The sequence below is a fragment of the Desulforhabdus sp. TSK genome (assembly GCF_022836495.1).
Lineage (GTDB): Bacteria > Desulfobacterota > Syntrophobacteria > Syntrophobacterales > Syntrophobacteraceae > Desulforhabdus.
Genome location: NZ_BQXM01000026.1, coordinates 1 through 57671, shown reverse-complemented (window position 1 = coordinate 57671; position 57671 = coordinate 1). Strand labels below are relative to the sequence as shown.

The following is a 57671-nucleotide window of genomic DNA, read 5'->3' as shown; positions in this document are numbered from 1 at the left end:
AAATATAAGCTCAAGGAGGAAGCAGCCGCTTAGTGCCGAGGATTGCAATTACGAAGCCGTTTACCTTCATTTTTTGTAGGAGCGGCATCCTGCCGCGACAAAGGTTGCGGTTATCCGCTCCTGTCACGGCTGGAAGCCGTTCCTACAACAAAATGGGCGCGAACTTACGATCTTCGGCACTTAGGCTGTCCCTTCCTGGTAAAGCTCATTGTCGGAAGCTTTATGGAAGACGGCCTGCCCACCGGCAGGTTTGCGGGCAGGCGCATTCACTGGACTCGAAACAGAAGAAACGAGGGAGAAATGAAGGAAATCAGCACAGTTGGAGTTGTCGGCGCTGGAAACATGGGCTCGGGGATCGCCCAGAAACTGGCCATGGAGGGGCTCAACGTCATCCTGGTGGATACCCAGCAGGACTTCGTGGAACGGGGCCTGAATACGATACGCCGCATCCTGGGCGAGGGTGTGGAAAGGAAAATTCTGAAACAGGAGCAGGTCGACGCCACTATGAATCGCCTCCATGGGACGACGGACCTGAAGGCTCTTGCCAACGCGGATATGGTCATCGAAGCGGTCTTCGAAAATGAACAGGTCAAGAAGGACCTTTTCAAAAATCTCGACCAGATCTGCTCCCAAGAAACCATCCTGGCCAGCAACACCTCCAGCTATTACGTTGCCGACCTGGCAAAGGCGACTTCGCGTCCCGACCGGTTCGTGGGCTTCCATTACTTCTATCATCCCGCCAAGAACCGGCTCCTGGAGGTCATCCCCCACGATGGAACGAGCGAAGAGACCGTCAAGCGTGCCCTGGAGGTCGGACGTCTGCATTCCAAGACCACCATTGTCGTGAAAGACGCGTCAGGGTTTTGTGTCAACCGGTTTTTCTCTCCCCTGCTGACGGAAGCCGTCCAGATCCTGGACGATGGGCTGGCGGACATTCCCACCATCGAAGAAGCAGCCAAGCAGGCCTTCAAGATCGGCATGGGTCCCTTCGAGCTCATGAACGTCACGGGCATTCCCATCACGCTCCATGCCTCCACCACCTTCGGCCGGGAGCTGGGGTCCCTCTATGGAACCCCCAAGTCCATTCCCAAAAAGGTCGTGGAAGGCACGCCCTATGATCTCAGCGGTGAGCCTGACCCGTCCAAATTTGAAATGGTTCAGGATCGTTTGTACGGAGCCTGTTTGGGTGCCGCTGCGGCCCTGGTCAGCGAGGGCATTGCCGGCATCGAGGACACGGACCTGGGCGCCAAGGTCGGCCTTCGCTGGAGGCAGGGCCCCTTTGAGATCATGAACCGCATCGGCATCGAAAAGACCTACCGGCTGGTGGAAGCCATGACCCATCGGTATAAAGATTTCAAGATGCCGGAGATCCTGATCCAGCAGCGCGAGCTGGGGAAGCCCTTCGAGTTCAAGTATGTGAAGCAGGAAGTCAAGGACGGTATCGCCTTCATCACTATCAACCGACCGGAGGCCATGAACGCTCTCAACGAGGTGACGGTCAAGCAGATTGCCGAGCAGTTCGACGCCGCCGAAGCCAACCCGGCTGTGAAGGCCATCGTGTTCCAGGGGGCCGGCAAAGCCTTCGTGGCGGGCGCCGATATTCGTTATTTTATTAATAATATTAAGAATAATCGTCTTGATGCCACCGAGGCGTTCACGCGATTCGGTCATGAGCTGTTCCTCAAGATCGAAAACTCCAAGAAGATCACCGTTGCCGTCCTGGATGGGTTGTCCCTGGGCGGAGGCAGCGAAATGGCTCTGGCCTGCCAGGCCATCGTGGCCACTCCGGCAGGGTCCATGGGCTTTCCGGAAACGGCCATCGGGATCTTTCCGGGGCTTGGCGGGATGATCCGCAGTGCCCGGCGGATGGGAACGGAATTGGCCAAGTACTATGTATTCACGGGCAAAACCATTTCCGCCCAGGATGCCTTCGATCTGGGCATCATCACGAAGCTGGTCCGTCCCCAGGAGCTCGAGAACGCCATCCGCGAGGTTTGCTCCGGGAGCAGGCCCGACAAGTACCGCGCTCGGGAAATTCCATCGAAGTTCGCAGAGTTGGCCAAGACCTGCTCCCCGGCCAATGTCGAAGCGCTGCTGGCGGGCAAAAAACCTGAAGGGGTTTCCGACGCCCTGGCGGAATCGACCCTCAAGGCGATTTCTCGAAAAGCGCCCCTGGCCTTGAAGAAGGCCAATGAGCTCATGGACGCGCAGCAGAAGGTAGCTATTCCGCAAGCCATCGAGCTGGAGCTGGCCGAGCTCCGCTATATGTTCTCCACGGAAGATGCCCTGACCGGTCTGTCCTCCCTCGGTGGAAAGCCACCGCAGTACAAGGGAAAATGAGTCGGAAGGTTTGAGTCGGTCATCGCGCTTCCTCAACCGCCCCGTCCCCAATGCAGGTCGGGGCGCAACGAAAGGAAACGGAATGAAGCGTACAGGAATGGTTTTTCTATTGGCCCTGGTGTTTTGTGTGAGCGCCTCCATGGTCCAGGCGGAACCGGTGGAATTCAAGTTTGCCCACTTCATCAATCCCATCGAGCCCGGTCCCGAATCCGGCCAATGGATTGAAAAGGACCTCAACGAGAAATTCGGCGACAAGATCAGCGCCAAGTATTTCCACTCGGGTCAGATGGGCAACGAGATCGAAATCGTCAAGAAGGTCCGCATGGGAGCGCTTCAGGGCGCCTACTGCACGGGCAACTATGCCCCGGAGCTCGGCGGCAAGTTTGGAATCGGGACCCTGGCCTTTCTGATGGATTCCTATGACAAGTGGGAAGGATTGTTGAATAATCCGGAGCTTCGCAAGGAGTTGTTCACCAGTCTTCAGGACAAGGATCTCCTGGTGCTGGATATGGCTTTCTTCGGCCTCTACGGCATTGTCAGCACCAAGCCGGTCAAGACCCTGGAAGAGCTCAAGCCCATGAAAATGCGGACAACTCAGGCCCGCTACCCCCTGGCGTTCTGGAATGCCCTGGGGATGAACCCCGTGCCCATGGCCTGGGCGGATGTGTTCCCCGGCCTCAAGCAGGGTGTGGTGGACGGGACGGACCAGACGGAAAATATCGCCCGTATGCGCCTGGCCGATGTCTGCAAGTACTTCCTAACGACCAGGCACATGGTGGGAACCTTCTTTTTTGTCGTCAATGACAAGTGGTGGAATGGACTTCAGCCCGAGGTTCGCGACGCACTCTCCAAAACGATCTCCGAAAATCTCGCCAAGGCGCGCCAGGCCAGCAGGAAGCTGACGGAAGAGGCCCCTGCGGGATTGAAGGGAAAGGGTGTGACCGTGTCCGAGCTTTCACCTGAGGATATGGCCAAGTTCAAGGCTCTGCAAATGCCGGTTTGGGATAAGTTCGAAGACGAGGTGGGCAAGGACTGGATGACCAAGATCAAAACCTTCACCGCTTCAGTGGAAAAGAAATAGACCTTCATTTTCCGGGAAACGCTCCGCCCGTGGTGCTCTCCTGCCACGGGCGGCATCAATGGGCAAGGAGCTCCTCTTGAAAAAGCTTATCGCCGTCATAGACATTCTGGAGCGGTGGGGTATTCTGATCAGCTTCTCCGTGAGCCTTGTTGCGCTGACGATCAGCATTGTCACCCGCTACGTTTTTCAAAGGCCGTTGACCTGGCCGGACGAGTTGACCACTTATCTCTTTATCGCCATGACTTTCCTGGGCGCCAGTGCTTCGGTGAAGAACGGCATGGAGCTGAAGGTGGACGCCCTCTATGAAGCCTTTCCCCAGTGGCGGTCCCAGATGGATGTGATCCTGCACGTGGTCCGCTTGGGAGTATGCATCACGTTCATCTATGCGGGATGGAAATTCGTCCTCATTGAAATGGATATGGAAACAGTCACCCCCATACTCCTCATCCCCTCCAGCGTCATTGCGGCCATGCTTCCATTTTTCGGCCTCATCATGGGAATCCGGTCCGTGGATTGCCTGGTCCAGCTGATCCGTGAACACCGTGTGAAAGGGCAATAGATCATGGAATCCATCGTTATCCTGTCTATTCTGTTTGCCTTATTATTTCTCCGCATCCCCATCTATATCTGCCTCTACCTTACCGGTGTGCTGGGTCTATGGATCTTCACCAGCATGGACTTCATCTTCGTGGCGCAGACCATCCTGAAAAAGCTCGACAACTTTTCCCTCCTCTGCATCCCCTTCTTCATCCTCATGGGATCGGTCATGGTTCGGGGGAAGTCCGCCGAACGGCTGGTGCACCTCGGCTGGAAAACCGTGTCGTGGCTGCCGGGAGGGTTGGGGATCACAGCCGTCATTTCTTCGGGCGTGTTCGGGGCCATCAGCGGGTCGGCCATTTCCACCGTGGTGACCATCGGCGGCGTCATGTTTCCCCACATGGACAAGTTCAAATACCCCAAGGATTTTTCCGTCGGGCTGGTGACGTCGGCGGCCATCCTGGGAATCATCATTCCCCCCAGCATCATCATGATCATTTGCGCCCTGACGGCGGGTGAGTCCGTTGTCCGTCTCTTTGCTGCGGGCTACGTGCCCGGCATCCTGATCATGATTCTGCTGTCCATTTATGCCTGGTTTGAAGCGCGCCGCAAGGGCATGGGCAAGGAGGCCCTCGAGCCTTTCGATCTCAAAGGCTTTCTGGTGGCTGCCAAGGATGCATTTTTAGGGATTTTCACGATCCTGGTGCTGTTCGGCGGCATCTACTCCGGTGCGTTCACCATCACCGAAGCGTCGGTGGTTGCCTGCGTGCTGATCATCATCATCGAGATGGTCATCTATCGGGCGGTGACCCTGAAGGACTTGAAGGAGCTCATTATTTCCAGCGGTGTCGTGAGCGGCGGGCTTTGCATCATCGTCGGCGGTGCGGGCGTCATCTCCGAGTACATCATTCTCCGGGAGATTCCTCAGAAAATCCTGGAGCTTGCCATGGTCCATATTCCCAATGCCTCTGTGTACCTGGCCTTCACGTGCGTGGTGCTCCTCATCATCGGGACCTTCATGGACCAGGTGGGCGCCATCATGATCCTGGTGCCCATCATGATGCCGATCGCCAACCATTTCAACATCGATCCCATTCATTATTGCCTCCTTTTCAGCGTGGGGCTGGGCATCGGGTACATCACGCCGCCCCTGGGGCTGCTCCTCTACACGGCCCAGGCCATCACCCGGCTGGATTTCATCATGATCTGCAGGGCCATCATGCCCTCCGTCATCATCTATATCATTTCATTGTTCATCCTGGCCTATATCCCCTGGTTGTCCACGGTGGTTCCAGACCTGCTGCTGGGCCCCATGTAACCTTCATGCGACTCGAAGCCAAAGCCTTCCGGAAGGGGGGGCATACCCCCCGGAGAGGCTCGTCACATTTTTCGTGCATCGTCGAAGGATATCGGATAAAGGATTGAAGAACGGTTCTGTGAATCGTCGAGGACAGGATGGAACCGGATTCCAAGGAGAGCACCTTCATGGTACCCATGATCAGGAATATTCTTTTTACCACCGACCTGAGCGAGAACTCCAGGCATGCGTTCACCTACGCGGCGGTTTCGGCCGCACGGCATGGCGCCCGCATCGTCCTGCTGCATGTCATGGAAAAATCCAACCCCGTGGCCGAGCAGCACGTCGCCGCACTCTTTGGCCAGGAAAAATGGCAGAAGATGCAGGAAGGCCATAAGCAGTCTGCAAGGAATGTCATCATCGGCAAGCGATCGGATTACGATGTCATCCGCCAGGCGCTGGCAAGTTTTTCTTCCTTCACGGACAATACGGAGGCCGAGATCGCCTTCGGCGATCAGGACATCATTGTGAAGGAAGGCAATGCCATCGACGAAATTCTTGCGGTGGCCGACGAAAAGGAATGCGACCTCATTGTCCTCGGATCCCATAAAGGCCTCAGGGGCAAAAGATCCCTTGGGAACGTTGCAAAGGAAATTCTACATCGAGCGAAAGTCCCCGTTCTAGTGGTCCCTCCAGCCGAAACTTCTCCGTAATCGGAGGCTTTATACTTGTTGAGGATAGAAATCTGAGCTCTGTAGTAGGGTGCGTTTGACGCACCAGTATCACTCGGTGCGTCAAACGCACCCTACCCATGTACCGCCGGAAGTTGAAAGATTTGTTGATTCGAAAGATCTCAACCTCAACGACTGTAAAAACTTCAGCCGCCTTCTCCTGGGGGAGGAGGAGAGTGGCTGTGCCGGGAAGATGCGGAAGGTGCGAGCTGGAGACCTGAAGATTCCGAGGAGAAGCCCATGGAATTCCCGGAAGGTCTTGCCGATTGTCATCGCAGGAAGATCAAGACAGCTCGCGAGAGTGTTTCCCTCATCCGAAGAGGAAGCCGCGTTTTTATAGGAACAGGTTGCGGAGAGCCCAGGCATCTCGTTGAAGCCCTCATCGACAACCAGAATTTAAAGGATATCGTCATCTACCAGATGCTTTCATCGGCTCTGGCGCAGTATGTCGATGACGAGTCCTTCTTGCGGCGCTTCCTCCTCAAAACCTTCTTCATCAGCTCTCCCATGCGCAGAGCCGCTTTTGAAGGAAAAATCGATTACATCGCCACCCATCTTTCCCAGATCCCTTCCCTGTTCCACAACCACATCATCGCCCTGGATATCGCTCTCATCGCCGTGAGCGCTCCGGACAAGTTCGGGTATTGCAGCCTGGGCATTTCCGTTGACGTGACCAAAGCCGCCGCCGCCAATGCCGGCTTCGTCATCGCCCAGGTCAATCCCCTTATGCCGCGAACCCTGGGGGACAGCTACATCCACCTGGACGATATCGACTGCCTGGTCCTCCATGAAGAACCCCTGGTGGAGACTTTTTCCACAACGAAGGAAAATGAGATCTCCAAACGCATCGGGTATTACGTCTCCCAACTGGTGGAGGACGGCGCCACCCTGCAGCTGGGGTTCGGCCAGCTCCCCAATGCCCTTCTCAAGTATTTGAAAGACAAGAAAAACCTTGGGATGCATACCCCCATGATCACCGATGCGCTCCTTCCTCTTTTTGAATCGGGGGTCATCAACAACAAGGAAAAAACCCTTCTGCCGGGTAAAGTCGTCACCAGCATGTGCATGGGGACTCAGAAAGTCTACGATTATGTGGACAACAACCCGACTTTTTACTTTGCCTCCTCGGAATTCGTCAACAGCCCCGCCACCATCGCCCTCAACGACCGTATGATCTCCATCGGGACCGCCCTGGAAGTGGACATTACGGGGCAGATCTGCAGCGAGTCCCTGGGCTATCTGTTTTACAGCGGCATGGGCGACCAGGCCGATTCCATCCGTGGAAGCGCCATGTCCAAGGGGGGAATTTCCATCATCGCCCTTCCCTCCACCGCTCACGACGGTGCCATCTCCCGCATTGTGCCGCATTTGAGTGAAGGGGCCGGCGTCACCAGTACACGGGGGGATATCCATTTTGTCGTCACGGAATACGGCATAGCCGAGCTCCAGGGGAAGGGGATTTATGAGCGGGTCGTCGAGCTGGCTCAAATCGCGCATCCAAAGTTCCGCAAGGATCTGATCGACATGGCCAAGAAGCACCACTACATCTTTCCCGACCAGTTGCCCCCGCCCGAGGAAGATTTGATCTTTCTGGAAAGGTATAAGAGCAGCATTCAATTGAAGGATGACAGGATCATCGAGCTTAGACCCCTGTTGCCATCGGATGAGCTTGCCTACGGCAACTTCATGTATTCCCTGGAAAAGAGCACGCTGTATTATCGATTCTTCAGTAAGATGATGGATTTTTCACACGAAGTCGTGCAGAAGCACTGGTCCTTCGTGGATTATCGCCGCAACATGTCCATCATCGGCCTGGCAAGGAGCAGGGGATACAAGCAGATCGTGGCGGTTGCTTCGTACGCCGAGATGGAGGAGAATCGAGCCGAAGTCGCCTTCGTAGTCCGCGAAGATTTTCAGAGTGCCGGCGTCGGCTCTCGGCTGCTGGAGGTGCTGGAAAGAATTGCCAAGGAAAACGGTTACAAAGGATTCTTTGCCAGAGTGCTGCGGGAAAATTCGAGCATGTTCCAGGTCTTCAAGAAAAAATACCCCCGTTTGAAAGGGGTCCTGTCGGGCTCGGAAATCGAGGTCACCATGGATTTCGATTCCCGCAGTATCACGTCCCCCATACCCGAAGGCGCGTCGACGCCGACGATATAGTTCCTTGGAAATCTCGAAGGGGTTCTGACTTATGCCGGTTCTATTCATTTCGCGCGGCACGATGGCCGGAGTTCGGCAACTGGTAAAATGCCTGGTCGCACGTACAGGAATTCGCGAGGTTTCCCATGAAGATCTGACAAAAATAGTAAATCAGCACGGTGATATAGCCACCCGGGTGACACAGCAGATCGATGCAGCCATCTCCGCTTACGATCAGTTCAGCCGATTGCGGTGGCCCTATTGGGTACTCATGCGGCAGGCTTTACTGGAGGAAATTCTTCCCGACAATATGGTGTACCATGGCTATTCGGCACATTTTCTGCTGCCGATGCTGCAGCACTTCATCCGGGTCCGTATTGACGCTCCTCTCGAGCTTAGAGTCAAGATGACCGTCGAACGTTTCAAGGGAGACGAAGAAGCGGCTCGAGACTATATCTCCAAGGTTGACGACGAGCGTGTGCGCTGGGCCCGGTTCATGTACTACCGGGACGTTCGTGATCCCAAGTATTATGATCTGCACCTCAATTTGGGACACATGAGCCTCCATGCGATGTGTGGCATTCTGAGCGGGGTGATGTCGGAAGAAGAATTCCAGACTCTTCCTGAAACGATGGCTGAAGTGGAGCGACTGCTCCGTGCGGCTTCCATTGAGGCTGCATTGGTGACGGATCCCAGGACTTACGGTTTCGAGATCGGCGCAAGAATTGAAGGAGCTGATGTCCGACTGTGCGGACCTTACCTCGAGGAGGAACAGCTCAAGACGGTGACAGAAATAGCTTCAGGAATAGCCGGTACGGAAAAAATAACCTACACTCCCGGCTATGCGGCTCCATTCGACTTTTTGCAGGGGAAACCTTGAGAAAGTGTTGAGCTTTGATACTTCGCCATATCTCGATCTACATTTTTTGCAGCCTGAAGGAGCTCACAAATGGGTGAGGATGAGCGCAGATTTCGCGACGAGTTGGCCTCCGCGGTAGCTGTTATCCAATCTTTACTGCAACGCTCTGTGACCATCCAGGAGCAAAGCAACGAGATCGAGAAGGAAATTCATCAACTCGGAAAACAAAGAACGGAACAGACATCGGGACTGCTCGCATCGGCGAACGCTGAAAATGCTCTGGCGCAGCAGCGAACCGGCATGGCCCAGGAGCGGACAGCTCTTGTGCGGGAGCAAACGCGCCTTTCCACACGGTCCACCGAGCTCGCAACCATTCGCACGGATTTTGCCAAAGAGAGAACCGGCCTGGCGGTTCAGCGCACAGACCTTGCGGCCCTGCGTACTGATTTTTCCCGCAACAGGACCAACCTTGCCGGCCAGCGAACGCACATGGCCAGCTCTCGCACGCTGCTCTCCGAAAAGCGCACCGGGCTGGCCGGCAAGCGCACCGTCTTCTCCAATATGCGCACAGAGCTGGCTCGCGGGCGAACCCATCTTGCTCTGATACGAACTGCGCTGGCCTTTCTGTCATTGGCGGTAGCGTTTTTTCGGTTTTTCGGCCTTTCCTGGTGGTCTCTCTTTGACGGGCTCCTGGCGGTGGGCAGCCTGATGGTGATGTCCGTCGGACTTTCCGGCTATTGGAAGACAATCCGTTCCATCAGAGCACTGGAAAGCACATCCGATGCAGAATAAGAAGCGACGGCACCCGTGCCGCTCGGGCTTCAGGAGTTCAAGGCCCCGGTAGCCCATGGGCTTTGGGGTGAGAAGCGAAGTGAACGATTTCCCTCCAAACAGGCATAAGAGGAGAACATCAGGATGCATTACTTTCCGATATCCTTGCCCTTCGTACTGTTCTTTGTTTTTCTCTGCATCTTTCTTGTCACTTTCATCGAAGTCGGGATCCTGAGCTATGCATATCAGCGGATGGGAATCGGCAGGCGCCATCTATTTTCCCTTCTGCTTCTCTCACTTTTCGGAAGCTACATAAACATCCCTGTCTTTCAACTTCCTCCTGAGCAGGTCATGTCCAATTCTTATGTGGATTTTTTTGGCGTGCGACACATGATCCCACTGGTCAATCAATGGCCGGGAACGGTAATCGCCGTGAACCTTGGCGGGGCTGTCATTCCCGTGGTGCTTTCCATATATCTCATCGTGAAGAACCGGCTCTATGGGCCGGCTGTGGTGGGAATCGCCCTGCTGGTTTTCATCGTACACCTCCTGGCCTATCCGGTCAGGGGAGTGGGAATTGCCGTGCCCGTCTTTCTCCCGCCCCTTGCTGCAACAGCGGTGGCCATCACCCTTTCACGAAAGTATGCTCCATCGCTGGCCTATATTTCAGGGAGCATGGGAACGCTCATAGGGGCGGACATCCTGAACCTCGGCAAAATCCAGGGATTGGGGGCGCCCGTTGCCTCCATAGGTGGTGCGGGGACGTTTGATGGAATCTTTCTGACGGGGATTCTTGCGGTGTTGATTGCAGGCTTTACCGTAAAGGCGAATGGCGGGTCCACACCCTCCCAGCTGTCCAGCCGTTGAGATAAGACTTTATATCCGGCCTTCGCCCGAATGCCTGAGCCTGTGTGCAAAAAGACACCCCTGCGCTCCTCATCACGCAAGCTTTTTAGGTAGCCCGCTGAGCCATGAGGCGCTATCCTCTCAGGTTGCCATCAGTCGTTGCACAAACGCCCCCACCTCTTCGATCACGGCCTCGGGCTGGTCCTTGTGGGGGGAATGGCGGCAGTCGGCCAGCTTCAGCAGTTGCACATCTTTCGCCTGGCGGGCGATGCGGTCCAGCTGGTCCATGGTGCCGTATTCGTCGTCCTCCCCCTGAATGGCCAGGATGGGACAGGAGATGGTCGGCAGGTATTCCTCGATGTTCCAAAGCGGGAATTGTGGATGGAGCCAGACATCGTTCCAGCCCCGAAAAGCGGAGTCGACATGGGCATGAAATTTTGCGAGGCGTTCTCTGAGATGGGTTTCAGGATCATCGTAAATCGCTTTGGCTGCTAAGATGCTGCGGATGCAGACATCCTCCACGAGCACGTGGGGCGCCATGACGATGACACCCGTGAGGGGCACTTTCGTACCGCCGGCACAAATCAGGGCAATGGAGGCGCCGTCGCTGTGGCCCAGGAGGATGGGCTTCTGGAGGGAAAGCTTGTGGAGGAGCTCGGGTAGAGCATTCAAGCCTTCGTTGTGCATGAAGTCCACGTCGTGGGGCCGGGTGATGGGGTCGGACTTTCCGTAGCCATAGCGGGAATAGACCACAGCCTCGCAGCCGGTGGCATCGGCCACGACTTGAGGAAAATCCCGCCACATGGCGACGGAGCCCAAGCCCTCGTGGAGAAAAACAATGCTGGGATAACCCTGCCTGGGATGAGCGGAAGGCAACCGCACGTATTCGATACGGTGTCCCTGGACAGTGATGAAACTCATTGATACTCCGATGAAAAGCTCTTTAGAGGCTTTCTAAAAAAATCATCTGATCGGGAGTCAAACCTGCTTCGATTCCCCCTTTGGGAGGCAGGGGGGCACTGCTGTTGGCTTAACCAATATTCGTCATTCCGGCGAAAGCCGGAATCCAGGAAAATAAAGACTTTCTGGACCCTGGTTTTCACCGGGGTGACGTTCAGTCAACACCTTAATTCTTGGGCTGTGCCTGGGTGGCTGCGGGCTCCGACTTGGCAGGCTCTGCCTTTTTCCCTGTATCCTTGACCTCCACGGCTGTCGCCTTCATGGTGTACTCAATGGTCACCTTGGAGCCGACTTTGATGTCGCCCGTCACCTTCGTGGCGGCATCCTTGGCGATTTCCCATTTTTCCTTCCCCTTCTGCACCGTGATGACGTCATCCTTGATCTCGAGTACCGGCCCCGTCACCTGGTATGTTTTGGGGCCTGCGGCAAAAACCAGTGATGCGCCCATCAGTACCACTGCAACCATCATCAGAAAGCTTTTCATACCCGATACCCTCTCTTTCTCCTGAAACGCCCTGTGTGAAGGTTTTTGAATAAAATCTGACGATAGATCCACCAGGTTCCTCAATACACATCTCGTGGGAATGAAGAATAACGCCCCAAGAGTGCGGATGCAAGGGGCACGCTATGGGATGGGCTTCCGTGCCGCCTGTTACACCGCACCAGATGACTTTCCCAATGGGTGCTTCATTGAATTCATGAGAAAATTTCATGTGATGGCCAGGAATCAGGCCTTCAATGCCCTTGACAGAATGGACGATCGGTGCTACGCGAAAAGAATCACAAAGAAGAAATTTTGTCACTGAAGTTTAGAAGCTCAAAGCGTCCCATCATCTTGGAACCTGGAACCCCCTGTAGACCCCTCCAGCGAAGGAGAACGTCCCATGAGTCCGCTCTGTTTGAGGGGGTAGGGGAGATTTCTTCCGTTTTCTGCTTTCTAAATGGTGGAAGGGAGGTGAGACCGCCGGAGAATGGTTTGCAGGAAGGGGCAGGCCGTCGAGAAGGGCAGCGTGACTCTATCGACCGCAGGGGCTGCAGGAATGTCCTTTCCCGCTTTGAAGCAAGACGGATTTGTCATGGATCATCTATGGAGAGTCAAGAGCATTGTTTTTGCCGTAAATGAGCTCAAGGGAGAGGGGAAATCATGGCTGAAAATGATGTCAAACCGTCGGATAGTCAAGACTATGTGGTCATAGAGAGCGGCAAGACCTCTCTCAAGGACCTCTACACCAAAGAAGACTGGATGGCCATCTGGATGGGGTTCGTCCTCCTCATCGCAGGGTGCGTCATGTTTCTGGTGAATGCCCCTGCCAAGATGCATGAAAACCTGGCCAAGTACAATGCAACCATGAAAGAGGAGGCGGCGCGGGCGCCCTTCAAAACCATTGCATGGCATGAAGCCTCCACGGCCAAAAAGGGACTCCGTGCCAGGGATTCGGCTCTTGGCAAGTCGCTGAAAGAATATCTCGATGCTCCCACCGATTGGAGCGCCAATCCTCTGGATTCTCTCTATCGGAGCAAAGCGGCGGCCGATGCCCTGAACGCCAAGGGCGAGGCGGACTTCAAAAAGGCCAAGGAGGCCGAGGAAGCTGCTCTTGCCGCGGCCAAAGCCTCTGAAGAGGCTGCTGCATTGGCGGAATTCAAGGACACAACCCTCAACGCGAAGGCCGAGGCCGACATCGCAGCCTGGGTGGCTGCCAGCGGGAAGGTTTCCAAGGCCAAAAGCAAGGTTTCCAACAAGCCATTCAACAAATTTCCCTATCTTTTTGGACTGGCTGCCGCCATGGCCCTCTTCCTGGGCATCGGGCGGACCATCATGGGGCATTCCTTTTTGCGGTTTTTCATCGGCTTTTTCTTTGTCTTTATTCTTGCGGTCCTGGCTTACATGGGCGAGGTTCAGGCCACCATGAAGCATTGGGGTTTTGGATTTCCCCTTTGGGCCATCATCTTCGGCATGCTCATCAGCAACACGGTGGGGACGCCTAAATGGGTGGAGCCGGCCGTTCAGACGGAGTTCTACATCAAGATCGGTCTGGTCCTCCTGGGGGCCGAGATCCTCTTCAACAAGATCCTGGCCATCGGCAAACCGGGCATATTTGTAGCCTGGATCTGCACCCCCATTACGCTGGTGGTCACCTTCTGGTTCGGTCAGCGCATCCTGAAGATGGCTTCCAAGACTCTGAACATTACGATCTCCGCGGACATGTCCGTTTGCGGCGTGTCGGCCGCTATCGCCACCGCTGCGGCCTGCCGGGCGAAAAAAGAGGAGCTCACGCTGGCCATCGGGCTGTCCATGGTGTTCACGGCTATCTGCATGGTAGCGCAGCCGGCCTTTGCCAAGCTGGTGGGCATGCCGGATATCCTGGCGGGAGCCTGGATGGGCAGCACCATCGACTCCACGGGCGCCGTGGCTGCAGCCGGTGCGTTCTATGGCGAAAAGGCCCTTTACGTTGCAGCGACCATCAAAATGATCCAGAATGTCCTCATTGGAGTGACGGCTTTCTGCGTAGCTGTCTACTGGTGCGCCAAGGTTGAATGCGCTCCGGGACAAAAGGTGAGCTGGTGGGAGGTTTGGTACCGTTTTCCCAAGTTCGTCATCGGTTTTATGATCGCTTCCATCGTCTTTTCGCTCCTGGATCAGAGCTTGGGGAAAGACCTCAGCACCATCATGGTCGATCAGGGGGTCCTGAGAGGATTTACCCGCCTGGCGCGCGAATGGTTTTTCGCTCTCGCCTTCACCTCCATCGGTCTGGAGACCAACTTCAGGGAATTCAAGCCCTATTTGAAAGGGGGCAAGCCCTTCACGCTTTATATATTTGGCCAGACCTTGCAGCTTTGCATGACGCTTTTTGTGGGCTATATCATGTTTTACAAGGTGTTCATCGAGGTCACGAAGAACCTGTAGACCTTGAGGCGGAAGTTTTCACTGATGGAAGGATACACTCTCCCATCTGACGGGGGGCGGGGGGCCTGCATGGTGGGCCTCCCCCGGCTCCTTCGATGGGGGAGCCTCATGAGGATCGAAGCATATGACGGACGACGCAGCCAATTTGTCCGACCCTTCTTGCAGCTCATGCTCCATCCTGCAAAAGCTCGCTCCCTGGGTGAAGCTGGCTGTCGGCTTTGCCCTCGTTCTGCTTTTCATGTTCGTGATTGCTCCCCTGGCAGAGCACATCCCCGGCGTGAAGACCCTGGGGGAGCGCATCGATGAGCGTCATCTCCGCTCAACGGCGATCTTTTACACGGACCTGGAAGAATCGGGAGAAGGGTCCTCCTACATTCACGACAGCCTCACATACCCGCCCCGGCGTCCATGATTTCTTTTTCCTTCTTTGCTCAAGCAGCTTCACCGGTTTTCTGCTTCCGCTGCTGTTGCTGCCGGGTGATCCGCCGCAGCATTCAAGAGGAACGTTTGGATGCGCTCCACATCCGCTCCGAAGCGCCCGGGCTCTTGCTTCGCCAGGTCCCGGTAGATGTCGAGGGCTTCCTGGAACGCTCTGGATGAATCCTCCGTGCGCTTTTGATCGCGATAGAGGATCCCGAGGTTGTTGAGGGTCCCGGCTACATACGGGCGGTAGGAGGCCGGGTCCTGTGCAGCAAGGCTGCGGGCGATCTTGAGGGCTTCCTCATAGGCTTTGCCGGCTTCCTCCCCTCGATTCTGATCCTGGTAAAGCGCTCCCAGGTTGTTCAGCGTCATGACGGCATAGGCTGATTGGAATGCCTGGCTCTGAGAAGCCGCATTGCGGTGGAGTGTCAAGGCTTCGTCATAGACCTGTGCGGCGTTTTCGTTGCGGCCAAGAGCGTGGTAGACAATCCCCAGGTTGTTGAGAGTCATCATCATATTGGGGAGCTGGGACTCCTGCAGGGTGGGAGGCAGTTCACGGTAGAGGCCCAATGCCTCTTCGAAGACCTTCTTTGCCTCCTCCATGCGTTCCGCTTCCCTGGAAATACTCCCGACCTTATTGAGGGTTTCAGCCAGGTATACCTTGACCTGGGCCTGTTGATGACGTGAGAGCACGACGCGCCAGGACTTGACAGCCTCTTCGTAGGCCTTCCTGGCGTTGGTCGCCTGGCTCTGTTCCAGGTAAATGTCCCCCTGGGCGGTCAACGTCCTGGCTATCTCGGGATAATACATTCCGGTTTTGGATACGGCCAGGGAGCGATAGGTTTTGAGGGCATCCTGGTAAAACTTTGCGGCGTCCTTCAACCGTTTTTCCTCCAGGTAAAAGGCCGCCAGGTATGTCTGAGAATGAGCGACGTAAGGGAGATAGGCTTCGCGATCTCGCTTTGCCAGGTTTTGGTAAGTCTTCACCTCTTCTGCAAAGGTTTTTACGGCATCATTCGTGCGGCGGTTCTCCCGATGCAATGTGCCCAGCCGATTCAAGGAAAAAGCCACTTCAGGAAGATAGGTTTCCGGATCGCGGCCGGCCAGGCTGCGGTAGGTCTTCACCAGTTCCTCGTAGGTTTTGTGGGCATCTTTGGGACGATTCTTCCCCCCAAAGGACGAGATCGAATCCTCAAGGGATAAGGCTACGTAGGGTTGATATCTTTCGGGATTCCTGGAGGCCAGGGCCCGGTACATTTTCAGTGCCTCCTCCAGGGACTTGCGCGACTCAGCTTCCTGCCCCTGTGCGCGCTGAACATTGGCGAGGCTGTGCAGCGTCATGGCGACGGAGGGTTGGTGGGCGTCGGGATTCTGGCCCATCAGGGTGCGGTAGATTTTCAGTGCCTCTGCATGCGCATTGGCTGCCTCGGTAAGCTTTTTTTGCTCCTGGTGAAACGCCGCCTGATGGTTCAATGCCGCCGCCAGTTGAGGGAGGTAAGCGGCCGGAGCTTCCGCCGCCAGGCTTCGATAAATTTTCAGGGCCTCCTCATATGCGGCTTCCGCTTCCTTCGTTTGCTTCTGATCCCTGTGCACCATGGCCAGGAGGAGCCAGGATTCAGCGGCTCGCGCGCTGCTTCCGGAAGTTTTCGCCAGCTCCAGGCAGCGCAGGGCCTGGACCTTTGCTTCCTCGCCCCGTTTCCCACTCCTCAGAAAGTGCGCATAGGCGATGTTGGCGTCAAAGTCGCCGGGTGCAACCGCAAGGGCCGACTTGTGGGCCGCTTCGGCGTCGTCCAATCGCAATGCCAGGGTCAGCAGGTGTGCCTTCAATTGATGTTCGGCGCTTGCCTTTCCGGGCATTTCCCTCGTGGGGGGGATGAGGCCTGCCGCTCCTTCCTGTGGAGAGACGGCCACTTGCTTTTCGAAGCTTCCCAGCGCCTTTTCGAGCTTTCCCTCCAGGAAGAGGCGCATGGCCTGCCGATACGTGTCCGAGGTGCGCTCGGGACTTATCCGGGCCAATGCCGGCGGAATATTTTCCAGGGAAGCCTCGGCATGTTCGAGGCTTTTGCTGAGCTGGGATGTCTCGTCAGAAGCCTTTCCCTTCTGCTTCTCTATTTCCTTCAGACGCTGCTGGTAATGGTCCTCCACCGCTTTCACGGCCATGGCCAGGATCATCCGGCGAAGCATTTCCTCGCGGTTGCCATCTCTGCACAGGAGAAGCGTCAGCTGTCCGCCTTCAGGTTTTTCGCCGGCCGAGTGCTCCAGCTGGAAGTCATTGACAACCTGCCGGCCTTCCAGGCGGGCATTCAACTTCACCGTTTCCCCCGCGGGCCGGTCTCCAAGCTGAAGTGTAAATAATCCCTTGGCATTGGTGACGGTATGAGCCTCTCCCCCGGCTGTCGTGATTTCGACGCCTGCTATCCTGGGGCCGCCAAGCTCATCGGCCAGGACGACACCCTTCAAAACTGCCGCGTGTGCGTGAGGAGTATTGCAGAGCATCAGGATACCGATGAAGATTGCTGTCTGACGATTTATAATTTTCAAGGTCTGTTTCGGTGCCTTTTGTGATGCATATGCTGAAAAGCTGTCTGAAAATTCGTTTGCCCGTCATTCCGGCAGTCTTTAAGCCGAAATCCGGGGCTCTTTCCGTTCAAGGGTCCGTGGCAGGGGGCAGAGACGCAACGCCCGAGACGATCTCCTGACTCAAACAGGCCAGAGCCCTGTTGTGAGCGGCTACAAGGGCACTATACCCCGCTCCGTGCAGCGGTTCGACGATATGAGAGTTTCCGGCCAGGAACAGTCGTTTGCCGTCGCCGCTTTGCAGGGTCCACTGCGCCCGGAGGATCACCTGGCCTGCGAAGCTGCCGTCAAATTGCAGAACATTGACGGGAATCCGATAGTCCATGCGTCCCCCCGTGAGCCAGGGGAAGCCGTACACCTTTGCGGACGGGAGCATGCTTCCGATGTTTTCCGTCAGGACGCGGGTGATCTCATCCCGCAGGGTTCCCCCCCAGAGGTCGAATTCCGAGATGTCGATCCGGTTCTCTGTCGAACGTGAGACAACCTGTTTCCGGTCCAGATATTCCGGAATGCGCACCGGACCAATGCCCAGGGTGATTTCCCCGCTGGGAAAAATGGAAGGGCTCGCGCCTTCCTGCCCTGACGTCATGCTTTCCATGGGGGACAGGGTGTACAATCGCGGGGGGGGACTGGTTGAACAGCCCGCCAGAATTCCCCACAGCAGGGCTCCCAGCAGCAATGTCCTGCAGCAATCCGTTGTCCAGGGGCGTCTCATCATTCCTCAACTCCTTCAGGCTGTCTTTTCCCTCTCAAAAGGGCTTCCGGGTGACGCTCGAGATAACTGACCAGTTCGCGCAGAGAACGGGACGTGGATGCAATTTCCCTCAGTGTTTCCTGCAGGGTAATTCCAAAGACCGAATCCTTTGAAGCCGTCTGCTGGAGCTCGGAGAGGACGGCTTGCGTTTTTGCAAGGGTTTCCTTCATTTCCCTGGCGATCTCGCCCGGTACACCGTCTTGCAGCTTCAGGGTTTTTTCCGCCTGCAGGAGGGCTGGACGCGCGGATTGAATCCCGGCATCCATGCTCTTGAAGGTGTTCCTGACGGATTCCGTGGTTTTCTTCACTTCGGTGGCCATGGGCTTGATCTCGTCGTTCACATTCTTCAGAACGGCTCGGAAGCTGGCGAGCGTGGTATTCAGCTCCACCTGCAGTTTTTGGGTTTCCGGGGAATTCACAATTTTCTGCATGCCATCGATGATCTGGTCCAGCTTCTGGACCATCTCTTTGATGGGGATGTCTGCCAGGGTCTTCTGAATCTGTTCGAGAGGAGTCGGTATCGTGGGGATTTCAGTGTAGTCGGGATAAGCCCCCATGAGGTTGGCTGATCTCTCCGGGTGAAAATCCAGGCCGATCATCAGCTGTCCCGTGACAAAGCTCTGCATTTCGAGCTGGGCTTTCAAGCCCATGTCCAGGAGGTGCTGGAGCCCCTGGCGAGGATCACTGTATTTCTTCCTTGCCGGCCTCACAATGTTCTCGGGGTCGATCTCGCCCAGCACGGAGATGGTCATGGTCTGGCTTTCATCGAGGGTCAGGATCTGGATCCGGGTAACGGAGCCGACTTTCACGCCTCTGAACATGATGGTCGCCCCCTCACTGAGGCCTTTGACGGAGCCGTCGAAATACATTTGGACATTGATTTTATCTTTGAAAAACTTTCCCGATCCAAAAACCACCAGTACGATAGCGAGCAAGGCCATGGCTCCAAAAACGAAGAAGCCGATGAGTGTCATATTAGCTTTCTTGCTCATGGAGTCCCCCTGCGATTGTCTTTGTCGGCATCAACATGTCCACGACGCCCCGCCTCCATTCTTGTGAGAAAATTGACCACCGTCGGATCTTGAGATTCCTTCAGAAGCACCTTGGGGTCTCCCGAGGCGATCATCGTCTTTCTGTCTGCATCGATGAACACCGAATTGTTGCCGATGGCGAAAATGCTTGGCAATTCGTGGGTGACGATAACGATGGTCGCTCCGAGACTGTCCCGCAGCTGCAGGATGAGGTCATCCAGGAGCCGGGCACTGATGGGATCCAACCCCGCTGAGGGCTCATCGAAAAAAAGGATTTCCGGATCCAGGGCCATGGCCCGCGCGAGGCCGGCGCGCTTTTTCATCCCCCCGCTGATCTCGGAAGGGTAGTATTCTTCAAAGCCTTTGAGGCCCACCAGGGCAAGCTTGAGGGAAACCAGCTCGCGGATTTGCATGCTGGAGAGCTCCGTGTACTGCTCCAGGGGCAGGGCGATGTTCTCCGCAAGGGTCATGGAGCTCCAGAGCGCGCCGCTCTGGTAGAGCACGCCGATCCCTTTGATGATGGCTTCCTGCTGTTCGGGGGGGGCCGTCCAGAAATTCACGTCCCCGTAGAGAACCTCACCTTTGGCCGGTCGTTTCAACCCGATGAGATGCTTCAGCAGCGTGCTCTTCCCGCATCCGCTGCCGCCCATGATGATGAAAATGTCACCGTGGTTTATGGTGAAGGTGAGGTCCCGCTGCAAAACGAAGTCTCCGTAGGCCATCGTCAGATCTCGCACCACGATATGGGGTTTCTTTTCCTGCATGGGAGGCGGCCCTCTTTCCTGCTGCTAGATGTCGAGAATCTGGCAGACAACGGTGATGATGCTCGTCGCCACAACGATACTCACGATGCTGGTGACGACGGCCGAAGTCGTGGCATTTCCCACTGCCGCCGCGCTCCGTTCGCACTGCATGCCGCGAAGACATCCGGCCAGGGAGACAATCACCCCGAAGACCGCACTGTGGAAAAGTCCTACCCAAATGTGAGTCAAGGTGACTGCCTCGATGGTCTTGTTGTAGTAGTCCATGGGATTCAGATCCAGCACCGTGACGCCGATGAGCATTCCCCCCAGGATCCCCATGAAGTCCGAATAGAGCCCCAGGAGGGGCATCATGAGCATGAGGGACAGCATCCTGGGGAGAACCAGAAATTCCATGGGAGAAATCCCGAGGGTCTTGAGGGCGTCGATCTCTTCATTGGCCTGCATGGTGCCGATCTGCGCCGCGAAGGATGCTCCCGTGCGGCCGGCCATGATGATTCCCGTCATCACGGCGCCCATGATGCGGGTCATGGCGATGCCCACCAGGCTCGCCACGTAGATTTGCGCCCCGAACATCTTCAGCTGAATGGCGCCCACGAAGGCGAAGATGAGACCCACCAAGGCGCTGATGAGTGAGACAATGGGCAGGGCTTCCAGGCCGCATTCCTGGATGGTTACCCACAGGTCTCTCGGCCGGAAGCGTGCTCTCCCCACCAGGAGCTTCAAAAAGGCGACCGTCGTTTCACCGAGAAATTCAAAGACTTCCAGGTTCGAATTCCAGAGCCTCACCGAAGTCGTTCCGAGCCGCTCCATGAAGGGAGTGTGCTTTTCCTGTTTGGCGGCCCCTTTCCGTTCGGGGACAGCCGTCGCCAGATCGAGCAGCCTGCGGACCCCTTCCGGCAGACCGTCCTGGCTCACCTGGATTTGTTTTTGGGTGCTTTCCTCGATGATTTGCAGCAGAAAAGTCAAATAGGCACTGTCCCATGCCGTCAGACCGGTCGTGTCGAAAGAAATGGAACGGACGGGAGAGCCGGATTCCAGCTCGCGCTGCACGTCGCTCAGAGAGGGAAGGGATTCGGTGATCTTCCACCCTCCCGTGAAGGCGATCTGCAGGGTATCCTGGGAGGATCGGGAAAAGCTCAGTCTTCCACCCCCTCCCGATCCCGTTGGGGCTGTCACGGCACTGGGATTCATGCACTAACCTCTTTCACGATGACAGAGCATCTATGCTCGTTGAGGTTTCAATCCTTAGTAGACGTCCACAGAATAGGATGTCCATTTCTCCGCTCGTCATGCCGGCGGTTTTTAAGCCGGCATCCAGTTTTTTCTGTGGATTCCGGCTAAAAGACTGCCGGAATGACAAATCGAGTGGTGGACACTCTAATGTGTGGAGTTGTACTTAGCAACTATATCGAACGACCGGACGCGTTTTCAAAGGCTCTATGGATCCAATGAAAATAGCAACTTGCTGCTCATTGTAAAGCATTAGAATGCTTTTTTTCAATGCGTGATTTCCTGAGTCGTTCGTCCAGGCCTTCCAGAAGCACGTAAAATACAGGAACGAAAGGAATGGCGAGAAGGGTCGATGAAAGCATGCCGCCGAAAACGACTGTTCCTATGGCTCGCTGACTGGCTGCCCCTGCTCCGAAGGCGATGAGCAGTGGCGCGACCCCCAGAATAAAGGCGAAGGACGTCATCACGATGGGGCGAAAACGGCGCCGGGTCGCCTCGATGGCCGCTTCGGAGATGGACATGCCCCCCTCGTGCAGCTCGCGTGCGAATTCCACGATGAGAATGGCGTTTTTGCTCGCCAGAGCAATCATGAGCACCAGTCCCACCTGGGTGTAGAGATTGTTGTCATATCCCCTGCTCAGGAGGGCCAGGAGGACTCCTACCAGAGCGATGGGAACCACCAGGATGACGGCCGCGGGGGATGTCCAGCTTTCATACAAGGCCGCCAGCACCAGGTACACCAGGATGATGGAAAGGGCGTATATGATGTATGCCTGGTAGCCGACCTTTTTTTCCTGGTAGCTTGTGGACGTCCAGTCGAAGGATATCCCGGGAGGAAGGATGCCGGCTGCGAGTTGCTCCATTTGGGCCAGTGCCTGGCCGGAGCTGAATCCGGATGCAGCGGAGCCGAAAATGGCCGCAGCGGGGTAGAGGTTGTAGCGCGTGATCAGCTCCGACCCCTGGATCCGCTTCACGTCCAGCAGGGTGCCGAGGGGGACCATCTCTCCGGCCTGGTTGCGGGTGTGCAGGTTCTTGATGTCCCTGGGCTCCAGGCGATAGCGGCTGTCCGCCTGGATGTATACCTGGAAGACCTGGTTGAACTTGTTGAAAAGGTTGACAAAGGAAGATCCGAGGTAAGCCTGCAGCGTGGCGAATACATTGAGCAGAGGGACCTGCAGCGATTCCGCCTTGGTGCGGTTGATTTCCAGGTACAGCTGGGGGCTGCTGATGCCGAAGGTGCTGGCGAGGCCACGCAAGCCCGTTTGGGAGTTCCCGGCGCGCACCAGCTCGCCCGTGGCCTGCTGGAGTGCGGAGAGACCGAGGCTCCCGCGGTCTTCCACCATCATCTGGAAGCCTCCCGTCTGGCCCAGTCCGCGGATGGGCGGAGGAACCAGCACCAGGGCCTGCGCTTCCTGAAGCCCGGCGAGCTCTCGATTGATGCCCGCTATGATCACATCCTGGTTCAATGCCGCACCACGCTCTTTCCAGTCCTTGTAGATGAGAAACGTTGTCGAAATGTTGGAAACACTGGCGCCGTCCAGGATGGAATAGCCGCCGATGGTGACCCAGTTGGCCACGCCGGGGCTCCTGCGGAGGATGGAGTCAATTTTATCCGACACTTCCCTCGCACGGGGCTGGGATGCCCCCTCAGGCAGTCGGAACATCAGCAGAGCATACCCCTGGTCCTCAGTCGGGAGAAAGCCCGTGGGCCGCCTGAGGAAGCCCCACAGGGAGACATTGATGATGAGGGCGAAAAGAAGGAACATCCACACAGGTCGCTTCACCATCCAGGCGACAAGCCCGACATAGAGGTCCGTCAGTCTTTGAAACACCCGGTTGAATCCCCGGTAGAACCAGTTGGGCGGCGTGTCTGGCCTGGGTTTCAGCCAGAAGGCGCACTGGACCGGTTTGAGAGTGAGGGCGTTGATGGCGCTGATGACGGCGGTGGCGGCGATAACGAGAGCGAATTGGCGGAAAATCTGCCCCGTAATCCCGGGAAAAAAGGCTGCCGGCAGAAAGACGGCCACCAGGGCCAGAGTGATTCCCATCACCGGGCCGGTCAATTCGTGCATGGCCTTGATGGTGGCTTCTTTGGGGTGCATTCCGTGCTCGATGTGGTAAGCGCTGCTTTCCACGATGACGATGGCGTCGTCCACCACGATGCCGATGGCGAGAATGAGAGCGAAGAGAGTCATGAGGTTGACCGTGAAGCCGAGGACTGTCATGGCAATGAATGCGCCGATGAGCGTGACGGGGACGGTGGTGGCAGGGACCAGCATGGCCCGCAGGCTCTGGAGGAAGAGCAGGATGACGACCAGTACCAGAATGCCGGCGATGAGGAGGGTTTCATACACGCCGGCAATGGCCTCCCGGACAAAGGTCGTGGTGTCGAAGCGGATGGCGTATTTCAGGCCCTCGGGGAACTGTTTGCTCATATCCTCCATGGCTGCATAAACACTGTTGGCAACCGTGATGGCATTGGCGTCGGGGAGGGCGAAAATAATGACCTGGGCGGATTTGTGTCCGGTGACTTGAGCATAATTGCTGAAAAACTGCTGCCCCAGCTCCACGCGGGAGATGTCTCGCATCCGCACGATTTGGGGTGCTTCTCCCGTTGCGGTCTTGACGATGATGTCTTCGAACTGGGTTGTATTCGAGAGCCGGCCCAGAGCGTTGATGGTAAACTGAAAGGACTGTTGCGAGGGCACCGGTGGAGCACCCAGCTGCCCCGAAACCACCTGGATGTTCTGTTCCTGTATGGCGGCGAGGACATCCGTTGTGGTGAGCCCGAATGTCTCGATCTTGTGTGGATCCAGCCACACGCGCATGCTGTAGGGACCGGCCCCAAAGACCCTCACCTGTCCCACCCCCGGAATCCGGGCAAGAGGGTATTGTAGATTGATCACACCGTAGTTGGAGAGGAAAGCCTCGTCGAAGCGGTCGTCTTCAGCAAAGAGGCTGACCACCAGCAAAATATTGGGGGAGACCTTTCGGATCGTGACCCCCTGCTCCTGAACACCTCCCGGCAACTGGGCCAGAGCGCTGTTCACCAGATTCTGTACCAGGGCAAGGGAGGTGTCGAGCTTGGTCCCGACGTCGAAGGTGATGGTCAGGGAGTACGATCCGTCGCTGCCGCTGGTGGAAGACATGTAGATGGAGCCTTCGACACCATTGACCGCCTGTTCGATGGGCACCCCGATGGTGGCAGCGACGACTTCTGCGCTCGCTCCCGGGTAACGTGTGCTCACCTGGATCGTCGGAGGTACGATCTGTGGGTACTGGGCTATGGGCAACTGGTAGAGGCACACCAGCCCGATGATGATCGTGACGAAGGCGATGACATTGGCAAAAATGGGGCGTTCGATAAAAAACTGTGAAATCATTTGCCCACCTTTGATGATTCGGCCTTTCCGGAGGGGGAGGCATCCGTGGGCTGTTCCGTCGGCCTGTCGGGCTCCGGGTTTACCGGTCGACCGGGAGCGCTTCGCACCAGTCCGTTGACGATCACCCGTTCATCCCCCGTGAGACCTTCATCAATGGCATACATACCGTCTTCGGAGACCGCCGTACTCACGTTGCGCCGTTCGACGATGTTCTTTTCATTCACCACGAAGACGTAAGAGCCCAGTTGATCGAAGCCCACAGCCACTTGCGGCACCAGGAGAGCGGACTTCCTCTCCCTCACGGGCACACGTACCCGTGCAAACTGCCCTGGAAGCATTTGCCCATCGGCGTTGGCGAGCACTCCCCGGAGGAGAAGCGTGCCCGTGGTGGGACTGACGCCGGTGGCTGCAAAGTCCAGGTATCCTTCGTGCGGGCAGTCCTCATCACCGGCAAGGCCAATGAAGACAGGGTGCCTGGCGGGCTTTTCCCTTTCCCGGCCGGGGGTGAGCTTCCGAAGGAGAGGTGCCAGATCCGTCTCACTGACGGTGAAATATATATAGAGGGGGTCTGTTTGGGAGATCTCGGCCAGAACGGTGCTCGTCCCGGAACCCACCAGGTTGCCGGGGTCCACCAGCCTTCGGTCGATGCGCCCGTCAAAGGGAGCCGTCACCCGGGTGTAGCCCAGATCCAGTTTGGCCAGGTCCCGCTGGGCTTCAGCCGTCTGCAAAGCGGCTTGCGCGGAATTGCTTTGAAAACGCCAGTTTTCAAGGTCTGTCTGAGAGGCCGCCTTCTGGTTGAACAGGGTGGTGTTGCGCGCCAGTTCAATTTTGGCATGATCGAGGAGAGCCTTCTGCGTCAGGACGTCCCCTTCGGCCTGCTGCAGCTTGGCCATGAAGGTGTTCTGTTGAATGAGGAACAGGAGTTGGTCCTTCTTGACCCTGTCCCCGTCCTGGAAAAAGACCTTCTCCAGAGTGCCCTCCACCCGCGCCCGCAACTGCACGGTATTGACTGCCTGCGTGTTGCCCGTGAACTCCAGGTACTCTGTCACATCCCGCCGCAAGGGCTGGCTCACCGTGACTTTTGGGGGAGGCGGCGGCTCCTGAGCGGGCTTGCCCTGGCAGGCCAGAAGGGGCAAAAGAAAAATCAGGTGTGCTGCCAGCAGCATCCTGCGGGCCGGCATGCCCGGAATCATGAGGTATCGTCTGGTCTTTCCAAGCGGCATGGAGCTCCTCCGGGTTTAGACAGCCTCTGAGCCAAGGCATTGTCCTCCTGCGAGGAAAATGGCTCATGGCCTCACGTGGTGGAGTATGACTGAACAGACTGTGCCAGCGTCAATCAGCGCCTCTCCGTGTGATTCAGCGTCCCTTCCCCCCGTGCAGTTCCCTACCAGTCGGGGGGAGGGATGGGACTTTCGGACCTGCCATCTCGCGGCATGTAAACCGCCGGGGAGAGCAGTTTCCCCCAGTGGGTCCGCTTCGCCATGGCCTGCTTGATGTCGGGGGAGACGAGGTCCTGTCCTTCCCTGATTTCCCATCCCCCTCCCAGGGCGCGGTATACTCCCACCAGGTTGCTGGAAATACTGCCGAGAGCGCTTGCCAGGGAGTCCTGCGCAGTCAGCAGGGACTGTTGGGAAGTGAGAACCGTCGTGAAATCCGTGCTTCCCTGCTGATACTGGATGGTAGCCAGATCCAGCGAACGTTTGGCTGCTTCCGCGCTCTGGGCCAGGTACTCGGTGTTTTCCTGGGCGCGCAGGAAGCCCGCCAGGGAATCCTCAACCTCCTGTTGTGCCTGCAGCACTGTGTTTTGATAGGAAATGAGAAGATCCTGGAAACGTGCATCCTGCAAGCGAACGTTGTTGGTGATTCTCCCGTAGTTCAAGATATCCCAACGAAATGACGGTCCGGTGGCAGCGGTCAGGGCCGATGATCTCGCGATATCTGAAAGTGCGAAAGAGCCGAGGGTGTTGGATACGAAGCCGATCGAGCCAGTGAGGGTGAACGCGGGCAACAGCTCCGCTTTGGCGACACCGATCTGTGCGGATTGAGCCATGGCGCGCAGCTCGGCACTCCGTACATCGGGGCGTCGACGGAGCAAATCAGCGGGAATTCCCACCGCCACCTGCATGGGAGGGACAGGGATCTCACCGGCGCCCTGGAGTGTCTGGGACAGGTTTTCAGACGGCGGGGCCCCCAGGAGGACGCTCAAAACATTTTTAGCCTGCTGCAATTGGCCTTCCAGGATCGGCAGGGTAGCCTGGGTATTGAACAGAACCGTTCGTGCCTGGGCGACATCCCGTTCGGAGGTGGCTCCAGCCTTGAACCGGGCTTCGGCGATCTGAAGGCTTTCCCTTTGCGTTGCAATGTTTTGGCGGGCAATGTCGATCCGCCTCTGAAGGGTTCTGAGCTGAATATACGCGGCGGCCGCATCGGCAGTGAGACTCACCAGCGCGCTGTCGTAATCCGCCACGGAGGCTTTGAGTCCGGCGTCGGCCGATTCAATGGCCCTTCTGAATTTCCCCCAAAAATCAACTTCCCAGGCTGCAGAGAGATGGACTGCATCCTGCCAGTAACTGAGCTGCGTGCCCCCAGTCTGCCCCCTTGCCGCCTGAGACGATCGGTCTCCGGTCCGGTTGAAGGTCAAGGCGCCGTCTGCCTGCTGGGTTTGAGGATAGAGCTCTCCGACGGCAATTCCCAGTTGAGCGCGGGCTTCGAGCACCCTAACGCCGGCTATTTTCAGGGTAAGGTTTTCCTGGTAAGCTTGTTGTATGATCTGGTTGAGAACAGGGTCTCCGAAGGCTTCCCACCAGGCGTGGCACTGGGCTGGAGTGGATTGCACCCGTTCATCCTTTGCCTCCAGCCATTGGGACGAAACGGCGATTTCGGGTCGAACGTAGTCTGGACCCGCCTTCATGCAGCCGCAGAGCAGGAGGACAGAACCCGCCAGGATCGGCCAAGCGACGTTGTATCTGAGCAGACACTTCATGATGCGTGACCCTGGAATCCAACGGACTCCGCCGTTGCTGAAATACCGTTGTCCGCCTTCACCTCCGTTCGAAGGGGAAGGATTACGAAAAATGGTACCCTGGTAACCTCCAAGTCCCCACGTGACGGCCGGTGTCAAAAGCGTCCGGGGAATTCTTTTCCCATACCCCGATGCAGTAGAAGAGCTTAACAGCAACGCGCCGACCTATCAACTATTTTTGCCGCGCTTTCGAACGGGCGAAATCATTATTCTGTCTTGGGAACATACCGGTTTTTCGGTGGAATGATTCAGGCTGCGTTGAGCGTCTTGTTGGTATAGTTGTGGAGCGTAGTTGACGTGGAGAGCCGGACGGGGGGTAGGCGTCCGACTCCCCACGGGAGGAGGAAAGAGTTTCTTTCCGGTTCTATGGATAACGTAGGATTGTGGAAAAAATGTGGAGGGATCGTGTGGAAGTTCTGAGGGCAGCGGCCATCACCAAAAAAGAGTGGAGAGCCGGGCGAGGGGTGTGCCCGACTCTCCACAGGAGGAGGAAAGAGCTACTTTCCAATTTAATTATAGCCTTTTTGTAGAAGAAGAAAATCATTACGATCCAAAGTGAAGTGAGCGTTCCTCAGAAGGTTCTGATGCAATCGTTGATTCGATTGGGACAATTGCTATAGCCAAAAGGACATGAGCGCACCGACAGCCGTGGACCCTGCCACGAGCAGCCCGTAGCTGACCTTGCGCGTGATGGCCAGAGCTGCCACCATGACAATAACGAGGATCTGCCAGAAGGAATGCACAGTTGGGCGCCCGAGGGAGATTGCCGCCTGCAGCATGAGAACCACAACCACCGGCAGGATCCCGTGCAGGACAGCCTGGGTGATCTCTTTTTCCCGTACTTTCAGATAAAATTTTTCGATCAGATACATGACGAGGAGGGACGGTGTGAAAATAGCCACTGTAGCGACGACTGCACCCGTCAGGCCGGCCACCTTATAGCCGATGAAAGTTGCGCTGATGGCCACCGGTCCGGGTGTCACCTGGCCCAGAGCGATGGCCGCGGCAAATTGTGACGCGCTCAGCCAGTTGTTCTGGTGGACTACCATCCTTTGCATCAGCGGGATCATGGCAAACCCCCCGCCAAAGCCGAAGAAGCCCACCTTCAGAAAAGAATGTGCCAACTGATAGACGATAAGCATCGACATATTGTCCTACCGTGTTGGCAGATCTGGGGTTGATCCTTTTCTGGAAAATCCCATCGCCCATACTTTGATCGCTCCGGCCATGCCACCCATCAGGATCAGCCAGATTGGATTGATAGAAAACGCCAACTCCAGCAAAAAAGCTACGAGACCGATGACGAGACAGCACCAGTGTGTGGGAGCTCGTTTGACCAGGTCCCATACAACCGCAATCAAAAGTCCGACCACTCCTGCCGTCAACCCTTTCATTGCGGATTGAACGAGCATGTTGTCCTGCCAGGCAAGGAAAATACCCGCCAGAACCAAAATGAGCACGAATGAAGGTAGGATGAGGGCTGCTGTGGCCAAGATCATTGCCCCCATTCCACCCAGTCGATAGGCAATTCCTGCCAGCAGGTTTACGGTGAAGGCACCCGGAGCCATTTCAGAAAGTGCAATCATGTTTTGGAAACGCTGCGCGGTCAGCCAGCGACGCTTCACGACAAGCTCCGACTGAATCAGCTCCACCACGGCATAGCCTCCTCCAAAGCCAATGGCGCCGATCTTGAGATAGGTTCGCGTGATATCCCACCAGGTCGGCTCCCCGGGGGGATCCATTTGCATCGATTTTAGGGTTGTTTGGCTGCATCGGAGATCTACCTCCAGTTTCCGGCCTGTGGCTGCACCTGCTCCATCCAGCTTTCAGCCCTGGGCCTGTTCAATTCGTCGCCGGGAATTCCTACGCTCACCCTCCCTCTTCAATAGCACCTTCGTAAGCCTGGCTCTCCGCAGGAGCGGCGGCGGCTTTCTTTCCTGCCGGAATCAGCCCGCCGGATTTATGCTCGGCGTATCCTGCAGGGGATGTTCTTGATATTGGGAGTCCCGAATTCCTTCCCCAGCTTCCCAATGGACGTGAGTCTGTTGAAGTTGGATTTTTGCCATTCGAACTGCGTATCCGCGGAGCCTTCCGGGTACCACCAGCCCAGCGCCGCGCTCACGACCTTCGGGTGAACGATGTCGGTGACGCGGGCCGTCTGAACAATTCGTCCGTACTTCGTTTCGATGACGACATCGTCCCCGTCGCTGATCCCATGCGAAGCCGCCGTCTCGGGGTGGATTTCGATGAGGGGGGAGGGGCGTTTTTGCCGGAGCTTCTCCACCCACCGGTAGGATGACAGGAGATAGTAGCGGCTCTTGGCGCTGATCAAAATGAGAGGAAACTCGGGATCTTCCTCTTCGGGCAACCCTGCGAATTCCGGCAGGGGCTTCAATTTGAATTTGTCTGCGGTGGTCAGCTTCAATTCCACTTTGCCCGAGGGAGTGCGGAAGCCTTTTTCCTTGTACAGCCCGAACCGGTCCGGTCCTTTCAGGTAGCCTTTGGCCACGAGGTCGCGGTAGGTAAGTCCGGCCGGTTTGACCACATCGTCGAGGAAGCTTTCAAAATCGTCATGCCAATATTCGGGAGGGGAAATCCGCTTCCCCAGTTCATTCAGGATCTTGATGTCGGGCCAGCACTCAGGGGGCGGATCGACGATCTTCGGCCGGGCCAGGATCATGCCGTGCCCGATGCCGTAGTGGCCGATGTCGTTCATCTCGTACTGGTGGGCGACGGGGAGGACAATGTCGGCCATGGAAGCGGTGGGGGTCATGAAGATTTCCGCCATGGCCACAAAATCGAGGCGCTTCAAAGCCTCGTAGGTGACGTCGCTGTTGGCCCAGGCCACCAGCGGATTGGTGCACATACCGTAGTAGCCCCGCACGGGGTAGGGCTCGTCCTTGAGCACCGCCTGCCGGAAATGAGCCGGGGGGACCGTCATGAATCTCGGGATGACGCCGTGATGGGCCCCGATCATCTCTTTGCGCTTTTCGGGAATGAGGTCCGCCCGGACAAATTCTCCCAGTCCCATGATTTTTGGATCGTAAGCGTTGATATTGCCGCCGGGTATTTCGAGATTTCCACAGACTGCCATGAGACAGACGAGGGACCGGGCGGCGTCGAAGGCGTGGATGTCGTGCTCGATGGCATTTCCCCACTGGAGTGCGGCCGGTTTGGCTTCGGCGTACAGGCGTGCGGCCCGGCGGATGAGGTCGGCGGGGACCCAGGTGATCTCGGCGACTGTTTCAGGAGAATACCGGCGCACATGCGCGGCGAGGTCCTCGAAGCCGTCGGTGAACTGCTCGACGAATTCTTTGTCGTAAAGCTCTTCTTCAATGACGACATGGAGAAATCCCAGGGCGAGGGCCTGTGCGGTACCCGGGCGCAGCTGCAGCCAGAGCTCGGCCTTTTCCGCCAGCTCCGTTCTGCGTGGATCGACTACGATGAGGCGTGCGCCGTTCTTGAGCTGATCGAGAAGGAGGCCGGCGATCTGGCCTTCCTCGCTGGTGGAGAGCAGGTTGCTCGCCCAGGAGAGAATGACCCGGGTGGGGTTGTGGAGGTCGGCAACGGGGTAAAAGCCGCAGGTGTGGACGCCCGTGACTTCCCGCGGAGCGTGGCAGACGTCCTGGGAGGCCACGACATTGGGAGAGCCGAAGAGGTTTGCCAAGCGAATGAGAACGAAATGCTCCAGCCCCTTGGGCATGCCGACCCCGAACCCCACCGCCCGCGCCCCGTGTTGCTCCTTGATCCGGAGGAGATTGCCGGCAATTTCATCGAGGGCCTCCTCCCAGGAGATGCGCTGCCATTTTCCTTCGCCGCGCTCGCCGGAGCGTTTGAGGGGATGGCGGAGCCGGTCGGGGTGGCTCAGGCGGTCCGCTGAAACCCTGCCCTTATAGCAGGTATACCCTTTGTTCAGATACCCCTCGGGGTCTCCCTTGATCTGAACGATCCGGTTGTCTTCCACACCGACCAAAAGAGCGCAGCCGCCGTGGTCCATCCGTGCACAGTGGGTCTTCGCCCACCGAATCTCTGTTCCCATAGCCATCCAGCCTCCTCGATCTTCTCATGCAGTTTTCGCCATGATATGCAACAAATTGCAGGGTGCGGTTTACGCACCATTCTTGACTCGGGCAATTCCTCAGTGCGGGTCGTGCATACAATGCACCCTGCCCCTGAAACAGTCGAGATTTCAACCGCTCACAATATAAATGACCGTTCCCGGTATCTAAATACCACGTTATGAACCGGAAAGGATGAGGAACATTTCAAGGAAGTGGGCAAAATGCGGAGGAAGTGTTGGGCAAGCCTTTTCAGGCTTGCCCGGAAGGCTTGGCGTTGAAGTTTCATTTCCTCTCATGCCCGGTCGAGCTGAACCGTGACAGGCGTGGGGTTCGAGACGGTGTTGAAAACCGGTGAATACTTCTGCGCCATCTGGATGAGCTCCTCTTTCTGCTCCTCAGACACGTCCGCATCGATTTTAAAGACCACCCGGATCCTTTCATAACCCACCGGGACATCCTTGGAGAGACCCAGGAAGCCCCGAAGATCCAGGTCGCCTTCCAGCCTGGATTCCACGCCCCTGATTTCGATTCCCTTGGCGGCGGCGTGATAGATGAGAGAGGATGTCAGGCAGCCTGCCAGTCCGGTCAGCAGGTACTCCACGGGGTTGGGACCTGTGTCCTCACCCAGGAGAATGTCCGCTTCATCGGCATCCTCCTCAAAGGGTTTTTCGTGCGGGTGATCCTGTTTCGCTCCATGGAAGTCCGTTATGGTCGTGCGATTGTGACCGCCGCTGATCCATTGGTTTCTCACGCGGAATTTGAATTTTGCAATATCTCCATCGCCTTTCACCGCATCGACCGTGTCCAGCAAGCGGGTCACATTGACGCCGTTCAGGACGATTTCAGTTTGCTGTTTTGTTGTCTGTTGTGCCATGTTGAATCACCTCCTTTGCAATAACGCACATAAAATAAGTAAGCTCAGAGTAACTTCCAGTTGTCTGGTCCATTGGAGCTGAATTTTTCATATTTCACCGAAGCAGGGGAAGATTGACATTGCACCGAGTTTCCCAGTGTGGGAGAAAATAGTCCATCAAAGCCGATATGAAGTCGGTGGAGTTTTTTTGAATCCTGTCGGGTGCGGCAGGCAGGCAGCGGGGCAGTAATGCAGCACATGATCGGAGGCCATGAAGGCCCCGCCTCCTGGGGTGCGGCTCCCATAAAGTCCGGTGCTTCTATCCCGAGGGACATGGGGGTTGAAGTGATTGATCAGCCATGGTGAGCATCCAATCCGCCATGAACCCCTGTGCGGCGGCGAGAGAGGATGCCATTCCAGGAGTTGTCTATGCATTTCGAACGGCCGCAGAGGGCATTTAAAAAGGAGAATCCAAGGATGACGACAGAATACGCTGAGTATCCACAAGATTTGCAGGAAGCGATTCAATTCCATGGGCATATCTGCCCGGGGCTGGCCATCGGATATCGCGCGGCCAAAGCCGCCCAGGCCCACCTGGGTGTGGAGCGACCCAAAGACGAGGAGCTCGTGGCCATCGTGGAATCCGACGGGTGCGGTGTGGATGCCATCCAGTTCCTTCTCGGGTGCACCCTCGGCAAGGGGAACCTCATCTACCGTGACTATGGCAAGCAGGTTTACATACTCATTTGCCGTCAAAAGGGGCGCAGCGTGCGCGTGGCCGCAAAGCCCGGCCACTTTCGGAGGACACCCGAACAGGAGGCCATTTTCCAGAAGGTCCTGAACGGCCAGGCGACAAAGGACGAAGAGGCGGCCTTTCGCGCTTTCCAGAAAAAGCGCGTGGATGAGCTGCTGGCAGCGGAAGAAAGCGCCCTCTTCAATATCGAGGAAATCGCTCCGGATGTTCCCAGTCGGGCACGGATCTTCAAGTCCGTAACCTGCGCATTTTGCGGGGAAGACGTCATGGAGCCCCGTGCCAGGATGCGTGATGGAAAGGTCGCCTGCATCCCCTGCTCGGAAAACTACAACCGGGGGTGGTGATGCTCCCGGCCCATTCCATCTCAAGGGGGGAATCAAAGGAGGCTTGACTCTCGAGCAGATGAATTTTCAAGCAGCCTCTGAGGCGGAGGCCCCCTCATCGTTCCGCGGATCCATGGATGACCGGCTTGATGTCGAGGATCGGGGTTCCATCGAGAGCTTCCAGGGGCTTTACCCGGATGCGGCAGGGAGGCTGAACTTCCAGCACTTCCACGCGGTGCAGGCCGATGGGATTGGGGCGGTTCGGCGAGCGCGTGGAAAAAACGCCTCGCAGGGGAGCGTTCCGGTCCCCCCGGGGATGGACCTTCAGGACATCGCGACGCCCTTTGTGAAGCCAGGTCAGGATGAATACGGATTGCCCTGAAGCGAGCCCTTCGAGGCCGTCCGCGAAGGCAGGATCGATTTCCAGCCAGGCCTCGGGCGCTCCTTCGGAACCCTGCCTGGGGCAGTCTTCACGGGAGACCAGCGTTGAACGGACGAAGCCTACGGGTTGAAGGGAATACACGTCATTTTTCATCGTTTTGATTTCCTGTTGAAATGCGTTCAGTTGACACAGAATCAATGCCAGGCATGCTGTCACTTGCGTCATTTCGGCATGCTTCAAGCCGGAATCCGGAGGAATGTGGCGTGTGCCTGGATTCCAACTAACCCCCATGACCGGGCGGTCACAACGAACGATGAAAAGACTTAATGACGGCATTTTCACAGGAAGAGCATACCGGAATGACGGGTTCGGCGACAGCCAAGAATGTTTCATCTCGATGAGATACAAAACTTTCGATTTGACACCACCCTGCCGCCTTTTTGGCCACTGAACCCGCCTCAAAATGGAGGTCCCATGCAGGACAAGGCAGCCTATTGGATCGATAGACTTCAACTTGCACCTCACCCGGAAGGGGGCTGGTTCGCCCAGACCTACCGCTCGGCCGAGTCGGTGAGAGACGGTCAGCTTCCCCGCCGGTTCGAAGGGGACCGGGTCTTTTCCACTGCCATCTATTACCTCCTGGAGGGAGGGGATTTCTCCGCTTTTCATCGCATCAAATCCGATGAAATCTGGCACTTTTATGCGGGCAGTCCCGTTACCCTTTATGTCATCGAGAAATCGGGGCGGCTGGTGCAGAAAAAGCTGGGGCGTGAACCGGACAAGGGCGAGTTGTTCCAGGTGGTGGTGGAAGCCGGCTGCTGGTTCGGCGCCGCCGTCGATGACCCCGCATCCTACGCCCTGATGGGCTGTACCGTAGCGCCGGGCTTCGAATACGCCGACTTCCAACTGGCCGACCGCAGCCGGCTCCTGCAGGAATATCCCCAGCACAGGAAGATCATCGAAAAACTGACGCGGTGAAGGGAGTTTTCCCAGTCCAGGTTGGCGAAAGTTTTCACCTGAAATCCTCAGAGTTTTCGGTAGAGGGCCGCGATGCCTTGGCTCCCCACGTCGGGAAGCAGCAGTTCCATTCCGTCGTAGCGGGGGAGGATTTTGCTGAAGCCATAGACCAGGTAGAGCGCCCCCGGTTTGGCTTTTTCAGCGATCATTTCGCCGAAGAGGTCGTGCAGTGTGATGTAGGTGTAGAAGAAGTCGATGTCCTCCAAGTGTGCCCCGGTTTCCTGGAAGATGCGTGCAAAGGTTTCATCCTCGAGGGAGCTCCCGTGAAAGAGTGCGATATTGTCGGGAGGGGAGGCAAGGCCCGCTTCCTGGAGCTTCGACGTCAGCCTGCTCTTCATCGGTGCATATTCGGCGAGGATCTCCGGGTCGATTTCAATCCCGATGGACCTGCGGACGGCATAGCTCACCATGACATTGACGCGGCCGTCGGCGCACCCCAGATCCACGAAAGTCGTTCGCCGCGGATCGAGGAATCCATGGTGCTGCAGGTCCAGAATGCAATGAGTGAACTTCTGGAGGTCCGTGGACTTGCGATATCCTTCCACGCCCTCACAGCCGAACTTGCAGCTGTCGTAAAAGTTGGCGATGAAGGCGAGGGTTTGAGACAGTTGGCTCGATTGCATGGCGTTCAACGCTTCAAGATCCGTTTGACTGTTTCGTGAAGATGAAAAACCGTGTCCATCTCTTCCCCGGTGACCGTCTGCAGCGTGATGAGATCTTCCGGGGGAAGCATTTTCTGGATGCGGAGGCAGAGATAATTGATGCACAAAACGTGGCGCGCCCTGAGGCGGCAGCCCTGCTCCCCCAGAAAAAAACAGCTGTTTTCCCACCGGCGGCTTTCGGGCAGTTCGCCCGACAAAAGCAGTTGGAGCAGCAGCAGGGTTGGACTGTATTTGTTTTCTATACCGGCCCCGCAGCAGCTGCCTCCCTCTTCTTCTTCACAGTGCCTGCAGGCGTCCACGATTCCGAACCGCACCATGGCTTCCTGGGATGCGGATATCCTGCGGTCCAGCTCAGCCATGAGTCTCACGACGGCAGGTTCTTGAAGCAGGGTTTTTCCCCGGGCATCAAAGAGTGCTTTGGCCTTCCGGATTTTCTCGTCGATGGACAAAAAGCCCGGAGGAGGTGCGTCATCGGTCATGGCGGGCGTTCTTTTCCTTTCTTCAGGGGAAGTGTCGGTACAGCGACTGTTTCCTTATCGAATTTGCCCGATCCCTGCAAGTCCGAAGAGTGAAAAAAGAGGCGAAAGGCAATGAATCGGCATCCATCACTTGGGGTAGGGTGCATCTCATGCACCATCCATATTGAAGAAGCCCTTGTGTCAGCAACGGTGTGTAAAACGCACGGCAATTTATTGGGAATGACGGATGAATAGGCAGTATGGAGATGTATTTCTTGTCTGACGCCTTAGACGGGAATCGCTCATTTCCTGATGCCGAGCTTTTTCATCCTGGAATCGAAGGTGGACCGGTTGACGCCGGCTTCCCTGGCGGCTCGGGTGATGTGCCATCGGTTCTTCTCCAGCAGGTAAAGGACATAAGCCTTTTCCAGCCCCTCCCAGGTATAGCCTTCAAAAAATGAAGGATCCGTGCGGTCCGGTTGCAGAGAAGGTTCCTGCTGCGCGGCAGCTTCATGCACGGGGGCAGTGGGGAGGGAGGCCGGCTCGGCAGGAGCGGCATCCAACTGGGCTGCCTGAAAGTGCAGGAACAGATCATCACGCGTGATCCGAGGGCCCTCCACGACGACGATGATGTGCTTGACGAAGTTTTCCAGCTCCCGAATGTTTCCCTTCCAGGAATATTGCAGAAGGTAGTCCATGGCCGCCCGGTTCAACTTTTTGAGAGGAATCCCCATCTTCAGCGATTCGCGGGTGAGGAAGTGATCCAGAAGCAGGAGGATGTCTTCCTTCCTTTCCCGCAGCGGCGGCAGGTGCAGGGGAAGGACATTGAGCCGGTAAAAGAGGTCTTCCCTGAACTGCTCCCGTGCGATGGCCTCTTTCAGGTCTTTGTTGGTGGCCGAAAGGATGCGCACATTGATTTTCCTGGTTTTCGTTCCTCCCAGCGGTTTGATCTCACTGTTCTGAATGATTCTCAGGATGCGCGCCTGGAGCTGGAGCGGCATGTCGCCGATTTCATCCAGGAATACGGTCCCTTCGTTGGCCGCTTCGAACAGCCCCACCTTGTCCTTGATCGCACCCGTGAAGGCACCCTTCTGATACCCGAACAGCTCGCTTTCCAGCAGAGTTTCCGGGATGGCACTGCAGTTCTGCACCAGGAAGGGTTTATCGGCCCGGGGGCTCAGCCGGTGAATTTCCTTGGCGATGACTTCCTTTCCCGTTCCACTCTCCCCCGTGATGAGGACGGGAAAGTCCGTCCTGGCGTAGTCCGCGGCCGCCTTCAGAACCTTGAGGAAGGCTTCGCTCTTCCCCAGAATGGCTTCTTCCCTGCGGATCGAATCCAGTGTCTGCTTCAGCTGCAGGTTTTCCTTCACCTGGTCCATGTAGACGAGGGAGTTGCTGAGGACGATGGAGCCGATATCCACCAGGTTCTGCAGGAGGTCGAGATAGTCTTTGTCCAGGTTGAGGCGGTCGCCTCCGGCGCTCGTGTCGATGAGCTGGACGGCCCCGTACACCTCGCCGCTCTTGAGGAAGAGTGGGAAACAGAGGATGAGCCGGCTCTTGACAGCCATATCCGCCTCGAAGGCCTTGTAATGGCGTTCGTCTTTTCCCGGCTCGGAAATGGTCATTTTGCCGTTTTCGATCACCCAGCCCACGATGCTCGGCCGATCGGCACGGATCGTGACACCCTTGATGCGCTGGCTCTGGTCCCCTGCCGCCTCGACACAGAGATAGCCGTCCCTCTTTTTCACCCAGATGGAACCGCGTTCGACGTTCTGCAATTCAAGAAGGGACGAAAGAAACTTTTGATGGAGCTTCTCCGGGTCGAGCTCGCTCGAAAGTGCCTTGCAGAAGCTGAATGATGTGTGACTCATGGCCTTCCCCACCTCATCTGTTTTCGACCTGCGCCCCCCGAACGCCTTCCGGCTTCCTCCTCCTGGAATCGCATGACCGTGCTTCCCACTGCAATATTTTTCTCGTCCGACCGCGAGGGAATGAGCTTTCTGCTTTACCCTGCGTCCGTCCGTGCGATAAGAATCTCTTTAGAAGCCATGGAAGAGCCGCCGGTATATCCTCTGTCCCCCAAACTATCCTTGCAGGACTTTGGGGAGCAGGTCAAGGGCGAAAAAAATAGGGGCTGGATCAGAGCCCGCAGCAACTGTCGGAGATTGGGAGAGGAAGCTCGAAGGGGTATTGGGGGAAGAAACGCAATGGGGGTGAGAGAGGCGGGTGAAATCACCAGTACGGTGACGCTGGAGAGAGAACGCTACGAGGCAATGCTTCTGGAGCTGGGAGAGCTGCGCAAGTTGAATGAATTCCTCGATCAGTATCGAAAAGACCTGTCGGCCAAGGATGTGCAGCTGAAGGAAAAGGATCGGGAGCTGGAAGAAGTGAAGGAGATCCTTCTCGAGACGGAATGGAAGGATTATGAGCTGGGGCAGGCTCAAAAGCGAATTCAGGAGCTGGAGCTGGAATTAGCCCGTATGAAAACGAGCATTCCCTGGTGGAAGAAAGTGCTCCGTTTATGACGAAGCCCTGGACCGTCAGGACAGGGGTAGAGCCAGCGGTCCGGTGCAGCAGAAATATCCACCCGGTGTGGGCGGGCACCTCTTTTTCCACACACCACCACTTTAAGAGCTCTCAATCCCGATGAGGTTTACATCCTTCGATTTGATTGCTCCCTGTTTCTTGTAGGAGCGGCATCCTGCCGCGACAGGTTTATCGCGGCAGGATGCCGCTCCTACAAAAACGAGCCATTGAATCCTCATGGCATAGCCATCACGTACTACTGCATTCGACTGATTTTCACCGCACAGAGTTTCCCACACATGCTGCAGGCCTCCCTGTCTTCGGTGACCTGGAGCCGTTCTTTCACCAGGTCGGGATCCAGGGATTCCCGGATGACGCCTTCCCAGTCGAGCTTCTGCCTCGCTTCTGAAATCCTCCGATCGGCGTCCATGGCTCCCGGCAGCCCCTTGGCAATGTCCGCCACATGAGCTGCAATGCGGGACGCCATCACCCCCTGGTAAACATCGTCGACATTGGGCAGCCCCAGGTGCTCGGCGGGAGTGACATAACAGATGAAATCCGCTCCCGCAGAACCGGCGAGCGCGCCTCCGATGGCGGACGTGATGTGGTCGTAGCCCGCGGCAATGTCCGTGGGGAGGGGGCCCAGGATATAGAAGGGAGCGCCGTCGCAGAGTCTTTTCTGGAGAAGCATGTTGGCCTGAATCTGCTGCAGGGGCACGTGCCCTGGACCCTCGATCATGGTTTGGACGCCGCGGGCGCGGGCGCGCTTCGCCAGCTCTCCCAGGATCATGAGCTCTTCCAGCTGGGCGCCGTCGGTGGCGTCGAGGATGGTGCCGGGGCGGAACCCGTCTCCCAGGCTGAGCGTCACATCGTACTTGTGCGCAATTTCCAGGAGATCGTCAAAGTTTTCGTAGAGGGGGTTTTCCTTGCGGTTGGCTCGCATCCAGTGCATATGGATGGATCCGCCGCGGCTCACACAGGGCATGATGCGTTGAAAGCTATCGAGCTTCTTCACGGACGCCAGGGTGACCCCGCAATGGACCGTGATGTAATCGAGGCCCTCCATGCACTGTTTCTCGATGCTCTTCAGGAGTTGGTCTCCGTCCATCTTCTCGAGTGGCTGATGGCTGCAGACCATTTCCGTCGCCAGGGCGTAGATGGGAACCGCCCCCACCATGACCGTGGATTTTTCCAGGAAGTATTGCCTCAACCCCCCGAGATTTCCTCCCGTGGAAAGATCCATGATGGAATCGGTCCGGCCTCTGAGGGCCGCCTGCAGCTTGGCATCTTCCAACTCCATCAGGCAGCATTCGCCGCTGCTCCCCAGGTTGGCGTTCACCTTCGTCTTCAGCCCCCGGCCAATGGCTCGAAGGATGGGGAAGGAATGGTTGACATTTTTGGGGAGCACCGCATGCCCCAGAGCGATCCGTTCCCGCAGTTCTTCGGCGGTGAGGGGCTCGCCGGCGACGGCCTGTTTCATTTCTTCCGTGACGATGCCCTGCTTGGCGTAATCCAGTTGTGTAGCCATGATGTCCTCTTCTTTTCATTTCGAGGAAGGGTGCTGCTGAAACTGAGATCCATGCGGTTTCGAACCTGAAATAAAAAAAGGCCGTTTGGAAAAACGGCCTTTGGAGAATAGATTTCTCTTTCGCCGATTCCTCCGCCAGCATGACCTGGGTCAGGTTCCAAGGGTATCATCTCAGCTCTCTTCTGGGAGAGCACCCCCCCGGCTCATCAATTCATTTTTTTCAATGGACGGACAAACAATCAAACCTGTGGAAGGGTAATCGACTGCCCGTCAAAAATCAATTCACTTGTTGGGATTATCTCCCGTCAACTGTTATTTGCGTCCCTCATGCTCCTGAGCATCGATGACGGCCAGGGATGTGGTGTTCACGATGTCCTCCACGTCGCAATCGCGCTGAAGAACGTGGATGGCCTTGCTGACGCCTATGAGGATCGGGCCGATGGCCGTGGCCCCTCCAAGACGCCGCAGAAGCCTCATGGCGATGTTTCCGGCATCGAGGGAGGGGAAAATCAAGACGTTGGCCTTGTCTCTCAGGGAGTTGAATTCGTAGACGGTGTTCAGAATTTCCGGAATCAAGGCCGTGTCCGGCTGCATCTCGCCGTCGATGGTGAGGTCGGGCCTCCGCTCCTTCACGATCTGGGTGGCACGGGCGACCTTGTCGCTGCAGGGATGCCGCGTGCTGCCGAAATTGCTGAAAGAAAGCATGGCGATGCGCGGTTCGACGTCGAGATGCTTGACGGCTTCAGCGGTGCAGATGGCGATTTCCGCCAGCTGTTCCGCGGTCGGTTCGATGTTGACCGTCGTATCCGCGAAGAACAGAACATCCTTGGCGAAGATCATCATGTAAAGCCCGGCGATGACAGTGGTTCCCTTCTCCAGGGGAAGCATCTGGAGGGCCGGCCGAATGGTGTCGGGATAGTGCTGACTGACCCCGCCCACGATGCCGTCGGCATCGCCCATTTTTACCATCATGGCCCCAAAGTAATTGGGGTTGTAGAGCATGAACTGTCGGGCTTCATGGCGGGTGACGCCCTTGCGCGACCGAAACCGGTGAAATTCTTTAATGTAATCCTCGGTGCGCTCGAACGTCTGGGGATCGACGATCTCCGCACCCTTCAACTCCAGGTGGAGCTCGGCAATTTTGGCCAGGATTTTCTCGCGATTCCCGATGAGGATGGGCCGTGCAATCCCTTCATCGATGATGGTCTGGCATGCCCGAAGGATTTTGGGCTCGGTCCCTTCCTGGAAGACGATGCGCTTGGGATTGCGCTTGGCTTTGTGAATGATGCCCCTCATGACTTCCTGAGAGCGGCCAAGGCGGCGTTCCAGGCAGTCGCGGTAGGCGTCCCAGTCCGTAATGGGCAGTCGGGCGACTCCCGTTTCCACGGCTGCCTTGGCGACGGCCGAAGCTTCCCAGATGAGAGTCCGAGGGTCGAAAGGCTTGGGGATGATGTATTCGGGGCCGAACTTTATGGTTTGCCCCGCATAGGCCTTGATGACGGAATCGGGCACATCTTCCTTGGCCAGCTTCGCAAGAGAATGGACCGCGGCGATTTTCATCTCGTCGTTGATGGCCCGTGCCCTGACGTCCAGGGCGCCGCGGAAGATAAAAGGGAAACCCAGGACGTTGTTCACCTGGTTGGGATAATCCGAACGCCCCGTGGCCATGATCAGGTCATCGCGCACACTGACGGCGTCGTGATAGCTGATTTCAGGATCCGGATTGGCCATGGCAAAAAGGATGGGCTTGTCCGCCATGCTCCGGACCATGTCTTTGGACACCAGATCCGCGGCAGAAACTCCGGCGAATACATCCGCGCCCTTCATGACTTCAGCCAGAGTCAAGGGGCTGTCGCCGTTGGCCAGGCGCTCCTTGTAAGGGTTCATTCCTTCCTTGCGGCCTTTGTAGACGAGTCCCTTGGAATCCACGAGGTAGAGGTTCTCACGCTTCACTCCCAGTTTGATGTAAAGCTCCGCGCTGGCGATCCCCGCTGCCCCCGCCCCGGAAAACACGACCTTCACCTGGTCGATTTTTTTGCCCTGCAATTCGAGAGCGTTCAGCAGTGCGGCGCCGGAGATGATGGCCGTGCCGTGCTGATCGTCATGGAACACCGGGATGTTCATGATCTCTTTCAACCGCTCTTCGATGTAAAAGCATTCGGGCGCCTTGATGTCTTCCAGATTGATGCCGCCAAAGGTGGGCTCCAACAGTTTTACCGCCTGGATGATGGCATCGGGGTCATGAGTGTCGAGCTCCAGGTCGAAAACGTCAATGTCTGCAAACCGTTTGAAGAGGACGCCCTTGCCTTCCATGACAGGCTTCCCGGCGAGGGCGCCGATGTCCCCCAGCCCCAGCACTGCGGTGCCGTTGGTGATCACTGCCACCAGATTCCCTCGAACGGTGTAATCGTATGCTTTGTCAGGGTCTTGCTCGATTTCTCGGCACGGGTCGGCAACGCCCGGCGTATACGCCATGGCGAGATCTCTCTGGGTGATGCACGGCTTTGACGACTTGACCTCGATTTTTCCAGGACGGTCCTGGCTGTGGTACAGAAGCGAGTCTTCCTTGCGGATCATGATCATGACCGATACTCCTCAGTTAAAAAAGTAAAGAACAGCGACGTAGATATTTCTTCACGGCTTTTTATCCTTCTGCAATGCGCCATGCATTACGGGCTTATGGAATTTCAGTGGTCTACAGAGCAAGAGGGCTTTGGACTGCGGCAACTGTACTCCTGGATTTAAGCCTGCCATAAGAAGCAAAAAACCCGAATGCAGCATAATGCATTCGGGTTTTATTGTATAGGGGATGATGAGAGGAATACTGCAGCAACCCCATGGAGCAGGGATCATGCATGCCCCAGAAGAACCATGCGCTCCGTGGCGGCATCCATGCGCTCTTTTTCAAGCTCCCTGCGGAGCTGCCTCAGCTCCTCGAGTTGAGTGACGGCCTTCTCTCTGGCGTCCAGAGGGGGGGAGCCTGCTGCATTGAGCAGGCTGATTCTTTTCTTGAGAGCTTCGGCTTCCCGGCGCGCTTCTCGAATGCGACTCAAAACCTGCTCTTCCCTGCGTGTGAAAATCGTTTCTCTCTCGGAGCATCCGAAGGACTGTCCGCTGCCGTCCACCATGGCCGTATCCAGCTGGCAGCATGCGCATCCGGCATCGGGAGCCATATCGATGAAGGACGTTCTTCGTTCCATGGTAACCTCCTTTAAAAATCTGAAAGAAATATCGAGAAAACCTCTTTGGACTTTTCTCGATACAACAGCAAGGTCATTCGTCTTATGGATTACAAAATCAAAATAAGTCTTGCCGGAGGACTTCGGAAGGATTCCGGAGAAAAAACTCTCACGAGTTATACTTTTGGAGGTGGAAAAACCTCATTTTCACGCGGAGCCGCGGAGGGCGCAGAGCTTATTGCCACTTGCTTTCCCCCGCGCTCTCCGCGTGAGTCAAGAAAGGCAACTTTTCAAGCTAAACAGGTGAATTTTTCTGTCTGTGGAGCGCACCGGATTATGCGACTACCAGGCAAAGCTCACGATATATACAGGCGTATTGATCGCAATAGCCACAGGATCTTGCGAAACAGTCGAAGTTCCCTTCGCGCACCTGCCTAATGCGGTAAATCGGCGTCAGAGCCTCCCTCAGGCAGAACCGACACAGCCCGTGTGAATATCCTTCTACTTCCGGCCGGCCCTCCCCCCAAGTCAACTGGCATCGAATGCATTGAAATTTCATAGGGTTCCTCAACTGAGCACGATGGAAAGGGGCCTCTGCAGCCTTTGCTGAAAGGCCATCAGAGTGAACTTTGCCGTTGCCATAAACTGCTCGTTTGTCCTAAAAATCGTATCCAATTTTTCGTAGATAGCCAAAGAAGCAATTGACATGCCAAGGCACTTTTTTCATCCATCGTGCTGGGCCACCCTGTGGAACCCTCTGCCCAGGTCCTTCATAACGGTTCGGTTACGATTTTTTCCCATCGTGTTACGATTATTTCCCACTTGGTGGAGCTATCGCCTGATAGCATTCCGCGTGCGTCTGGATTTTTAGTTGACTTTGAATGAAAAGCCAATTATCTGTGAGAAAACTCAGTGAAGGGCAGACCAGGATGCGTCATTCGTTCCTTAAAATTTCCATTTCCAGCAACGGTGGGTACTTTTCCAACGGTTCCGGCTTCGGGCGTTTTTTTAGCTTTTTTTTCTTTTTTCCCAGCGCATCCACCTGGTTTGGTAGCTAAACAGTCAGTTTTTCCCCGGGTGGTGAAAAGAGCCGCCCGGGGTGGAAATCCATACCAAAGCCTCGAGGAAATTTTCCTCGGGGCTTTTTTTTTCGCAACGACATCAAAGAGACGGATTAAAACAAGGGAGGCGTACCGTGATTCTCATTTTATCCAAAGGCATATTCAGGGAAGACAAAGAGCAGTTGATGCAGACTCTGCGTGCGGAAGATTACCTGATCAAGGAAATCGAAGGGGTAGAAGAAACCATCCTCGGCGTGGTGGGAAAAATTCAACGCGATGCAGCCTACTTTGAGATGCTGCCGGGTGTGGCCAAGGCCATTCCCATTTCCAAGCCCTACAAGCTGGTGAGCCGTGAGCTGCATCCAAAGCCCTCCATCATCCGGGTGGGGGATGTGACCATCGGTGGGGATAGGATTGTCGTCATCGCCGGTCCGTGCGGGGTGGAGGATCGGAAGCGCACCCTGGACATTGCCCGGGCCGTCCGCAAATGTGGAGCGGTGCTTTTCCGCGGGGGGGCTTTCAAGCCGCGCACTTCGCCCTACTCGTTCCAGGGATTGGGGGAGGAAGGCCTCAAGATCTTGAGTGAGGTGCGGGATGAAACGGGCATGGGGGTCGTTACGGAAATGACATCCATCAGCCAGGCCGATCTCATGATGAAATACGTGGATATCGTGCAAATCGGCGCCCGCAACATGCAGAATTTCGAGCTCCTCAAGTGTGTCGGACGCATCGGCAAGCCGGTCCTCCTGAAGCGGGGACTTTCAGCAACCATCGAAGAATGGCTCATGTCTACCGAGTACATCCTTTCCGAGGGGAATGATCAGGTCATCCTGTGCGAACGGGGCATCCGCACCTTTGAGCGCTACACGCGGAATACCCTGGATCTCACGGCCGTTCCCGTCATCAAGAAGCTGACCCATCTCCCCATCATCATCGATCCCAGCCACGCCACCGGAATCCGGGAGATGGTGAGTCCCATGGCCCGGGCGGCCATCGCATCGGGGGCGGACGGGCTCATCATCGAAGTCCACACCGAGCCCGAAAAAGCCCTGTCCGACGGGCCTCAGAGCCTTTATCCCGCGCAGTTCGAGCAATTGATGCGCGACCTCTACGTCATTGCACCCGTCGTGGGAAAGCAGGTGGATTACGCCTACCTGGAAAAAGCGTCCATCCTCAGGTGCCCGCCGGATGCAGCGGGAGGCGTTCCGACCCAGGTCGTCTATGCAGGGGTTCCGGGGTCCTTCAGCCACAAGGCCGGGGTGCAGTTCTTCGGACCTGAGGTGGACCTGCAGAACCGGGCCTCCTTCCGTGAGGTTTTCGAGGAGGTCGAAAGCGGAAAAGCCGTTCTGGGCATCGTGCCCGTGGAGAACAGTCTCACGGGAAGTATCCACGAAAACTACGATCTGCTCCTGGAACATGATCTGAAAATCGTGGGGGAGGTGACGCTGAGGATCAAGCATCACTTGATCGGGCATGAAAACACCACGTTAGAGAGCATTGAGAGAGTCTATTCGCATCCCCAGGTTTTCCAGCAGTGCCGGGAATTCCTTTCCCAGCATCCCACGTGGGACCTCGTTTCATGCAAGGATACGGCGAGCGCGGTCCGCCGCGTGCAAGAAAACAATGATCCCCGCGAGGTGGCCATCGGGAGCGAAGAAGCCTGCGAGCTGTCTCAAATGAAGATTTTGAAGGAAGGCATCGAGACCAACCCCCGCAACTTCACGCGGTTCGTGGTGATTTCACGAACGGAGCTTCTCAGTGCACCCCGCAACAAGACTTCCCTCATTTACTCGGTCAGTGACACGCCCGGTGCATTGTACGAAACCCTGAAAATTTTGGCCGAAAAGCACATCAACCTGGTGAAGCTGGAGTCCCGGCCCATCCACAGCAAGCCTTGGGAATACTTGTTCTATGCGGACCTAGAGGTGGATCTGAGCCGTGAGGAGAATGCCCAGGTTTTGGAGATGCTGAAGGAGAAGGCGGAATTTTTCAAGTATCTGGGAAGCTACGCCAAAGGCAGGACGGTGGAGGAGTAGCAGGCCCGAAGCGCCCGGCGCATGATCGGGCAGCCCGGTTGCCGCATCCGCAGGAGCGGCATCCTGCGGCGAGGGGGATGCGCTCCTGCAATAAGGCAGGAAGCAATGAATCGGCAGCCATCACTTGGGGTAGGGTGCATTTCATGCACCCTACGTAATGAAGAAATGCTTGTGCCAACAAGGATGCGCAAAACGCACCCTGCGATTCCTGCCCCCGGGCCTCAATGGAGCATGAGACCCTTTACGTTTTGCTGGTGCCGCCGGTAAACCTCCGCCGCCAGGTCGGCAAGGGCCGGCTCGACGCGCTCCGCCTTGGGGAGATCCAGCGGAGCGGGCACGTTCAGGTTCTCGAAATTGATTTGCTTGATGTAAAGCTTCTGATCGAGGGAGGACAGTTCGTCGGCGGTAAAATTCTCTCCGAGGAAATGCTTCCTCTCCAGTTCCAGGGTGTCCAGGTTGCGCAGGAATGCGAGAAGCGTGAGGACATCGAAGTTTTTTTGGAAAGCGTTGATGTTGAGGTTTACCGCTTTGCATTCCGACAACAGCTCTTCATAGGCTTTGCGGTATTTCTCCATCCACTGACACAGGCGGCAGTAGGCCTCGACGAGCAGCTTCCTGTATTTGCTCTTGTCTGTCAGGGCCTTCACACGAATGATACGGACCCCCCGTGCGAATTCTTTTTTCATGCATTCGTCCCAGAAGGAATCCGGCTGGATATGGAGCAGGGAGGAGAGTTTGGCCTGCATCTCGGGATGGACCACCAGGAAAGCCATCCGGCTCAGTCTCTTGCCTGTTTTTTCGGCCCGCAAAAGCGTTTCAGCGGTTTTCTGCTCAAATTCCTCCAACTGAAGTCCGACAAGGTGCCTCTCCGTCAGGTAGTTCTCGATGACTTCTTCTTTGACCTGCCGAGTGAGGCCGGTGATGAGATCTTCATGCATGGGAACTTTCCTTTAATAACTTCCGCAGGCCTGAAAAAATCAACCCTGCTGTTGCAGCAGGTAGGTTTGCGAATTCAAGAACACTTCAGGCACGGAAGGATTGTATTGCTCGCCGTGTTTGAGAACCCTGATCCGAATCGTCTCAGTGAGAGGCTCCAGCAGCAGGATAGAGCCGAACAAGTCATCGCTTTCGTTACAGGGATAAGGGATTCCCCGTTCATTGGTCAGGGAAATGTGGCGATGGGTGCGAGCAGACATCCACATGGGAAGCTGGTGCCTTTGGGCGAACGCCTGGAGTGATTCCAGGGTCGAACGGTGCACCCTGTCGAAATCCAGGCCGTCCAGAATGACGAGCTCCGGGTGGAAATGGGCCTGCTCTTTGAGGTTCTGCAGGCTTTGCTCCAGTTTCTCCGGGGTGAAGGTGTGGTAAAGGTAAGCCAGAATGAAGCGCTGACGTTCCGTGCGATACTGGATGCCCGCGACGTCAGCTCCCGGCTGGGCAGCGAAGCTGTTCTTCAGCAGTTCCTGATACCAGACCTTGATCTTGTCCGGGATTTCATCAATGCAAACATGGAGCACCGGTGTGCCCTGGAGCAGGCGTTCCAGGGCAATATGCGTCAGGCAGGCTGTTTTGCCCACTCCCGCACGCGCCATCAGAACACCCATTTTTCCCGGCGCCAAGGGCTCCCCCAGAATATCTCGAATCATCTCCATGCCGACGGAATCCGTCGACTCTTGTATCTCCATTCAGTTCTCTCCTTGTGTTTCGTATCTATGCTTCATCGGTGTGACGGAACTCTTTCACGACCCATGTTGCTGGCTTTGTGTATCATACACCAAGAGGCCGGGCGGCAAAGCAAATTCTTCGTTTGCCTTGAAGAGCTTATTTTTTCTCGAGTTTCTGCTCTTCCTTCTGCTTCTTGATGATTTCCTCGGACACCCCCTTGGGGACCGCATTATAGCGCGCAAATTCCATGGTGAACTCGGCCTTTCCCTGGGTCGAAGATCGCAATACAGTGGAATACCCAAACATTTCCGCCAGGGGAACTTCCGATTCGATGGTCGAAAAGACACCGTCCTCAGACGTACTGACGATCATGCCTCTCCGCTGGTTCAGGGTTCCCAGGACGGTGCCCTGGAATTCCGATGGAGTCTCCACCACCACCCGCATGACAGGCTCGAGAATGATGGGGCCGGCTTTGGGAAAAGCTTCGCGGAACGCTCCGATGGCAGCCTGCTGGAAGGCCATGTCCGAGGAGTCGACGGAATGGGCTGCACCATCATTGATGGTGAGCTGGACACCCACGATGGGAAAGCCAGCCAGGGTGCCTTTGCGCAAACAGGCCTGGAACCCTTTGTCGCAGGAGGGGACAAATTCAGTCGGAATGGCCCCGCCGGAGATCTGGTTCACGAAGCTGTACTCACCTTCGGTGTAAGGTTCCATGAAACCGGCCACGCGGCCGAACTGGCCAGAACCGCCCGTCTGCTTTTTGTGCGTGTAATTGAAGTCCGCCTTTCGGGTGACCGTTTCACGATAGGCGACTTTGGGCATTCCCGTTTCAACATCCGCCGAATATTCACGGCGCATGCGCTCGACGTAGACATCCAGGTGCAGTTCTCCCATCCCGCAGATGATGGTCTCGTTGGTCTCTTCGTCGAGAAAGGTCTTGAAGGTGGGATCTTCCTTGGTGAAACGCGTCAGCGCCTTGCTCATGTTCATTTCCGCCTTCTTGTCCTTGGGCTTGATGGCCAGTGAAATGACAGGAGTCGGCACGTGGATGGAGGTCATGGCATAGCGCACTTCACCGTCGGTGAAGGTGTCGCCGGAGGCGCAGTCGATCCCGAAGAGGGCCACGATGTCTCCCGACACCGCTTTCTCAATGTCTTCCATCTGGTCCGCGTGCATGCGGATGAGTCGGCCCACCTTGGATCGCTTGCCCGTGCGCATGTTGACGATGGTGTCCCCTTTCTGGAGGGAGCCCTGATAGAGGCGCACATACGTGAGCTGCCCGTAACGGCTGACTTCCAACTTGAAGGCAAGCATGACCAGAGGCAGGTTCTCTTCGGGTTCGAGGGTGAGAGGCGCTTCCTCTTTGTCCAGGTCCAGGGCTTCGTTGGTGATGTCGAGGGGGCAGGGAAGGTAAGCTTCCACGGCATCCAGAAGCAGTTGAACCCCTTTGTTTTTGTAAGCCGAGCCCAGCAGGACGGGAGTTAGTTGCAGAGAGAGCGTCCCGGCACGAATGGCGCCGTGGATCAGTTCTTCCGTGACCTCGCCCTCCAGGATGGCTTCCGTGAGGTCGTCCGAGAAAAGCGAAATGGCATCCAGCATCTCTTCGCGCTTTTCTTTGGCCAGATCCAGGAGGTTCGAAGGGATTTCGCTTGTGACGATTTCGTCGCCGCTGTCTCCTTCGAAGGTGACAGCCTTCATGGTGATGAGGTCGACCACCCCTTCGTGATCGGATTCAAGCCCCAGGGGAATCTGCAGAAGAACGGCATTGTGGTTCAATTTCTCTCTGAGCTGGCGTACCACGCGGAAGGGATCGGCGCCCGTTCGGTCGCATTTATTGATGAAGGCGAGTCGGGGCACCTTGTAGCGCACCATCTGCCGATCCACCGTGACGGACTGCGACTGAACGCCGCCCACCGAGCAGAGGACCAAAATGGCTCCGTCCAGCACCCGCAGCGCCCGCTCCACCTCGATGGTAAAGTCCACGTGCCCGGGCGTGTCGATGATGTTGATGGAGGTTTCTTTCCAATTGCAGTGGGTGGCCGCCGACTGGATGGTGATGCCCCTTTCCTTTTCCAGTTCCATGAAGTCCATGGTGGCCCCTACACCGTCTTTCCCCTTGACGTCGTGGATTGCGTGAATACGCTGCGTGTAATAGAGAATACGCTCCGTCAGTGTGGTTTTCCCGGAGTCGATATGGGCACTGATTCCAATATTTCGCAGTTTTGTGAGGTCGCTAGACATGGTAACCTGGTGAATACTCCTTTCAATGTACTGATTTGTCTTAAAAAAAGCTAACCCTGACGATCCAGGGTCGAAAGTTGAAAAAAGAAAAACGGGCACTCAAGGATGTGCCCGTCGGTAAGGTATCGGTACATAGCAAAATTGATGGCAGAAGAAAAGTGACAATTGAGTCAAAATACAGGAAACGACTAAAAATCACTTTTCCAGGACGATCTTGCCCCCGCGGCGTTTCCAGCGGCACCCGGGATCCTTTTCCTCATGCCTGCGGCTGCCTGACCAAAAGGACTCCGAAAAGCGCCGGGCTCGGAATCAACGAAAAAACATCCGTCCACCCAATCTATCCATTCGTTCACTTCTTGGAAGCCGCCTTGGAATTGCCGGCTACTTTAACCGTGGCTTCAGGTTTGGCGGCGACACTCTTGGGGGCGGTAGGCTTTTCGGGAGCAGCCTTGCCGACAGCCGCCGTCTTCGTTCCAGAGGAAGCGGGTGCCGATGCCCTGGCAGCCGGCTTTGGAACGGACGCCTTGGCCGGCTCTGCTACCCTGGCGGGAGCTCCACCCTTCCCTGCGGTTTTCTGGCGCAAATCTTCAGCCTTGGGATCTGTCCTGCCCGGTGCCTTGCCTGCAGATATTTTTTCATCGGACTTCCTGGCTTTGGATGATTTTGTGCCTGCGGCAACTGCCCTCGCATCGTTCATGGAAGTCTTGGCGGACAGGTCGACCTTGGCGAGCTGAATCTTCTTCCCGGAGGGCAGGGAATCGCTCCCCCTGGTGTTGTCGAGCTTTCGGGAAGTGTCGGCCGTCGGCACACTGAGCCTGGCGATGTTCTCCACGGGCTCACCCTTTTTGACAAACTGGCTGGAGGGTGCCGCGCTCTTCAATGTTTTGTCGTATTTCACAGCCTGGGATGGCGGGGAGTCCGCACCGGCGGACTGCTTCATCGTATTCAACAGGACGATTCTCTGTCCCTGCCTCAGCTCCGCCCGCTTCTTCATTCCGTTGAGTGCCCGTAACGCATTGACATCCATGTCGTTGTCCCGGGCGATCTGCTCCAGGGAGTCCCCCCTTTTGGCCGTATAGACGGTCGTGATAGGAGGCGACACTTTCATCCCTTTTGTATCCCGCGAATCCCTTTCCTCCCGAGCTTCCCGACTATCCCGACTATCCCGGGTATTCCGGGTATTCCGGGTATTCCGGACTTCTCTGGATTCCCGAGCCTCACGGTCGTCTCGGGTGCTCCGGGCTTCCCGCACTTCACGGGCATTCCGAGTGTCACGAGCCTCTCGATCTTCCTCTTTATCCCGATTTTCCCGGACATCGCCGCTGTCCCGCAGCTCCCGGGTGCTCATGGTATCATGGACTTCATGGATTTCACGAGGGGGAGGCTCCTGGATGCCCGTGGGAGCGTCAGACAGGGTTCGCGTGGGGCGAAGGGATGCCACTCGTATCGTCTGCGTCTCCGGCACCGAATCGGGCCGCAGGGACTGTGCCAGGTTCACCGGCTCGATTTCGAAGCCGCGTTTGTAAAAGACCAGGCATGTGCCCGGGGAGAGAATTTCATTGCCATGGATCTGGTTCCACCGGCATAACTCCCTGCGATCCACTCCGAAGCTTCTTGCAAGGGTGTCCAGGTTACGCTCGTTCCCCTTGACATAGTAATTGACGCGTTTGGGGAGATAAGCCTGCTGCGCCATTTCCACGGCAGTGTGCTTTTGCGTGTCGCTCGGATCCAGGTGGGCGGCCATGGTGGACCAGGGGGCATAGAATCGGATGTGCAGATGGTCCTGATGGTTGCGGACGTGCTGAACAATGGAGCCCCGGACATTGCCGAACAGGTGCTCCAGGTAGGCAGGATCTACTCCCTGGCTGAGGGCGTAGTCAGAGAGTACGTTCTGGATTCTCTTGTCCACGAAGATGTACTGTACGCGCTGCGATCGGATGATGTTTTCAATGAGGCACCAGGTCTTGGCCGCGTCCAGGTTCTCCTCGTTCATGGGAATGAATGTACTCAATGTCCGGTCGTCCTTTGCATACATCCCCAAGTCCACGTCTCGACCGTTCTGGTGGGAGCGATGCCTGCTGAGCCATCCTCCTCCGGGCTTGGAGAAGTCTCCGAAGTAGAGGTCGGGAGCAGAAGGATATTCGGCTTGAACAGCATCCAGGGCGTCCAGGAGTGCCCCGATGACTTCGGGAGTGGTGTAAGTGCGGTCTTCATCACGGAGCTGGTAGCCTTCGAACTGTCGGGGAAACGGGATCCCCTCCACCAGGCGTCCATGGTAAGGCTGACCAAGTGAAGCAGTGAGCGCCTGGGCTGAATCGGTGGGAAAAGTGAACAGAATGGGAAAAAACATTAGAGAAAACGACACGACTCCTAACTTCAGGCAAGACTCCACCCTCGCCATAACTTCCCCTCCTATTTTAATATTTTCAATAAGATGTCGCTCTGTTGCTGGCCGCTGAAGTCTTAAGAGTTTTACGGGATTATTTTCACTATAAGAAAAAGAGAGGTCTGTCAAACCCTTTTTCTTGGCCGATCTAGTGCTGCTGAGGTGTTTTGGCGTATTGCTTTCGCACACAAACAGCGCGGTGTGACGATCCCGGCAGGAGCTCCGATAGAAATCCATGCAGCATAATTATGTATTATTAGATGGATACGTTTGAGGCGGCACGGAGGCTTTGGGAAGGGCCGGAGGAGTCATTCCTGTGTGGACAATGTAAGAAAAGGACGGCCTAAAAAAATCTCCTGGCGTGAAAAAATCGCATGCGCAGGAGGATTTCCATGTTGCAGGGATGGAGCGGTGGGGGGCAGGAGGGTGCATTCCCTTTCCTCCCGCGAAAGCCACTCGCCCCATGAACATTTGGCGACCGGGCGTCAGGAGGATTTGCTCTCCTTCACAGCCGGGCTCTCTCGGTACAGGCCGTACGGATCGCCGTAAAAAATGAGCTGTCCCCTCCCGTTGGTAAAGACAGGCAGATAATCGATGACAATGGGCACCGACTCGGACAGTTGCACGTGGGAGGGGCGATTGCTCGCCAGAAAATTCTCGATTCGCTTCACCGCGGGATTGTTGTCGTCCTCCAGCAGACGTGTGGCAAGCTCCTCGGCTTTCTCGACCCGTACGCAGCCGTGAGAAAAATCGCGGCGGGGATTGGAAAAGAGCTGACGCTTGGGTGTGTCGTGCAGGAACACCGCGTAGGCGTTGGGAAATTCAAATTTGAACCGGCCGAGTGGATTGGTGGGGCCGGGCAGTTGATACAGGCGGGGTGTGCCTGATGCAAACGTAGAAGACATCTGCACGTACTTGGGATCCGAAACGACGGAATCCCCCAGTTCTTTGCGGATGCGGTCCGTCACATACCACCGGGGGTTGATGATGATCCTTTCAATCTGACTGGCCAGGGGCGGGGTCTGGTTTTCTCCCACCATTTTGCCGTTGACATTGATTTTCTTGCCGGAAGACTTTCCCACAATCACCCTGTGGACCCTTTGGACTTTACCCTCATTGTAATATTCCAGGAGATACTGGGGAATGTTGATGCGGATATACTTGTCTGCACGGCGCACGGGGGTCTGGCGTACGATCTTTACCACGTCGGCGACCATTTGGGCTTTTTTCGCGTAAGGCATGTTGAGCCAGTCCCTGGTGGTCTGGCCCATGGCGCCGTCCGCAGGCAGTGAATGGGCCTGCTGGAACCGCTTGAGGGCTTCCTGGGTTGCTGCGTCGAAAACACCGCTGATCTTCCCGCTGTAAAAGTCCTCCTGTTGGAGCCGCCTTTGGAGGTTACGCACCTGCTCGCCCGTAGACCCCATCTTCAGAGCGGGCCCCGATACGTAGACCTGTTCGGACTTGTCGGACAGCTGCCGGTATTTGATCAAGGCGGCGACGAGGGGTTTGTAATGAGGCGAAGTCGGTTCGAGAGAGCTCAGAAATGAGCCGATGGGGATTTCACCCGTAAGCGCCTTGATCTGCTCTTCCCTGGAGGCCGGGTCCATTTCCTGAGCAAACCTCACCAGGTCCTGGGCCAGCCGAATGTCCAGTTCACTGGAGGCCCTGAACGCTTCCCTGTACTTTTCGTCCATATCCTGGGAGCCCCCCGAGCCGGTTGGGGTATCGCCCTGAGTGTTCATGGCATATTTTGCATTGGGAAGGGCTGCCGACGAGGGTGGGGCATCGTTATGAGACGCCGGTCGGGAAAGATCCGCGACGGCATCGTGGAAGTTGGGGTCCGAGCTCTTGAGGGCAATCCGCAGGGTTTCCATCTGCTGCATTTGTCGTTGTATCGCTTCCAGCTGGTAGGGCTTGCTGCTGAGTCCGTCCTCATGGACTTTGTTCAGCCTCTGCAGCAGCTGCAGCGCTGCCTCCGTGGGTTCAAAACGGGAGTTGATAAAAAAGGGTTTCCACTCGTTCTGCTCATAGGCCAACAGGATGGGGTGGGGTTTGGAGCCCTGGAGGAATTCCAGTGGGAGAGCCTCCCAGATGGAGGATCGCCACTGGGTGGAGGTCGGCTTTTGAGCGATCTGGGCGGGTTCCGGTTGTACCGACGACGCCTGCCTGATTTTGATCGTCGATTCCTTTTCCGCAGCCAGAGTGCTCATGTTGCACCCCAATACAAGGGTCGCCGTGAAGAGGGCAAGAGCTTTCAGAGTGTTTCCCGTTTTGTTTTTCATAGAATAATTTCCGCTTTTTTATAGAGAAGTACTGTTCTGCTGCCGCCTGTCCTGAGCGTTGATCGCTTCATAGACCTGAATCTGTTCGCATAAGCTCAACTTGCGCGATAGAATATCTTTCGATGTTCCTTTCTTGCCACGACAGGAATGGCAGCGCGCGTCACTGCAAAACTGGCACGAGTGGCAATCCCTGCAGGGGTGCTTTTTCATGCCCTCGCAAGATTTCATGCCGGGATCGTAGACGAGTCGCATTCCCCCCACTGGGCTGAAACGGTCTTTGTTCAGTGGTTTTGGGTCTGTCATCATGATAAGCCCTCCACTTGCAAGAGCGGCAACTACATACTTCGCCATTTCGAACTTCAAGAGCAGTTGATAGGCTAATTTAAAAAAAAGAACTGATCAATTCAATATTTAATCATGGTTCCTCCAAATTTTTCGCTGAAGGGATAAAAACTCTTTTCGGCGTTGAAGAATTGTGCTATCAGCAGGATCTTCTATGGACGAGAACGGAATGGCTGCACGGGATGCCATGGAAATGCACCACCATTTCATGGGATTGGCCCTGGAAGAGGCCCGGAAGGCATATGCCTGTTCCGAAGTGCCCGTGGGGGCTGTCGTGGTGGGTGTGCAGGGGGAAATTCTCAGTCGTGCGCACAATGCACCGGTTGCTTTGCATGATCCGACGGCGCACGCGGAAGTCCTGGCCTTGCGGCGTGCTTCCATGTCTGTGAGGAATTATCGGCTTCCGGGGTCTGTGCTCTATGTGACACTGGAGCCCTGCATCATGTGTGTTGGGGCTCTGGTGCATGCACGCGTCGAAACGTTGGTGTTCGGGGCGTCGGATCCCAAGTCGGGTGCGGTCGGAAGTGTTGTAGACTTGACAAAGATCCCCTGTTTGAATCATTATGTGAACGTCGTCGGCGGCGTTCGGGCGGAAGAGAGCTCCATGCTGCTCCGAAGTTTTTTCCAGGAGCGTCGCTTGAAGGTCAAAGAGGGTTGAGCCAGGGGAGAGGTACCGAAGTGGCCGTAACGGGGTCGACTCGAAATCGACTTGTCCTGTGAATAGCAGGGCACGTGGGTTCGAATCCCACCCTCTCCGCCATAATAAATTCTGAACAGCGCTCCATGCGCTGCAGTCCACACCTGGAGAGATGTCCGAGAGGCTGAAGGAGCACGACTGGAAATCGTGTGTACGCCCAAAAGGTGTACCGAGGGTTCGAATCCCTCTCTCTCCGCCATTTTAAAATTCGCCGGCATCATGTTGCGAGCCGGTAGAATACCACAAACGATGTAGACCACTCATATTTCAGGTGGGGTTCCCATGCGCCATCGTCGTCAATCCCTCCTTGATCCTTTCAATCTCGCTGTGAATCATTAAGCCTCATGTCCTATCTTGTCATTGCGCGAAAATGGCGGCCTCAGGTTTTTGACGAAGTCGTCGGTCAGCCTCATGTCACGAGGACGCTTCAGAACGCCGTGCGTTCGAAGCGCATTGCCCACGCCTATCTTTTCACGGGCGCCCGCGGGGTCGGAAAGACCTCGGTGGCACGAATCCTGGCCAAGACCCTCAACTGCGAAGGGGACATGACTTCCGCCCCCTGCAATGCCTGCTCGAATTGCCGGGAAATCACCCAGGGCAATGCAGTCGATGTCCTCGAGATCGACGGCGCCTCCAACCGGGGCATAGACGATATTCGGGAATTGCGCGAGACGGTGCGCTACCGCCCTGCCAAAAGCCGGTACAAAATCTATATCATCGATGAAGTCCACATGCTCACCGACGCCGCCTTCAATGCGCTCCTCAAAACTCTGGAAGAGCCCCCCGAGCACGTTGTGTTCGTTTTTGCAACGACGGAGCCCCACAAGATCCCGGCCACCATACTGAGCCGCTGCCAGCGCTTTGATTTCCGCCGCATCCCCATCCCCCTCCTTGTCGGGCATCTGCGCAATATCGCCGACCAGGAACAGGCGCAGCTTTCCGACGGGGTCCTCTACGCGGTGGCGAGGGAAGCCGATGGAAGCATGCGGGACGCTCAGAGTCTCCTGGAGCAGCTCCTGGCGTTCAGCGGGGACGGCCTGAGCGACGAAGACATTCTGGATGTGCTGGGCGTTGTGGACCGCCGCAGTGTTCACCGCGTGGGGACAGCCATACTCGACGGGGATGTGCGGGCCTGCCTGGACGTGGCCAATGAGCTCCACCGCCGGGGCATCGACAGCAGGCGATTTTGCCAGCAGTTGTGCGACCACTTCCGGAACCTCCTCTTTCTGGCTTTGGAGGGAGCACAAACAGAGTCCCCGATGGATTTACCCCGCGAGGAGAAGGATTTGCTGCGGATTGAAATCGCCAAAACGACGCCCGAATCCCTCTACCTCTACTTTCAGATGATCCTTAAGGGCGAAGAGGAGATCCGGCGGTCGAGCCTCCCCCGGATCACCCTGGAAATGCTCCTGCTGAGGCTGTCTCAGCTGCCGCGCCTCGAATCCCTCGAAACGGTCCTGGAAAAGATCGCGGCCCTGGAAGGCCGCCTGGGAGGAGTCGATGGCGGAAGAGGGGTGGGCTTTGGTGCGGCCCCCGCTCCCCCCCCGCCGCCCCTACCCCCCGCCGCTGCC

44 protein-coding genes, 2 tRNA genes and 1 riboswitch (1 of these 47 running past the window's edge) are annotated in these 57671 nt (G+C 56.5%); of the genes, 20 read left to right on the top strand and 26 right to left on the bottom strand.

Going from position 1 to position 57671, the window contains the following annotated elements:
• The 10 genes from MWC30_RS15060 to MWC30_RS15015 form a co-directional block, all read left to right on the top strand.
• Nucleotides 1-33 carry the 3' portion of a class I adenylate-forming enzyme family protein gene (locus MWC30_RS15060; RefSeq protein ID WP_244085018.1) on the top strand. It extends 1524 nt beyond the left edge of the window, so only the last 33 of its 1557 coding nucleotides appear in the window; its start codon lies off the left edge, out of view; it ends in the stop codon at nt 31-33.
• 267 nt (nt 34-300) lie between these two features.
• Nucleotides 301-2340, top strand: a complete 2040-nt coding sequence (locus tag MWC30_RS15055) for a 3-hydroxyacyl-CoA dehydrogenase/enoyl-CoA hydratase family protein (RefSeq protein WP_244085017.1) — start codon at nt 301-303, stop codon at nt 2338-2340.
• An 82-nt stretch (nt 2341-2422) separates the two neighbouring features.
• Nucleotides 2423-3421 carry a TRAP transporter substrate-binding protein gene (locus tag MWC30_RS15050; RefSeq protein WP_244085016.1) on the top strand — a complete coding sequence of 333 codons (999 nt, stop codon included), beginning with the start codon at nt 2423-2425 and terminating at the stop codon, nt 3419-3421.
• A 76-nt stretch (nt 3422-3497) separates the two neighbouring features.
• Nucleotides 3498-3980, top strand: coding sequence for a TRAP transporter small permease (locus MWC30_RS15045; protein WP_244085015.1), 483 nt, complete (start codon nt 3498-3500; stop codon nt 3978-3980).
• Between the two features lie 3 nt (nt 3981-3983).
• Nucleotides 3984-5276, top strand: coding sequence for a TRAP transporter large permease (locus tag MWC30_RS15040; protein WP_244085014.1), 1293 nt, complete (start codon nt 3984-3986; stop codon nt 5274-5276).
• Between the two features lie 167 nt (nt 5277-5443).
• Entirely contained in the window at nt 5444-5968 is a 525-nt protein-coding gene (locus MWC30_RS15035; protein WP_244085013.1) for a universal stress protein, read from the top strand.
• A 258-nt stretch (nt 5969-6226) separates the two neighbouring features.
• On the top strand, nt 6227-8143 hold the full coding sequence (locus MWC30_RS15030) for a GNAT family N-acetyltransferase (protein ID WP_244085012.1): 1917 nt from the start codon (nt 6227-6229) through the stop codon (nt 8141-8143).
• A gap of 31 nt (nt 8144-8174) precedes the next feature.
• The gene (locus tag MWC30_RS15025) at nt 8175-9002 is read left to right on the top strand and encodes an AAA family ATPase (protein WP_244085011.1); all 828 of its coding nucleotides are present in this window, start codon (nt 8175-8177) and stop codon (nt 9000-9002) included.
• Nucleotides 9003-9071: 69 nt separating this feature from the next.
• Complete coding sequence (locus tag MWC30_RS15020; RefSeq protein ID WP_244085010.1) at nt 9072-9773, top strand: hypothetical protein; 702 nt, start codon at nt 9072-9074, stop codon at nt 9771-9773.
• Between the two features lie 123 nt (nt 9774-9896).
• Nucleotides 9897-10619, top strand: a complete 723-nt coding sequence (locus MWC30_RS15015; RefSeq protein ID WP_244085009.1) for a DUF1614 domain-containing protein — start codon at nt 9897-9899, stop codon at nt 10617-10619.
• 120 nt (nt 10620-10739) lie between these two features.
• Here the strand turns inward: MWC30_RS15015 and MWC30_RS15010 are convergent, their stop codons facing one another.
• Complete coding sequence (locus tag MWC30_RS15010; RefSeq protein WP_244085008.1) at nt 10740-11519, bottom strand: alpha/beta fold hydrolase; 780 nt, start codon at nt 11517-11519, stop codon at nt 10740-10742.
• A 205-nt stretch (nt 11520-11724) separates the two neighbouring features.
• The gene (locus tag MWC30_RS15005) at nt 11725-12042 is read right to left on the bottom strand and encodes a hypothetical protein (RefSeq protein WP_244085007.1); all 318 of its coding nucleotides are present in this window, start codon (nt 12040-12042) and stop codon (nt 11725-11727) included.
• Nucleotides 12043-12702: 660 nt separating this feature from the next.
• Here MWC30_RS15005 and MWC30_RS15000 point away from each other — a divergent pair.
• Nucleotides 12703-14463 carry a YeiH family protein gene (locus MWC30_RS15000; RefSeq protein WP_244085006.1) on the top strand — a complete coding sequence of 587 codons (1761 nt, stop codon included), beginning with the start codon at nt 12703-12705 and terminating at the stop codon, nt 14461-14463.
• Nucleotides 14464-14587: 124 nt separating this feature from the next.
• Nucleotides 14588-14875 (top strand): hypothetical protein, encoded by a 288-nt coding sequence (locus tag MWC30_RS14995; RefSeq protein ID WP_244085005.1) that lies wholly within the window; start codon nt 14588-14590, stop codon nt 14873-14875.
• A 29-nt stretch (nt 14876-14904) separates the two neighbouring features.
• Here MWC30_RS14995 and MWC30_RS14990 read toward each other — a convergent pair whose 3' ends face one another.
• The 12 genes from MWC30_RS14990 to MWC30_RS14935 form a co-directional block, all read right to left on the bottom strand.
• A complete protein-coding gene (locus MWC30_RS14990; RefSeq protein ID WP_244085004.1) occupies nt 14905-17424 on the bottom strand; it encodes a tetratricopeptide repeat protein in 2520 nt (839 codons plus the stop codon).
• 106 nt (nt 17425-17530) lie between these two features.
• Complete coding sequence (locus MWC30_RS14985; RefSeq protein ID WP_244085003.1) at nt 17531-18178, bottom strand: membrane integrity-associated transporter subunit PqiC; 648 nt, start codon at nt 18176-18178, stop codon at nt 17531-17533.
• Nucleotides 18175-19206, bottom strand: coding sequence for an MlaD family protein (locus MWC30_RS14980; protein ID WP_244085002.1), 1032 nt, complete (start codon nt 19204-19206; stop codon nt 18175-18177). Before MWC30_RS14980 ends, MWC30_RS14985 begins: the two co-directional genes overlap by 4 nt.
• On the bottom strand, nt 19203-20009 hold the full coding sequence (locus MWC30_RS14975) for an ABC transporter ATP-binding protein (protein ID WP_244085001.1): 807 nt from the start codon (nt 20007-20009) through the stop codon (nt 19203-19205). Before MWC30_RS14975 ends, MWC30_RS14980 begins: the two co-directional genes overlap by 4 nt.
• A 24-nt stretch (nt 20010-20033) precedes the next feature.
• Nucleotides 20034-21200: an ABC transporter permease gene (locus MWC30_RS14970; RefSeq protein ID WP_244085000.1), complete on the bottom strand. Its 1167-nt coding sequence runs from the start codon at nt 21198-21200 to the stop codon at nt 20034-20036.
• Nucleotides 21201-21478: 278 nt separating this feature from the next.
• A complete protein-coding gene (locus MWC30_RS14965) occupies nt 21479-24622 on the bottom strand; it encodes an efflux RND transporter permease subunit (protein ID WP_244084999.1) in 3144 nt (1047 codons plus the stop codon).
• On the bottom strand, nt 24619-25845 hold the full coding sequence (locus MWC30_RS14960) for an efflux RND transporter periplasmic adaptor subunit (RefSeq protein ID WP_244084998.1): 1227 nt from the start codon (nt 25843-25845) through the stop codon (nt 24619-24621). Before MWC30_RS14960 ends, MWC30_RS14965 begins: the two co-directional genes overlap by 4 nt.
• A gap of 161 nt (nt 25846-26006) precedes the next feature.
• Entirely contained in the window at nt 26007-27605 is a 1599-nt protein-coding gene (locus MWC30_RS14955; protein WP_244084997.1) for an efflux transporter outer membrane subunit, read from the bottom strand.
• A 653-nt stretch (nt 27606-28258) separates the two neighbouring features.
• Complete coding sequence (locus MWC30_RS14950; RefSeq protein ID WP_244084996.1) at nt 28259-28792, bottom strand: chromate transporter; 534 nt, start codon at nt 28790-28792, stop codon at nt 28259-28261.
• Between the two features lie 6 nt (nt 28793-28798).
• Nucleotides 28799-29386 carry a chromate transporter gene (locus tag MWC30_RS14945; protein ID WP_256461266.1) on the bottom strand — a complete coding sequence of 196 codons (588 nt, stop codon included), beginning with the start codon at nt 29384-29386 and terminating at the stop codon, nt 28799-28801.
• 218 nt (nt 29387-29604) lie between these two features.
• A complete protein-coding gene (locus MWC30_RS14940) occupies nt 29605-31683 on the bottom strand; it encodes a molybdopterin-dependent oxidoreductase (protein WP_244084994.1) in 2079 nt (692 codons plus the stop codon).
• Between the two features lie 314 nt (nt 31684-31997).
• The gene (locus tag MWC30_RS14935; RefSeq protein ID WP_244084993.1) at nt 31998-32579 is read right to left on the bottom strand and encodes an OsmC family protein; all 582 of its coding nucleotides are present in this window, start codon (nt 32577-32579) and stop codon (nt 31998-32000) included.
• Nucleotides 32580-33035: 456 nt separating this feature from the next.
• Here MWC30_RS14935 and MWC30_RS14930 point away from each other — a divergent pair, with 456 nt between their 5' ends.
• The gene (locus MWC30_RS14930; protein ID WP_244084992.1) at nt 33036-33656 is read left to right on the top strand and encodes an FmdE family protein; all 621 of its coding nucleotides are present in this window, start codon (nt 33036-33038) and stop codon (nt 33654-33656) included.
• Nucleotides 33657-33750: 94 nt separating this feature from the next.
• Here the strand turns inward: MWC30_RS14930 and tsaA are convergent, their stop codons facing one another.
• Nucleotides 33751-34170 carry a tRNA (N6-threonylcarbamoyladenosine(37)-N6)-methyltransferase TrmO gene (gene tsaA / locus MWC30_RS14925; protein WP_244084991.1) on the bottom strand — a complete coding sequence of 140 codons (420 nt, stop codon included), beginning with the start codon at nt 34168-34170 and terminating at the stop codon, nt 33751-33753.
• A gap of 321 nt (nt 34171-34491) precedes the next feature.
• On the opposite strand from tsaA, the gene MWC30_RS14920 reads away from it, so the two are divergent.
• Nucleotides 34492-34995: a cupin domain-containing protein gene (locus MWC30_RS14920; RefSeq protein WP_244084990.1), complete on the top strand. Its 504-nt coding sequence runs from the start codon at nt 34492-34494 to the stop codon at nt 34993-34995.
• 47 nt (nt 34996-35042) lie between these two features.
• On the opposite strand, the gene MWC30_RS14915 is transcribed toward MWC30_RS14920, so the two are convergent.
• From MWC30_RS14915 to MWC30_RS14905, 3 genes are all read right to left on the bottom strand, one after another.
• Nucleotides 35043-35657: a class I SAM-dependent methyltransferase gene (locus MWC30_RS14915; RefSeq protein WP_244084989.1), complete on the bottom strand. Its 615-nt coding sequence runs from the start codon at nt 35655-35657 to the stop codon at nt 35043-35045.
• 5 nt (nt 35658-35662) lie between these two features.
• Nucleotides 35663-36175, bottom strand: a complete 513-nt coding sequence (locus MWC30_RS14910) for a hypothetical protein (RefSeq protein ID WP_244084988.1) — start codon at nt 36173-36175, stop codon at nt 35663-35665.
• A gap of 281 nt (nt 36176-36456) precedes the next feature.
• The gene (locus MWC30_RS14905) at nt 36457-38025 is read right to left on the bottom strand and encodes a sigma-54-dependent Fis family transcriptional regulator (RefSeq protein WP_244084987.1); all 1569 of its coding nucleotides are present in this window, start codon (nt 38023-38025) and stop codon (nt 36457-36459) included.
• A 336-nt stretch (nt 38026-38361) separates the two neighbouring features.
• Between MWC30_RS14905 and MWC30_RS14900 the strand changes: the two genes are divergently transcribed.
• Nucleotides 38362-38679 carry a hypothetical protein gene (locus MWC30_RS14900; protein ID WP_244084986.1) on the top strand — a complete coding sequence of 106 codons (318 nt, stop codon included), beginning with the start codon at nt 38362-38364 and terminating at the stop codon, nt 38677-38679.
• Between the two features lie 257 nt (nt 38680-38936).
• On the opposite strand, the gene thiC is transcribed toward MWC30_RS14900, so the two are convergent.
• From thiC to MWC30_RS14880, 3 genes are all read right to left on the bottom strand, one after another.
• Nucleotides 38937-40208: a phosphomethylpyrimidine synthase ThiC gene (thiC, locus tag MWC30_RS14895; protein ID WP_244084985.1), complete on the bottom strand. Its 1272-nt coding sequence runs from the start codon at nt 40206-40208 to the stop codon at nt 38937-38939.
• Nucleotides 40209-40318: 110 nt separating this feature from the next.
• A riboswitch (TPP riboswitch) is annotated at nt 40319-40416 on the bottom strand.
• Nucleotides 40417-40520: 104 nt separating this feature from the next.
• A complete protein-coding gene (locus tag MWC30_RS22685) occupies nt 40521-42785 on the bottom strand; it encodes an NADP-dependent malic enzyme (protein WP_368860864.1) in 2265 nt (754 codons plus the stop codon).
• Between the two features lie 272 nt (nt 42786-43057).
• Nucleotides 43058-43408: a hypothetical protein gene (locus tag MWC30_RS14880; RefSeq protein ID WP_244084984.1), complete on the bottom strand. Its 351-nt coding sequence runs from the start codon at nt 43406-43408 to the stop codon at nt 43058-43060.
• 1174 nt (nt 43409-44582) lie between these two features.
• Between MWC30_RS14880 and aroF the strand changes: the two genes are divergently transcribed.
• Nucleotides 44583-46484, top strand: a complete 1902-nt coding sequence (gene aroF, locus MWC30_RS14875) for a 3-deoxy-7-phosphoheptulonate synthase (protein ID WP_244084983.1) — start codon at nt 44583-44585, stop codon at nt 46482-46484.
• Between the two features lie 221 nt (nt 46485-46705).
• Here aroF and MWC30_RS14870 read toward each other — a convergent pair whose 3' ends face one another.
• The 5 genes from MWC30_RS14870 to MWC30_RS14850 form a co-directional block, all read right to left on the bottom strand.
• A complete protein-coding gene (locus MWC30_RS14870) occupies nt 46706-47422 on the bottom strand; it encodes a hypothetical protein (protein ID WP_244084982.1) in 717 nt (238 codons plus the stop codon).
• Between the two features lie 39 nt (nt 47423-47461).
• Nucleotides 47462-48169, bottom strand: a complete 708-nt coding sequence (locus MWC30_RS14865; RefSeq protein WP_244084981.1) for an AAA family ATPase — start codon at nt 48167-48169, stop codon at nt 47462-47464.
• A 136-nt stretch (nt 48170-48305) separates the two neighbouring features.
• Entirely contained in the window at nt 48306-50393 is a 2088-nt protein-coding gene (gene fusA, locus MWC30_RS14860; RefSeq protein ID WP_244084980.1) for an elongation factor G, read from the bottom strand.
• A gap of 349 nt (nt 50394-50742) precedes the next feature.
• Nucleotides 50743-52758: a penicillin-insensitive murein endopeptidase gene (locus tag MWC30_RS14855; RefSeq protein WP_244084979.1), complete on the bottom strand. Its 2016-nt coding sequence runs from the start codon at nt 52756-52758 to the stop codon at nt 50743-50745.
• Between the two features lie 506 nt (nt 52759-53264).
• Nucleotides 53265-55061: a L,D-transpeptidase family protein gene (locus MWC30_RS14850; protein WP_244084978.1), complete on the bottom strand. Its 1797-nt coding sequence runs from the start codon at nt 55059-55061 to the stop codon at nt 53265-53267.
• A 496-nt stretch (nt 55062-55557) separates the two neighbouring features.
• Between MWC30_RS14850 and tadA the strand changes: the two genes are divergently transcribed.
• The 4 genes from tadA to dnaX all read left to right on the top strand — a co-directional run.
• Nucleotides 55558-56061 carry a tRNA adenosine(34) deaminase TadA gene (tadA, locus tag MWC30_RS14845; RefSeq protein ID WP_244084977.1) on the top strand — a complete coding sequence of 168 codons (504 nt, stop codon included), beginning with the start codon at nt 55558-55560 and terminating at the stop codon, nt 56059-56061.
• A gap of 6 nt (nt 56062-56067) precedes the next feature.
• A tRNA-Ser gene (locus MWC30_RS14840) sits at nt 56068-56163 on the top strand.
• A 43-nt stretch (nt 56164-56206) separates the two neighbouring features.
• A tRNA-Ser gene (locus MWC30_RS14835) sits at nt 56207-56299 on the top strand.
• A 145-nt stretch (nt 56300-56444) separates the two neighbouring features.
• On the top strand, nt 56445-57671 hold a 1227-nt coding region (gene dnaX / locus MWC30_RS14830; protein WP_244084976.1), incomplete at its 3' end, for a DNA polymerase III subunit gamma/tau.

What these genes read in the sequence shown, in the direction of transcription:
- MWC30_RS15055 (WP_244085017.1), top strand. Translation starts at nt 301, where the DNA reads ATGAAGGAAATCAGCACAGTTGGAGTTGTCGGCGCTGGAAACATGGGC.
- MWC30_RS15010 (WP_244085008.1), bottom strand. Translation starts at nt 11,519, where the DNA reads ATGAGTTTCATCACTGTCCAGGGACACCGTATCGAATACGTGCGGTTG.
- MWC30_RS15040 (WP_244085014.1), top strand. Translation starts at nt 3,984, where the DNA reads ATGGAATCCATCGTTATCCTGTCTATTCTGTTTGCCTTATTATTTCTC.
- MWC30_RS15015 (WP_244085009.1), top strand. Translation starts at nt 9,897, where the DNA reads ATGCATTACTTTCCGATATCCTTGCCCTTCGTACTGTTCTTTGTTTTT.
- MWC30_RS14950 (WP_244084996.1), bottom strand. Translation starts at nt 28,792, where the DNA reads ATGTCGATGCTTATCGTCTATCAGTTGGCACATTCTTTTCTGAAGGTG.
- MWC30_RS14870 (WP_244084982.1), bottom strand. Translation starts at nt 47,422, where the DNA reads ATGCATGAAGATCTCATCACCGGCCTCACTCGGCAGGTCAAAGAAGAA.
- MWC30_RS14940 (WP_244084994.1), bottom strand. Translation starts at nt 31,683, where the DNA reads ATGGGAACAGAGATTCGGTGGGCGAAGACCCACTGTGCACGGATGGAC.
- MWC30_RS14965 (WP_244084999.1), bottom strand. Translation starts at nt 24,622, where the DNA reads ATGATTTCACAGTTTTTTATCGAACGCCCCATTTTTGCCAATGTCATC.
- MWC30_RS15025 (WP_244085011.1), top strand. Translation starts at nt 8,175, where the DNA reads ATGCCGGTTCTATTCATTTCGCGCGGCACGATGGCCGGAGTTCGGCAA.
- MWC30_RS14915 (WP_244084989.1), bottom strand. Translation starts at nt 35,657, where the DNA reads ATGCAATCGAGCCAACTGTCTCAAACCCTCGCCTTCATCGCCAACTTT.
- MWC30_RS14955 (WP_244084997.1), bottom strand. Translation starts at nt 27,605, where the DNA reads ATGAAGTGTCTGCTCAGATACAACGTCGCTTGGCCGATCCTGGCGGGT.
- MWC30_RS14945 (WP_256461266.1), bottom strand. Translation starts at nt 29,386, where the DNA reads ATGGATCCCCCCGGGGAGCCGACCTGGTGGGATATCACGCGAACCTAT.
- MWC30_RS15005 (WP_244085007.1), bottom strand. Translation starts at nt 12,042, where the DNA reads ATGAAAAGCTTTCTGATGATGGTTGCAGTGGTACTGATGGGCGCATCA.
- MWC30_RS14880 (WP_244084984.1), bottom strand. Translation starts at nt 43,408, where the DNA reads ATGGAACGAAGAACGTCCTTCATCGATATGGCTCCCGATGCCGGATGC.
- tsaA (WP_244084991.1), bottom strand. Translation starts at nt 34,170, where the DNA reads ATGAAAAATGACGTGTATTCCCTTCAACCCGTAGGCTTCGTCCGTTCA.
- thiC (WP_244084985.1), bottom strand. Translation starts at nt 40,208, where the DNA reads ATGGCTACACAACTGGATTACGCCAAGCAGGGCATCGTCACGGAAGAA.
- MWC30_RS14905 (WP_244084987.1), bottom strand. Translation starts at nt 38,025, where the DNA reads ATGAGTCACACATCATTCAGCTTCTGCAAGGCACTTTCGAGCGAGCTC.
- MWC30_RS22685 (WP_368860864.1), bottom strand. Translation starts at nt 42,785, where the DNA reads ATGATCCGCAAGGAAGACTCGCTTCTGTACCACAGCCAGGACCGTCCT.
- MWC30_RS15030 (WP_244085012.1), top strand. Translation starts at nt 6,227, where the DNA reads ATGGAATTCCCGGAAGGTCTTGCCGATTGTCATCGCAGGAAGATCAAG.
- MWC30_RS14865 (WP_244084981.1), bottom strand. Translation starts at nt 48,169, where the DNA reads ATGGAGATACAAGAGTCGACGGATTCCGTCGGCATGGAGATGATTCGA.
- MWC30_RS14900 (WP_244084986.1), top strand. Translation starts at nt 38,362, where the DNA reads ATGGGGGTGAGAGAGGCGGGTGAAATCACCAGTACGGTGACGCTGGAG.
- MWC30_RS14850 (WP_244084978.1), bottom strand. Translation starts at nt 55,061, where the DNA reads ATGAAAAACAAAACGGGAAACACTCTGAAAGCTCTTGCCCTCTTCACG.
- MWC30_RS14970 (WP_244085000.1), bottom strand. Translation starts at nt 21,200, where the DNA reads ATGAATCCCAGTGCCGTGACAGCCCCAACGGGATCGGGAGGGGGTGGA.
- MWC30_RS15035 (WP_244085013.1), top strand. Translation starts at nt 5,444, where the DNA reads ATGGTACCCATGATCAGGAATATTCTTTTTACCACCGACCTGAGCGAG.
- MWC30_RS14985 (WP_244085003.1), bottom strand. Translation starts at nt 18,178, where the DNA reads ATGATGAGACGCCCCTGGACAACGGATTGCTGCAGGACATTGCTGCTG.
- MWC30_RS14910 (WP_244084988.1), bottom strand. Translation starts at nt 36,175, where the DNA reads ATGACCGATGACGCACCTCCTCCGGGCTTTTTGTCCATCGACGAGAAA.
- MWC30_RS14960 (WP_244084998.1), bottom strand. Translation starts at nt 25,845, where the DNA reads ATGCCGCTTGGAAAGACCAGACGATACCTCATGATTCCGGGCATGCCG.
- MWC30_RS15050 (WP_244085016.1), top strand. Translation starts at nt 2,423, where the DNA reads ATGAAGCGTACAGGAATGGTTTTTCTATTGGCCCTGGTGTTTTGTGTG.
- MWC30_RS15000 (WP_244085006.1), top strand. Translation starts at nt 12,703, where the DNA reads ATGGCTGAAAATGATGTCAAACCGTCGGATAGTCAAGACTATGTGGTC.
- MWC30_RS14935 (WP_244084993.1), bottom strand. Translation starts at nt 32,579, where the DNA reads ATGGCACAACAGACAACAAAACAGCAAACTGAAATCGTCCTGAACGGC.
- MWC30_RS14980 (WP_244085002.1), bottom strand. Translation starts at nt 19,206, where the DNA reads ATGAGCAAGAAAGCTAATATGACACTCATCGGCTTCTTCGTTTTTGGA.
- MWC30_RS14930 (WP_244084992.1), top strand. Translation starts at nt 33,036, where the DNA reads ATGACGACAGAATACGCTGAGTATCCACAAGATTTGCAGGAAGCGATT.
- fusA (WP_244084980.1), bottom strand. Translation starts at nt 50,393, where the DNA reads ATGTCTAGCGACCTCACAAAACTGCGAAATATTGGAATCAGTGCCCAT.
- MWC30_RS14995 (WP_244085005.1), top strand. Translation starts at nt 14,588, where the DNA reads ATGACGGACGACGCAGCCAATTTGTCCGACCCTTCTTGCAGCTCATGC.
- MWC30_RS14920 (WP_244084990.1), top strand. Translation starts at nt 34,492, where the DNA reads ATGCAGGACAAGGCAGCCTATTGGATCGATAGACTTCAACTTGCACCT.
- MWC30_RS14975 (WP_244085001.1), bottom strand. Translation starts at nt 20,009, where the DNA reads ATGCAGGAAAAGAAACCCCATATCGTGGTGCGAGATCTGACGATGGCC.
- tadA (WP_244084977.1), top strand. Translation starts at nt 55,558, where the DNA reads ATGGACGAGAACGGAATGGCTGCACGGGATGCCATGGAAATGCACCAC.
- MWC30_RS15020 (WP_244085010.1), top strand. Translation starts at nt 9,072, where the DNA reads ATGGGTGAGGATGAGCGCAGATTTCGCGACGAGTTGGCCTCCGCGGTA.